Source organism: Corallococcus sp. NCSPR001 (genome assembly GCF_017309135.1).
Classification (GTDB): domain Bacteria; phylum Myxococcota; class Myxococcia; order Myxococcales; family Myxococcaceae; genus Corallococcus.
Map to the genome: position 1 here is coordinate 792,557 of NZ_JAFIMS010000002.1, position 57,671 is coordinate 850,227.

Annotated in this window: 47 protein-coding genes (2 of these 47 running past the window's edge); 32 read left to right on the forward strand and 15 right to left on the reverse strand. The window is 70.4% G+C overall.

Annotated features, from left to right (window positions below; translation table 11 throughout):
- The 4 genes from JYJ93_RS05275 to JYJ93_RS05290 form a co-directional block, all read right to left on the reverse strand.
- Positions 1-399 carry the beginning of a hypothetical protein gene (locus JYJ93_RS05275; protein WP_206786998.1) on the reverse strand. Its footprint begins 723 nt before the window's first position, so only the first 399 of its 1,122 coding nucleotides appear in the window; its start codon is at positions 397-399; its stop codon lies beyond the left edge, outside the window.
- An 87-nt stretch (positions 400-486) separates the two neighbouring features.
- A complete protein-coding gene (locus JYJ93_RS05280; protein WP_206786999.1) occupies positions 487-1,080 on the reverse strand; it encodes a GNAT family N-acetyltransferase in 594 nt (197 codons plus the stop codon).
- Between the two features lie 124 nt (positions 1,081-1,204).
- Positions 1,205-2,494: an OmpA family protein gene (locus tag JYJ93_RS05285; RefSeq protein WP_206787000.1), complete on the reverse strand. Its 1,290-nt coding sequence runs from the start codon at positions 2,492-2,494 to the stop codon at positions 1,205-1,207.
- A gap of 32 nt (positions 2,495-2,526) precedes the next feature.
- Complete coding sequence (locus JYJ93_RS05290; protein WP_206787001.1) at positions 2,527-2,892, reverse strand: DUF4398 domain-containing protein; 366 nt, start codon at positions 2,890-2,892, stop codon at positions 2,527-2,529.
- A 220-nt stretch (positions 2,893-3,112) separates the two neighbouring features.
- On the opposite strand from JYJ93_RS05290, the gene JYJ93_RS05295 reads away from it, so the two are divergent.
- The 7 genes from JYJ93_RS05295 (at position 3,113) to JYJ93_RS05325 (ending at position 7,550) form a co-directional block, all read left to right on the forward strand.
- Positions 3,113-3,997: a 5'-3' exonuclease H3TH domain-containing protein gene (locus tag JYJ93_RS05295; protein ID WP_206787002.1), complete on the forward strand. Its 885-nt coding sequence runs from the start codon at positions 3,113-3,115 to the stop codon at positions 3,995-3,997.
- A 7-nt stretch (positions 3,998-4,004) separates the two neighbouring features.
- Positions 4,005-4,445 carry a group II truncated hemoglobin gene (locus tag JYJ93_RS05300; RefSeq protein ID WP_206787003.1) on the forward strand — a complete coding sequence of 147 codons (441 nt, stop codon included), beginning with the start codon at positions 4,005-4,007 and terminating at the stop codon, positions 4,443-4,445.
- Positions 4,442-4,885 (forward strand): SRPBCC family protein, encoded by a 444-nt coding sequence (locus JYJ93_RS05305; RefSeq protein ID WP_206787004.1) that lies wholly within the window; start codon positions 4,442-4,444, stop codon positions 4,883-4,885. The genes JYJ93_RS05300 and JYJ93_RS05305 overlap by 4 nt, the downstream gene beginning before the upstream one ends.
- Before the next feature lie 37 nt (positions 4,886-4,922).
- Positions 4,923-5,780 (forward strand): hypothetical protein, encoded by an 858-nt coding sequence (locus JYJ93_RS05310; RefSeq protein WP_206787006.1) that lies wholly within the window; start codon positions 4,923-4,925, stop codon positions 5,778-5,780.
- 36 nt (positions 5,781-5,816) lie between these two features.
- Positions 5,817-6,047 (forward strand): hypothetical protein, encoded by a 231-nt coding sequence (locus tag JYJ93_RS05315; protein WP_206787008.1) that lies wholly within the window; start codon positions 5,817-5,819, stop codon positions 6,045-6,047.
- Positions 6,048-6,178: 131 nt separating this feature from the next.
- Entirely contained in the window at positions 6,179-6,988 is an 810-nt protein-coding gene (locus JYJ93_RS05320; RefSeq protein ID WP_206787009.1) for a hypothetical protein, read from the forward strand.
- Between the two features lie 82 nt (positions 6,989-7,070).
- Positions 7,071-7,550 carry a hypothetical protein gene (locus JYJ93_RS05325; protein ID WP_206787010.1) on the forward strand — a complete coding sequence of 160 codons (480 nt, stop codon included), beginning with the start codon at positions 7,071-7,073 and terminating at the stop codon, positions 7,548-7,550.
- 16 nt (positions 7,551-7,566) lie between these two features.
- On the opposite strand, the gene JYJ93_RS05330 is transcribed toward JYJ93_RS05325, so the two are convergent.
- Positions 7,567-8,418, reverse strand: coding sequence for a hypothetical protein (locus JYJ93_RS05330; protein WP_206787011.1), 852 nt, complete (start codon positions 8,416-8,418; stop codon positions 7,567-7,569).
- Between the two features lie 108 nt (positions 8,419-8,526).
- Here JYJ93_RS05330 and JYJ93_RS05335 point away from each other — a divergent pair, with 108 nt between their 5' ends.
- The 4 genes from JYJ93_RS05335 to JYJ93_RS05350 all read left to right on the forward strand — a co-directional run bounded on the left by JYJ93_RS05335 (position 8,527) and on the right by JYJ93_RS05350 (position 13,959).
- Positions 8,527-9,003 carry a sterol desaturase family protein gene (locus JYJ93_RS05335; RefSeq protein ID WP_242544192.1) on the forward strand — a complete coding sequence of 159 codons (477 nt, stop codon included), beginning with the start codon at positions 8,527-8,529 and terminating at the stop codon, positions 9,001-9,003.
- 47 nt (positions 9,004-9,050) lie between these two features.
- Complete coding sequence (locus JYJ93_RS05340) at positions 9,051-10,847, forward strand: amidase (protein ID WP_206787012.1); 1,797 nt, start codon at positions 9,051-9,053, stop codon at positions 10,845-10,847.
- Positions 10,848-10,975: 128 nt separating this feature from the next.
- The gene (locus JYJ93_RS05345; protein WP_206787013.1) at positions 10,976-12,742 is read left to right on the forward strand and encodes a glycoside hydrolase family 88 protein; all 1,767 of its coding nucleotides are present in this window, start codon (positions 10,976-10,978) and stop codon (positions 12,740-12,742) included.
- Between the two features lie 86 nt (positions 12,743-12,828).
- The gene (locus JYJ93_RS05350; protein ID WP_206787014.1) at positions 12,829-13,959 is read left to right on the forward strand and encodes a spore photoproduct lyase family protein; all 1,131 of its coding nucleotides are present in this window, start codon (positions 12,829-12,831) and stop codon (positions 13,957-13,959) included.
- Here JYJ93_RS05350 and JYJ93_RS05355 read toward each other — a convergent pair.
- The 3 genes from JYJ93_RS05355 to JYJ93_RS05365 are packed head-to-tail and all read right to left on the reverse strand — an operon-like array spanning position 13,956 to position 18,371.
- A complete protein-coding gene (locus JYJ93_RS05355) occupies positions 13,956-16,421 on the reverse strand; it encodes an Ig-like domain-containing protein (protein WP_206787015.1) in 2,466 nt (821 codons plus the stop codon). The genes JYJ93_RS05350 and JYJ93_RS05355 overlap by 4 nt on opposite strands.
- A gap of 58 nt (positions 16,422-16,479) precedes the next feature.
- Positions 16,480-16,812 carry a hypothetical protein gene (locus JYJ93_RS05360; protein ID WP_206787017.1) on the reverse strand — a complete coding sequence of 111 codons (333 nt, stop codon included), beginning with the start codon at positions 16,810-16,812 and terminating at the stop codon, positions 16,480-16,482.
- Positions 16,809-18,371, reverse strand: coding sequence for an alpha/beta hydrolase-fold protein (locus JYJ93_RS05365; protein WP_206787018.1), 1,563 nt, complete (start codon positions 18,369-18,371; stop codon positions 16,809-16,811). Before JYJ93_RS05365 ends, JYJ93_RS05360 begins: the two co-directional genes overlap by 4 nt.
- Before the next feature lie 216 nt (positions 18,372-18,587).
- Between JYJ93_RS05365 and JYJ93_RS05370 the strand changes: the two genes are divergently transcribed.
- Positions 18,588-18,791, forward strand: coding sequence for a YtxH domain-containing protein (locus JYJ93_RS05370; protein WP_120568379.1), 204 nt, complete (start codon positions 18,588-18,590; stop codon positions 18,789-18,791).
- A 106-nt stretch (positions 18,792-18,897) separates the two neighbouring features.
- Here the strand turns inward: JYJ93_RS05370 and JYJ93_RS05375 are convergent, their stop codons facing one another.
- Complete coding sequence (locus JYJ93_RS05375) at positions 18,898-20,283, reverse strand: hypothetical protein (protein WP_206787020.1); 1,386 nt, start codon at positions 20,281-20,283, stop codon at positions 18,898-18,900.
- 222 nt (positions 20,284-20,505) lie between these two features.
- Positions 20,506-21,867: a hypothetical protein gene (locus tag JYJ93_RS05380; RefSeq protein ID WP_206787022.1), complete on the reverse strand. Its 1,362-nt coding sequence runs from the start codon at positions 21,865-21,867 to the stop codon at positions 20,506-20,508.
- A gap of 213 nt (positions 21,868-22,080) precedes the next feature.
- On the opposite strand from JYJ93_RS05380, the gene JYJ93_RS05385 reads away from it, so the two are divergent.
- Positions 22,081-22,617, forward strand: a complete 537-nt coding sequence (locus JYJ93_RS05385; RefSeq protein ID WP_206787023.1) for a hypothetical protein — start codon at positions 22,081-22,083, stop codon at positions 22,615-22,617.
- Between the two features lie 38 nt (positions 22,618-22,655).
- Positions 22,656-23,486 (forward strand): urease accessory protein UreD, encoded by an 831-nt coding sequence (locus tag JYJ93_RS05390; protein WP_206787024.1) that lies wholly within the window; start codon positions 22,656-22,658, stop codon positions 23,484-23,486.
- On the opposite strand, the gene JYJ93_RS05395 is transcribed toward JYJ93_RS05390, so the two are convergent.
- Entirely contained in the window at positions 23,487-24,704 is a 1,218-nt protein-coding gene (locus tag JYJ93_RS05395) for a cell division protein ZapB (RefSeq protein WP_206787025.1), read from the reverse strand.
- 123 nt (positions 24,705-24,827) lie between these two features.
- On the opposite strand from JYJ93_RS05395, the gene ureA reads away from it, so the two are divergent.
- From ureA to JYJ93_RS05440, 9 genes are all read left to right on the forward strand, one after another.
- Positions 24,828-25,613, forward strand: coding sequence for an urease subunit gamma (gene ureA, locus JYJ93_RS05400; protein ID WP_206787026.1), 786 nt, complete (start codon positions 24,828-24,830; stop codon positions 25,611-25,613).
- Positions 25,610-27,325 (forward strand): urease subunit alpha, encoded by a 1,716-nt coding sequence (gene ureC, locus JYJ93_RS05405; protein WP_206787027.1) that lies wholly within the window; start codon positions 25,610-25,612, stop codon positions 27,323-27,325. The genes ureA and ureC overlap by 4 nt, the downstream gene beginning before the upstream one ends.
- Before the next feature lie 14 nt (positions 27,326-27,339).
- Positions 27,340-28,002, forward strand: a complete 663-nt coding sequence (locus JYJ93_RS05410; RefSeq protein WP_206787028.1) for an urease accessory UreF family protein — start codon at positions 27,340-27,342, stop codon at positions 28,000-28,002.
- A 26-nt stretch (positions 28,003-28,028) separates the two neighbouring features.
- A complete protein-coding gene (ureG, locus tag JYJ93_RS05415) occupies positions 28,029-28,745 on the forward strand; it encodes an urease accessory protein UreG (RefSeq protein ID WP_206787029.1) in 717 nt (238 codons plus the stop codon).
- Between the two features lie 73 nt (positions 28,746-28,818).
- A complete protein-coding gene (locus tag JYJ93_RS05420) occupies positions 28,819-31,296 on the forward strand; it encodes a sensor histidine kinase (RefSeq protein WP_269012865.1) in 2,478 nt (825 codons plus the stop codon).
- 71 nt (positions 31,297-31,367) lie between these two features.
- On the forward strand, positions 31,368-33,845 hold the full coding sequence (locus JYJ93_RS05425) for a sensor histidine kinase (protein ID WP_269012864.1): 2,478 nt from the start codon (positions 31,368-31,370) through the stop codon (positions 33,843-33,845).
- Entirely contained in the window at positions 33,845-34,618 is a 774-nt protein-coding gene (locus JYJ93_RS05430) for a helix-turn-helix domain-containing protein (RefSeq protein WP_206787031.1), read from the forward strand. Before JYJ93_RS05425 ends, JYJ93_RS05430 begins: the two co-directional genes overlap by 1 nt.
- A gap of 33 nt (positions 34,619-34,651) precedes the next feature.
- Complete coding sequence (locus JYJ93_RS05435; protein WP_206787033.1) at positions 34,652-35,017, forward strand: VOC family protein; 366 nt, start codon at positions 34,652-34,654, stop codon at positions 35,015-35,017.
- Between the two features lie 183 nt (positions 35,018-35,200).
- Positions 35,201-36,778, forward strand: a complete 1,578-nt coding sequence (locus JYJ93_RS05440) for a response regulator (protein ID WP_206787035.1) — start codon at positions 35,201-35,203, stop codon at positions 36,776-36,778.
- 4 nt (positions 36,779-36,782) lie between these two features.
- Here JYJ93_RS05440 and JYJ93_RS05445 read toward each other — a convergent pair whose 3' ends face one another.
- Positions 36,783-37,961 carry an acyltransferase gene (locus JYJ93_RS05445; protein ID WP_206787036.1) on the reverse strand — a complete coding sequence of 393 codons (1,179 nt, stop codon included), beginning with the start codon at positions 37,959-37,961 and terminating at the stop codon, positions 36,783-36,785.
- A gap of 1,010 nt (positions 37,962-38,971) precedes the next feature.
- Between JYJ93_RS05445 and JYJ93_RS05450 the strand changes: the two genes are divergently transcribed.
- A complete protein-coding gene (locus tag JYJ93_RS05450; protein ID WP_206787037.1) occupies positions 38,972-40,237 on the forward strand; it encodes a GntR family transcriptional regulator in 1,266 nt (421 codons plus the stop codon).
- Here JYJ93_RS05450 and JYJ93_RS05455 read toward each other — a convergent pair.
- Positions 40,146-40,676, reverse strand: coding sequence for a hypothetical protein (locus JYJ93_RS05455; protein ID WP_206787038.1), 531 nt, complete (start codon positions 40,674-40,676; stop codon positions 40,146-40,148). The genes JYJ93_RS05450 and JYJ93_RS05455 overlap by 92 nt on opposite strands.
- 108 nt (positions 40,677-40,784) lie before the next feature.
- Here JYJ93_RS05455 and JYJ93_RS05460 point away from each other — a divergent pair, with 108 nt between their 5' ends.
- From JYJ93_RS05460 to JYJ93_RS05470, 3 genes are all read left to right on the forward strand, one after another.
- Positions 40,785-41,699 (forward strand): ABC transporter ATP-binding protein, encoded by a 915-nt coding sequence (locus tag JYJ93_RS05460; RefSeq protein WP_206787039.1) that lies wholly within the window; start codon positions 40,785-40,787, stop codon positions 41,697-41,699.
- Between the two features lie 20 nt (positions 41,700-41,719).
- Positions 41,720-45,277 (forward strand): M1 family aminopeptidase, encoded by a 3,558-nt coding sequence (locus JYJ93_RS40770; RefSeq protein WP_206787040.1) that lies wholly within the window; start codon positions 41,720-41,722, stop codon positions 45,275-45,277.
- Positions 45,278-45,438: 161 nt separating this feature from the next.
- Entirely contained in the window at positions 45,439-46,101 is a 663-nt protein-coding gene (locus JYJ93_RS05470) for an autotransporter outer membrane beta-barrel domain-containing protein (RefSeq protein ID WP_206787041.1), read from the forward strand.
- 2 nt (positions 46,102-46,103) lie between these two features.
- Here the strand turns inward: JYJ93_RS05470 and JYJ93_RS05475 are convergent, their stop codons facing one another.
- Positions 46,104-47,591 (reverse strand): DUF4397 domain-containing protein, encoded by a 1,488-nt coding sequence (locus JYJ93_RS05475; RefSeq protein ID WP_206787042.1) that lies wholly within the window; start codon positions 47,589-47,591, stop codon positions 46,104-46,106.
- Between the two features lie 315 nt (positions 47,592-47,906).
- Here JYJ93_RS05475 and JYJ93_RS05480 point away from each other — a divergent pair, with 315 nt between their 5' ends.
- The 3 genes from JYJ93_RS05480 to JYJ93_RS05490 all read left to right on the forward strand — a co-directional run bounded on the left by JYJ93_RS05480 (position 47,907) and on the right by JYJ93_RS05490 (position 51,558).
- Positions 47,907-49,943, forward strand: coding sequence for an alpha/beta fold hydrolase (locus JYJ93_RS05480; protein WP_206787044.1), 2,037 nt, complete (start codon positions 47,907-47,909; stop codon positions 49,941-49,943).
- A 90-nt stretch (positions 49,944-50,033) separates the two neighbouring features.
- Positions 50,034-50,579 carry a hypothetical protein gene (locus JYJ93_RS05485; RefSeq protein WP_206787046.1) on the forward strand — a complete coding sequence of 182 codons (546 nt, stop codon included), beginning with the start codon at positions 50,034-50,036 and terminating at the stop codon, positions 50,577-50,579.
- A gap of 61 nt (positions 50,580-50,640) precedes the next feature.
- Positions 50,641-51,558 (forward strand): hypothetical protein, encoded by a 918-nt coding sequence (locus JYJ93_RS05490; protein ID WP_206787048.1) that lies wholly within the window; start codon positions 50,641-50,643, stop codon positions 51,556-51,558.
- On the opposite strand, the gene JYJ93_RS05495 is transcribed toward JYJ93_RS05490, so the two are convergent.
- Positions 51,555-54,125 (reverse strand): GAF domain-containing protein, encoded by a 2,571-nt coding sequence (locus JYJ93_RS05495; protein WP_206787050.1) that lies wholly within the window; start codon positions 54,123-54,125, stop codon positions 51,555-51,557. The genes JYJ93_RS05490 and JYJ93_RS05495 overlap by 4 nt on opposite strands.
- A gap of 332 nt (positions 54,126-54,457) precedes the next feature.
- Between JYJ93_RS05495 and JYJ93_RS05500 the strand changes: the two genes are divergently transcribed.
- Both JYJ93_RS05500 and JYJ93_RS05505 read left to right on the forward strand, forming a co-directional pair.
- Positions 54,458-56,305 (forward strand): potassium transporter Kup, encoded by a 1,848-nt coding sequence (locus tag JYJ93_RS05500; protein ID WP_206800108.1) that lies wholly within the window; start codon positions 54,458-54,460, stop codon positions 56,303-56,305.
- 400 nt (positions 56,306-56,705) lie between these two features.
- A protein-coding gene (locus JYJ93_RS05505; protein WP_206787051.1) for a hypothetical protein crosses the window boundary here: on the forward strand, positions 56,706-57,671 show its 5' portion. The gene runs 51 nt beyond the window's last position; only the first 966 of its 1,017 coding nucleotides appear in the window; the start codon lies at positions 56,706-56,708; the stop codon falls past the right edge of the window.

Below are 57,671 nucleotides of genomic sequence, written 5' to 3' on the forward strand. Positions count from 1 at the left end.
GCGCAGGAAGAATGTTCCGCGCATGTCGAGCAGGCCCACCTCCTCGCGCTCGCAGAGGTCGATGACGCTGGCGGAGGCCGAGTCCGTGACGAGCATCGGGAGTCGGAAGATGGGCAGTGAGCGCGGATCCGCATCCCTGCGTTGAAGCTGCTCGCGCAGGGCGGACAGCTTCTCGCGTTGGCTCAGCACATCCGCCGGGAACAGGGGGGCGCGATACCCCAACAACACGGGAACGCGGGCCTCCGGAAGCTGGACCTCCGCGAGGTCATAGAGGGATTCCCCCCGAGGGCCCACCCGCGGCACCACGATGGCTTCCTGCTGCACCAGCTTGACGCCACGAGGCAGCGGCGGCGGATTCCGCCAGAACTCGTCACGAAAATGGGAGGGCCCGGGTCTCATTCAATTTTGTCGATATTGGCTTCCAAGCTTCGAACTGGGAGCCATTAAAGCTCCATATCCCCAATATCGACAAAATTGGAGGAGGGGTCAGGGGCCGCCGCGGAGGCCGGGTTCGGCTGGGGCCACCAGCGAATTGAGCACCTGGTCGCGCCACTGGCCGTTGATGAGGAGGTAGTCGCGGGCGTAGCCCTCGGGGATGAAGCCGAGGCGGCGGAGGACGGCGGCGCTGCGCAGGTTCTCCGGCAGGTGGATGGCCTGGAGCCGGTGCAGGCCCATGGCGCTGAAGGCGAAGTCGCAGAAGGCGCGGAGGGCCTCGGTCATGAGGCCCTTGCCCTCGTGGCGGTGATCCAGGCCATAGCCCAGGTCCGCGGCCTGGAGCGGCCCCCGGCGGATGTGGGCGAGCGTGGCGTTGCCGATGACGGGCGCGAGTGCGAGCGGCTGTCCCTTGGGGAGGAGGAAGACGCGCAGGGACACATCGTGGCGGAAGTCCTCGCGGTCCTGCGCAAGCCGCGTGCGCCAGTAGGCCCCGGAGAAGAACGTCGCCGGGCGCGCCGGGGACACCGAGCCCAGGTGGTCCTTGTTGGCCACGTGGTACGCCAGCACCCGCTCCGCCGCGTCGGGCGGCAGCAGCATCAGGTGCAGGCGCTCGGTGGTGAGCAGGACGGGCGACTTGTCGATCATGGCGGGGCCGGACTTCAAGGGTAGCGCGCTCTCACGGGACGTGCGCGCTTGATGCGTGGATGAAGAAAAAGGTCCCCACCCGCATGGAGTGGGGACCTTCATGTTCGAGAAGCACAGGCGTGCGTTACTGCCCGTGGTCCATGGGCTGCTGGGGCACCTGCTGCGGCGCCCCTCCGCCGCCCGTGCCCTGTTCGGGCCCCGGGCTCTGGTGGTCCACTCCCATTCCGTGCGGCTTCGCGTCCGTGCCGCTGCCGCCCATGTTCTGGCCCTGCTCATGGTTGCCCTGGACAGGCGGCTGCTGCGCTCCACTGCCGCCCACGCCTCCGCTTCGCGACGGCTGCGCTCCGGCCACGTTGCGCTCCACCACGATCTCCACGCGGCGGTTGTTCGCGCGGCCCTCCGCCGTGCCGTTCGACGCCACCGGCCGGTTCTCACCCATGCCCCGGACCTGGATGCGGTCCGCGGGCACGCCCTGGTTCACCAGGAAGTTCCGCACGCTCTCCGCTCGGCGCTCCGACAGCTGGTCGTTGTAGTCCTCCGTGCCTCGCGAGTCCGTGTGGCCTTCGATGAGCAACGGGTTCTTCGACTCCTTCAGCGCCGTCGCCACCTCCGACAGCCGGTCTCGCGCCGCGGGCAACAGCTCCGTCGCGTTCGTCGCGAACAGCACGCTGCCCGACAACGTCACCACCGTGCCGCGCGCCTCCTCCCGCACCTTCACGTTCTCGTCCTGCAGCCGCGTCAGCGCCTGCGACGCGCGCTGCTCCGCCTGGAGCCGCGCCTGCCGCTCCTGCTCCAACTCCTGCGTGCGCTGCTGGAGCTGCTGGTTCAGCTCGGCCAGCCGCTGCGCCTCCGCCTGCTGCTGCTCCATGCGCCGCTGCATCTCCGCTTCCATCTGCTGCCGCTGCTGCGCATCCGCCGCGCGCAGGCGATCCGCCTCCGCCTGGCGCTGCGCATCGAGCTGCTGGCGCTGGGCCTCGAACTGCTGGCGCTGCTGCTCATACTGCTGACGCTGGGCCTCGTACCTCGCGCGCTCCTCCTCCTGCTGGCGCGTGAGGTTCATCGCGCGCGCCTCCTGCTGCTCACGCAGGGACGCCTCCGCCTGGGCCCGCTGCTGCGCGGCCAGGTCCGCCTCGCCGCGCGCCGAGGCGATCTCCGCCTTGCGCAGGGCCACGTACGCCAGCGAGCGCGTCTTCACCGAGCTCTCGCTCTCCGCGTACTCGTTCTCCGCCTCCTGCAGGGCCGCCCGGGCCGCCGCCACGTCCGCGGGACGCTCGCGGCCCTCGGGGCTCGTGGAGACGTCGCGGTAGGCCTCGCGCGCCGCGGTCAGTTCGCTGGGCGGGGGACCGTGCGCACATCCCACCGAGAGCGCCGTGACTCCCGCGACCGCCAACCATCCAAGTTTCCAACGCTGCATGACTCGCTCCTCAAAAGGCTAGAGGTGGGGACTCACTGACCGCCGCGGAGGGACTCGGCCTGCTCGGAGGCCCGCCGCGCCTCGTTCTTCAGGGGCACCGCGCGCGCCAACGCCGACGCCAGGTCCGCGTCCGCCGCCGCCTGACGGAAGCGCAGCTCCGCGGCCTCCTGCTCGCCCTCCTGAATCAGCCGCTCACCGTCGGCGATCTGCTGACGCGCGAACTGCAGATGCCGGGCGGCCTCGGGCACGTTCGGCGCCTGCGAGTTCTCCGCCGAGCGGAGCGCGGCTTCCGCCTGGACGCGCTGCTGATGGGTGGACGTAGCAATCACCTGCTTGCCTGCACAGCCAACGAGGGCCGCGGCGGAAAGCAGGGCGGCGGCGAACAGCTTCGGGCGCATGGATCACCTCATGCCGGTGGAATGCTGGGACGCTCCGGCGCGGCCCAGAGGGAGTCGCTTCGGAAAATGGGGGGTGCCCGGCCAGTCGGCATCGGCGACCTGTTCCTACAAGGCACGCTGGCCGAGGGGGTTGACAGGCGTCGTGTAGGGAACGAGGCGCACAGGCCACGGCACGCACGGGCTGCTGGCCGTGCGGCGGGAGGGACGCTAGAGGGGGAACATGCGCCTGCACCTCGTGGACGGCACCTATGAGCTGTACCGGGCCCACTACTCGCCCCGGCCGGGCACCACCGCGCCGGATGGACGGGACGTGAAGGCCACGGCCGGCGTCATGGACTCCCTGCTCGCCCTCCTGCACGACGAGGAAGAGGCCGTGACGCATGTCGCGGTCGCGTTCGACAATCCCATCCGCTCGTTCCGCAACGCGCTGTTCGACGGTTACAAGGGAGATGAGGGCGTGCCGCCAGAACTGCGCGCGCAGTTCGACCTGGTGGAGGAGGCCGTCTCGGCGCTGGGCGTGCGCGTCTGGTCCATGAAGGACCAGGAGGCGGACGACGCGCTGGCCACCGCGGCGGCGCGCTGGGCGGGCGAGGTGGAGCAGGTGCGGCTGCTCACGCCGGACAAGGACCTGGGCCAGTGCGTGCGCGGCCAGCGCGTGGTGCAGGTGGACCGGCGGCAGCAGAAGGTGATGGACGCGGACGGGGTGAAGGCGAAGCTGGGCGTGGCGCCAGAGAGCGTCCCGGACCTGCTGGCGCTGATGGGCGACGACGCGGACGGCATCCCGGGGCTGCCGGGCTTCGGGGCGAAGGGCGCGGCGGCGGTGCTCCAGGCGTATGGGAAGCTGGAGGCCATCCCGGACAACGCGGTGGAGTGGACGGTGAAGGTGCGGGGCGCGGACAAGCTGGCGGCGACGCTGAAGGCCCACCGCGAGGACGCGCGGCTGTACCGCACGCTGGCCACGCTGGTGGAGGACGCGCCGCTGCCGGGCACGACGTCGCTCGCGGACCTGGAGTGGAAGGGCGTGCCGGAAGCGCGCTTCAAGGCGTTCTGTGAAGGATTGGGATTGAAGAGCCTCCAGCGCCGGCCGAAGCGCTGGGCGGCATGAGGAAGCCATGAGCATGGAATTGAAGCCCCCACCGTCGGACGGCTGGGTCCCCACGCTGGACGACACCCCCTTCACCCGCATGGGCGGCGAAGCGCCCGTCCACGCGCTGGCGGAGGCCTTCTACGACGTGATGGACGCGGAGGAGCCCGCGCTCGCGGCCATCCACGAGCTGGACGCCGAGGGCAAGGTGAACCGGGGCACGCGCCAGCGCTTCGGCATGTTCCTGGTGGGCTGGCTGGGCGGGCCGCAGCACTACAGCGCGACGCACGGCCACCCCCGGCTGCGCATGCGCCACGGACACCTGCCGGTGGACACGGCAATGCGGGACGCGTGGCTGCGGTGCATGCAGAAGGCCATGGACAAGCAGGGCATCACCGGCGGCCTGCGCGGCTTCCTGGATGACCGCTTCGCCCAGGTGGCGGACTTCCTTCGCAACACGGAAGGATGAGGTTCACCGAGTCCATCCGCATCACCTGTCCGCGCGAGCGCGTCTTCGCGTACACGCAGGACTACGGGCAGCGGCTCGTCTGGGACACGTTCCTGCGCGAGGCGGTGCTGATGGACGGCGCGACCGAAGCCGGGCCGGGTGTGAAGGCCTGGTGCGTGTCGTGGCACGGGCTGGGGATGGAGACGCAGTACGTGTCCTTCCAGCCGCCCGCCGTCACGGCGGTGAAGATGACGCGGGGCCCGCGCCTGTTCGAGAGCTTCGCGGGCTCGTGGCGGTTCGAAGAGGACGGCCCCGGCGTCACGCGCGTCACCTTCACGTATGCCTTTGAATTGAAGCGGCCCTTCGGCTGGCTCACGCCGCTCCTGAAGTGGACCCTGACCCGCGAGGTCCGAGGACGGCTGAAGGACCTGAATCAGCAGTTGAGTATGTTGAGGTTGTAGGTTTTTACGCGGCGATGAATGGCGAATGGAGGGTTGGATGTCGCGAATCCAGTCGGTGGTTGAGCGGGTTGGATGTCTGTATGGGGAGCCCGGGCCGATGCGAAATGACTTGGTGAGAGAGTCCGCAGATGCGCTTGCGAGTCTCTTTGCCGGACAGGAGAATAAGCCTGTCATCATTGCAAATCTGCCTGGATGGTCTGATCGTCACCTATTGAGTCTGGATGGCGCTCAGGCGGATATACTTTTGCTCGATGGACTGCTGGAAATAGTGATTCTTGTCCCGAACGATGCGTTGGGGTTGTCTGAAGCGGAAAGAAAGATGCAGTTTGATGTTTGGCTGCAGAGGGATCCTCAGAATCACTTTTTGTTCTTTGATAATCCGGCTGAGGCAAGAAAAGGGACGCCCGAGGCCATATATAAAATTGCCAGTGCTACGCTTGATCAGGAAGAAAAGCGATACGGGGATTTGGAGGCCAAGGCGCGCAATTTCTTTGCCAGTAACTCCATTGTGCTTGGTACGGGCGGGCTTGGGTTGGCTAATGCTTTTTCTTCGCTGAAGCTTGATCAGGAGTTTCGCGGGCTGATCGGCGTTCCATGCTTGATTGGTGTTCTCTTGGGTATTGTGGCGTCAGTGTTGTTTTATGTTGTTCAGCGCACGAAAACGTGGGACGGGCGGCCTTCGCCTGTTGAGATTGTTTCAAGGTATCGATTTTACGAGGCTGATGGTTTCTATGTTGTAATGACTGAGGTGTTGGAGCGGTCTTATGGATCGCTCAGTAGGGTTAATGACGGCATTGCGAAGGTTCTTGCTTGGGGTGTTTGGGTGAGTCTTGCTAGTATTTTATTTTTCTTTGGTTCTCTTTTGATGCTGTTGTGGGGCTTTTTTTGCGGGTAGCTGTGGGTGTAGTGTTGTTGGGTGGGAGGTGCTGTGATGACGATCTATGTGGGACGTGGTCGCGTCGGTAAGACGGTTGTGAAGAAGGCGGTAACGAAGACGACCGTCAAGAAGGCGGCAACGAAGAAGATCGCCAAGAAGGCGACTGCCAAGAAGGCGACTGCCAAGAAGGCGGCAGCGAAGAAAACGGCAAGAAAATCAACTAGGCAGTCCACGGCTAGAGGAGGGAAGTTGGGTGAGCCTACTCGGCCAACCAAGAGGCGTTGATGTTGTGGCGGTTTTGAGGTGTGTAGAATGAGTGGTGGGTTTTTGTGATTTCATTGTGTTGAGGCGTTTGGTTGACGGTGGGTTGGTGGGGCTTGTTCGTTCTCGGCGAGTCGCCTGAATAGAGTCGTTCCATGAGCACGCGGCTACAGCCGTCCCCCGTCACTCCGTCTCTCAATGAGCTGGAGCCGCTGTTCGAGGAAGCGGCGAGGGCCTCGGGCGCATCGCGTGCCCTGAAGGCCGGGTACCTCAACGCCATCATCGCCCGGTGGGTCCAGACGGAGGACCCGGCGACGCTCGCGCCCGCGCTGCATGCGCTGTTGGCGAAGGAGGGCGTGCAGCAACTGGTGGACGAGCAGGGCACGCCCGTCAGCGCCGCCGCGACGCAGGCGCTGCTGGCCATGTCCTATCCGCATCCGCTGGAGGTCTCCCCGGAGCACCTGGAGGCGCTGCGCCGGCAGCAGGAGCCCGCCGCGCCGCCCGCGCCCAAGGGGGCGATGCTCACGGTGTTGAGCCTCGCGACCGGGGTCCAGGCGGTCTGCTTCTTCCTGGCGGACAGCGTGCCGCGCCTGTTCCGGGGACTGACCGTCGAGATGCTGGCGGGAGAAGCGCCCCTGCAACCTCCGCCCTACCGACCTTTGTGGGAGGCCATCCTCATCCGGCTGGAGAAGGATGTGTGGTGGTCCCTGCGGCCCCTGGTGCCCTGGGGGCAGGTCGCTCTCGCCGCGGGCCTCTATTACTTCGCCACGGCCCTCGCGACGACGGCGGGGGAGCGCAAGTGGGCCCGTCGCGCCTTCCTGGGGCTCGGGGTCGTGGGCCTCGTGCTGGGCCTGCTCCCCACGGATGAGTACAAGCACTGGGGAACACTGGCTGCCGCGCTGGGGGCGCTGTTCGCGGGCCTGATGCTCCGCGTGCCCAAGCCGTCCACGCCACCGGCCGCCTGAGTGCCTGCCCGCCTGAACATGGCCGGACGGGCGACGCGCCCCCACCCTCCAGTTTTCACCACCCGGATGGGGGTTGGGAACCATGCGAACGAACAACGAACTCTGGACGGCGGCGGGCTTCGGCGTCCTCGCCGGGATGCGCAGCATGACGGCGCCCGCGTTCCTCTCGCGCGAGCTGTCGCGCAAGCCGACACGCGCGCTGAAGCGGGCCCTGCCGGGCCTTGCCTCGAAGAAGGTGTCCCAGCGCCTGGGCCTCCTGGCCCTCGGTGAGCTGGTGGGGGACAAGAACCCCAAGGCTCCTCCGCGCACCGTGTTCCCGGTCCTGACGGGCCGCATCCTCTCCGGGGCCATCACTGGCGCCGCGGTGTCACGCAAGCGCAAGGGCGCGCGGCTCGGCTTCGCCCTCGTTGGCGCCGCCGCCGCCGTCGCCTCCAGCTACTTCTTCGTCGGCTTCCGCCGCCTCCTGACGCAGCGGCTGCGCGTGCCGAACGTGGCCGCGGGCCTGGTCGAGGACGGCCTCGCGCTGGCCCTGGGCTCCCGCCTCACCCGGGCGCTGCGGTAGGGCCCGCTGTCGTGGCTCACCCCGGCGTCTTGCCGGGCGTGAGCCGCGCCTCCAGCCGCGCCAGCACCGCATGCTCCGCCCGCGCCCGCTCCGCCAGGGGCGCGAAGAGCAGCCGCGAGCGCAGGCCCATGCCTTCCGTCAGTTCGAACTGGCGCAGGTCCTCCGGCAGCGCGAGCAGCACCTCGCCCAACGGCCGCACGCGGTGCAACTGGTACGAACCCGCCGCCTCCAGCGCGCGCACCACGTCCGCCACGGGCTCCGCGCGGGCCATGGCCTTGCGCGACTGCTCTTCGTATCTCAGGCCCGCCTCCACCCGCTCCTCCAGGTCCGCGAGCACCGCCGCCGACGTGCGCTGCGCCTCCTTCACCAACCGCAGCGGATCCAACGCCCGCTCCACGCGCCTTCGCACCGCGGGGGACAGCGCCCGGGCCCGGCCCTCCACGCGCGACAGCACCGCGTCGCGGTAGCTCGCCGCGAAGCAGACCACGAACAGCGCCTCCTCCAGCGGCGCCCGCTCGCGCCCGGCCAGCCCTTCCGCCAGCGAGCACAATCCCTCTCCCGTGAGCACGTACCGGCGTCCTCGGGGCAGCCCCTTCACGGACGCGCTGGTGCTCGCCTCCGCGTGGCCTCCGCGCACCAGCCGCTCCAGCGTCCGCCGCACCTGCGTCAGGTCGATGTCCTGCGAGGGCCGGGTGACATCGTGCTCGACCCAGTTGGTGAACAGCAGGAAGTAGAAGCGCACGTCAGACACGCGGAAGCCGCCCGCGCGAGCCCCGGCTCCGTGCGCCGCCAGCAGCGCCGCCTGCACGAAGGTAGCCTGCGTGTCGATGTATCCCAACCGCGCCGTCAGGGTGCTGTTCCGAGCCATGGCCGTAAGGATGCCAGCCCCCGCTCCTCCCGTCCCATTCCTCCCAGGTGACAGTGTCTGTCTAGCGGAAAGACATCTCCGGTCGCGTCGTTCGTACACAGGGCCAGCCTGAAGTCACTCTACTGGTGGCACCGCGCGCGGCATGAGAGCGACGTGCTCTGGCGCTTCTTCCATCAAATCCATCACAGCCCACAGCGGCTGGAGGTCATCACCAGCTTCTACAAGCACCCGCTGGAGATGGCGGCCAACAGCCTCATCGGCGGGCTGCTCGTCTACACGGTGCTGGGATTGAGCCCGGCGGCGGGCGCCATCTACACGGCCTGCTGCGCGCTGGGCGAATACTTCTACCACACCAACATCCGCACCCCGCGCTGGGTGGGCTGGTTCTTCCAGCGGCCGGAGATGCACCGCATCCACCACGAGTACGGCAAGCACAAGAACAACTACGGCGACCTGCCCATCTGGGACATGGTGTTCGGCACCTACGAGAACCCCGCCACCTGGGACGCCGCGTGCGGCTTCGACGACGCGAAGGAGCAGCGGCTGGGGGACATGCTCGCCTTCCGCGACGTGCATCGCTCCTAGGCGGTGGCACACTGGCGCCCCCTTCGCTTCATCCGTGAGGTCGCGCCATGAGCAGCTCGCGTCGGCAGTTCCTGACCCACACCGTGATTGGACTCGCGAGCACCGCTGTCTCCGCGGCGCCGGACGCGGGCACGTCCGCCCCGCCGGCCGGTGCGCCGCCCACCTTCGGCGCGGGCCCCACGGTGGGGCCGGAGGTGAGCCCCACCACCTTCGCGGAGGCCGAAAAGCTGATGCAGGTGCAACTCACGCCCGCCGAGCGCACCCAGGCCGCGAGCAACTGGCGCATGTCCCTGGCTCCGCTGCACGAGCGCCGCACCGGCCCGCGCAAGCTGGCGCTGGAGCCCACGCTGTCGCCCGCCTCGCAGTGGAACCCGTCGCTGCCGGGGCTCAAGCCCACCGCGCCCGCGAAGGAGCGCTTCGTGCGTAGCCGCGACGCGAAGGTGCCGCTGCCCGCGAAGGAGGAGGACATCGCCTTCGCGCCGCTCACGCAGCTGTCGCGCTGGGTGCAGTCGCGCGCCATCACCTCGGAGCGGCTCACGCGGCTGTACCTGGAGCGGCTGAAGCGCCATGACCCCCAGCTCCAGTGCGTCATCACGCTGACGGAGGAGCTGGCGCTCCAGCAGGCCCGGCAGGCGGACAAGGACCTCGCGGCGGGCCGCTACAAGGGGCCGCTGCACGGCATCCCCTGGGGAGCGAAGGACCTGGTGGACACCGCGGGCATCCGCACCACCTACGGCGCGGAGCCCTTCCGCGACCGCGTCCCCACCACGGACGCCGCCGCGGTGGCGCGGCTGCACCGCGCGGGCGCCGTGCTGGTGGCGAAGCTCAGCCTGGGTGCGCTCGCGCTCAACGACATCTGGTTTGGCGGAGAGACGAAGAACCCGTGGCTGTTGGAGGAAGGCTCCTCCGGCAGCAGCGCGGGGCCGGGCGCGGCGACGGCGGCGGGGCTCGTGGGCTTCTCGCTGGGCAGCGAGACGGGCGGCAGCATCGTGTCGCCGTCCATGCGCTGCGGCATCACCGGCCTGCGTCCCACCTATGGCCGCGTGCCGCGCACGGGCGCGATGACGCTGTGCTGGTCGCTGGACAAGCTGGGGCCCATGACGCGCGGGGTGGAGGACTCACTGCTGGTGCTCGCGGCGCTCCACGGCGCGGACGCGGGCGACGTGGCGAGCGTGACCGCGAAGCTGGACTTCGACGCGAACGCGCCCGTGAAGGGCCTGCGCGTGGGCTACGTGCCCGCGTGGATGAAGGAGAGCCCCGCCACGGACGTGGACCGCGCGGCGCTGGAGACGCTCAAGGGGCTGGGCCTGACGCCGGTGGAGGTCCAGTTCCCCGACTGGCCGTACTCCGCCCTCAACGTCATCCTCTTCGCGGAGGCCGCCGCGGCTTTCGAGGAGCTCACGCTCACCCACGGCGTGGACGCGCTGAAGATGCAGACGCCCGACGCGTGGCCCAACCTCTTCCGCCAGTCCCGCTTCCTGTCCGCGGTGGACTTCGTCCAGGCGGACCGGCTGCGCCGCAAGGTGGCCCAGGAGATGGCGCGCATCATGTCGCGGGTGGACGTGCTGCTCGTGCCCTCGCTGCGCGATGAAGCCCTCACCATCACCAACCACACGGGCCACCCGTCGCTCACGCTGCGCACCGGCTTCGTGGAGGTGTCCAAGGCCCGCAGCGACTGGGCCCCGGACCCCAAGCGCCCCATGCCCACCTTCAGCCCCCCGCGCCGCGTCCCCCACGGCGTGACGCTCGTCGGCCAGCTCTTCGACGAGGGCACCCTGGGCCGCGTGGGCATCGCGCTGGAGCGCGCCTCCGGCGTCGCCGGCGAGCGCCCTCCCGGCTTCTAGCGGGTCGGATAGGGCACAGCCGGTCCCTCCGCCAGGGTGGGGGGACCATCCCGCTTGAGACCCCGGGGCCGCTGGTCCCCGGATTGGCACACCGGCACCTTCCGCCCCGGTCAGACAGGGGAGGGTGTATGGGATTGCCAAAGCCGGGAGTGAAGTTGTGGTGGATGCTGGCGTTGCTGGTGGCGCCGGTGGCGAATGCCTTCACGGACGCGGACGCGGTGCGCGTGTTCACGTTCGCCCGGGCGCAGCTCGCGGACACGATCCTGGAGATGCCCAGCGTGAACCGCTCGCCCAAGGCCTCCACGTCCAGTGGGACGTGGACCACGGTGGCCAACACGGACCGCGTCGCGTGGACGCAGGGCTTCTTCCCCGGGAGCATGTGGTACATGTTCCAGGTCGCCAACGAGCCCTACTGGCGTGACCGCGCGGACCTGTGGACGCGCCCCCTGGAGGTCCAGAAGACCAACACGGAGACGCACGACCTGGGCTTCAAGATGTACAACAGCTACGGCAATGCCTACCGGCTCACCGGCAATCCCTACTACCGGGACGTGCTGCTCACCTCCGCCGCGTCGCTGGCCACGCGCTACAACAGCACCGTGGGCATCATCGATTGTTGTGATTGGAATCCGGCCTGGAACATCCCGCTCGTCACCGACACGATGATGGACATCGAGCTGCTGCTCTGGGGCGCCCAGAACGGCGGCCCCGCCATCTGGCGCACCATGGCGGTGAACCACGCGCTCCGCACGCTCCAGGACGCGGTGCGGACCAATGGCAGCTCGTTCCACTACGTGGACTACAACAACAACGGCACCATCCGCTCGCGGGGCACCTTCCAGGGCTACTCCAGCACCTCCACCTGGGCGCGCGGGCAGGCGTGGCTCATCTACGGCTTCACGATGGTGTACCGCTACACGCAGGACGCCCGCTTCCTCACCGCGGCCCGCCGGGTGACGGACTACTACCTGGCGAACCTGCCCGCGGACCGCGTGCCCAACTGGGACTTCAACGCGCCCAGCCAGTCCAAGGACTCCTCCGCTGCGGCCGTCGTCGCGTCCGCCCTGCTGGAGCTGAGCACGCTGGAGACGGACGCCACGCGGCGCACCACCTACCGCAACGCGGCGCTGGCCATGCTCGACTCGCTGGCGTCGCCCGCGTACCTGGCGCAGGGCACCAACAGCCCGGGCATCCTGCTGCACGGCGTGGGCAACTACCCGGCGGGGCAGGAGATCAACGTCAGCCTCATCTACGGTGACTACTACTTCATCGAGGCGCTGCTGCGCTTCAACCCGCGCCCCAACTACCCCTGGTACTCGAAGCTGGACCTGCCGCGGAGCCAGCACCTGCTGGGCACCACCAACACGGGCACGCGCATCGTGGAGTTCGACCTCACCCCATTGGCGGACAACCTGGGCGGCGGCGTGGTGGGCTGGACGGACAGCTCCACGGAGGTGACCGCCTTCAACCGGCTGAACATGGCCCTGCGCATGAGCGAGGACGGCATCTTCCAGGTGCGCAACGGCGCGGGCTACTCGTGGATCCGCCGGGTGCCGTACGTGCGCAACCAGACCTACCACTTCCGCATGAACGTGGACCTGCTCGCGAAGCGCTACTCCGTCTGGGTGACGCCGCCCGGGGCCGCGGAGGTGCAGCTCGTGGACCGGGTCGCGTTCCGGTCGGATGGGCCGCCCATCGACGACCTGGGCCGCGTCGCGGTCATCTCCACCGTGACGGACAGCGACTTCCGCGTGAACAACCACCGCGTCTACTCGCCCACCGCGAGCGTCGCGGCGGCGCTGGAGAAGCGGGCCCCGCTGCCTGAGGCGCTGTTGAAGCAACTGGACGCGCCAGCCCCGGTCACCACGGGCCCCGCGGTTCCGTCCGAGCGCTGACAGCGGGCGCCTGTCCGGTGGCCCGCCCGGCGTCAGGGTGGGCCACCGCGGGTGCATGAGAGACGGAAGCCGGTTACATCCGCCGGGTGACGAACCTGGACCTCTTCCTTCCAGAACCCGCCCCGCGCCCGGCCACCGTCCCGGCGGGCCCCGGCCCGCTCGACCGGCTGTTGAAGGTGTCGCGCATCTACCTGGAGCCCACCGTGCAAGAGCATGCGCGCGGCCGGGAGATACTGGCGCGCTACCCGGACGCGGAGCGGGTGGAGGTGGCCTCGCACCAGCGCATCCCCGGGCTCTTCGGCAACGAAGGCAACGTGGAGGCCTGGAACCGCATCAAGGGCAGCACCCTGGTGCTGGGCGTGAAGAAGACGCTGTCCTTCATCGCCAACGACCGCAGCTCGGACTTCATCGCGCCCTCCACGGCGAACGGCTGCGTGATGGCGTGCGCGTACTGCTACGTGCCGCGCAACAAGGGCTACGCGAACCCCGTGACGGTGTTCGTGAACATCGACCGCATCCAGGACGCCATCCGCAAGCACGCGCACAAGCGCGGGCCCAAGCGGGAGCCCAACACGGTGGATCCGCACGCGTGGGTCTACGACATCGGGTGCAACAGCGACTGCTCGGCGGACGCGGCCATCAGCGACAACGTGCGGGACCTGGTGCGGCTGTTCACCACGCTGCCCAACGCCAAGGCCAGCTTCGCCACCAAGCTGGTGAACCGCGAGCTGCTCACCTACGAGCCGCGGGGGAAGACGCGCGTCCGCTTCAGCCTGATGCCGCACGCGCCGGCGAAGCTGCTGGACGTGCGCACCAGTCCCATCGCGGAGCGCATCGCCGCCATCGACGACTTCGTGGCCGCCGGCTACGAGGTGCACCTCAACTTCTCCCCCGTCATCCTCCACGACGGCTGGCAGGACGCCTACGTGGAGCTGTTCCAGCAGGTGGACGCCGGCATCGGCGAGCGGGCGAAGCAGCAGCTCGCGTGTGAAATCATCTTCCTCACGCACAACGCGGGCCTGCACGAGGTGAACCTGGGCTGGCACCCGAAGGCGGAGGAGCTGCTCTGGCGGCCGGAAATCCAGGAGACGAAGGTGTCCCAGGGCGGCGGCGTCAACGTGCGCTACCGCACCGGGTTCAAGGGCCGCCACGTGGCGGAGTTCCAGGCCCTGCTCGCGAAGCACCTGCCGTACTGCCGCGTGCGCTACGCCTTCTAGGGTTGGCGCTGCGGCTGCAATATCCAGGAGTAGGTGGTGTCCAAGTAGACGTACTGCCCGGACAGCTCTCCCGTGGGCAGCACCACCGGCCTGGCCGCCCCCGCGTCGGTGAAGAGGATGTTCCCGGGAAGGTCCAGCTGGGGGCCCCGGCAGTCGGGGCCACCGCTGACGTTGAGCTGCACGAGGGTCGGATCCGCGAGCGCCGCCGTGTAGGCGCGCGAGGGATGTGACAGCCAGTCCTCCATGTCAGGGTCCGGTGACGTCAATTCGTTGAAGGGGTTCAGCATCAGGATCCCGCCCGCGGGGAGCAGCGGGTACCGCGTGGGCCCGTGCGTGTACCTGCACCCTCCGGACACGTAGTCGACGTCGAGCGTGAAGTCGCCGGCGGGCTGCAGGAGGATGGAGCTTCCCACCCGCTTCGTGTGGGGGATGAGCGGGTGCTCGAAGTCCGGGTCCTCCAAGCCGCCCAGCACCTGGAACTCCACGTTCGTGTCGATGAGCTTCCGGCCCGACGACCAGGTCGTCCCCTTCAGGACGGACCGCGTGGTGCCCTTGAACCTCCAGCAGCCCACGTTGTTGCGCTTGAGGTAGGGCGTCTTCGCCGCCGTCAGGGTCCCGCCGCCGGCGGATTCGAACTTCGCGTTGCTGACCATGACGACGAGGTCCTCGACCCGCTGGGACTTCATGTCGCGGCAGAAGCCCACGTACTCGTATTCGCTCCAGTCCTCGTCGTGCCACGCCCCCGCTTCGTCCTTCCAGAACGCGAACACCTTCACGGGGTCCTTCGACTCCGTGATGTTCTTGAACCACCCGTTGTGGAAGAGCACGGAGCGCGTGCCCGGGTCGCTGAAATGCATGCGGTAGTAGCGGTTGGACAGGTTGTACAGCTCGTCGTGCAACTCGTCCGAGGCTTCGGGCCAGCCCGACAGGTCGGCGTTGAGGTCGTTCCTCCTCGCGACCTCCTTGAGGTTGTCCCACGCCTTGAAGGACTCCGGCCGGGTGCTGATGGGCGCCCCGTTCCAGAGGACCTTCGAGAACTCCGGCCAGACCTTCTCGAAGCCGCCGGGGAGGACGGAGTCCACCGCGGTGAGGCTGGAGGTCTCCGTGGTCAGCTTCGTCAGCGCGGCCACCACGACCGCCGGCCCGTACTTCTTCTCCAGGTATTGGAAGAACAGGTAGGCGCCGTAATCGCGCGAAGCGTCGCCCACCGCGCTGTCCGTGCAGTGGCCCTGGGCGCGGCTCTCCAGGGGCATCTCCGGAGAGTTGGTGAAACAACCGGCGAAGATGTGTTCGAACTGCTTCTGCGTGTTCTGCCCCACCAGGAGCGTGGGATACACGTGGTCGATGGCCCAGTTCGCGGTCGCATCGCGGATCCACCCGGAGTCGCTCTGCCGCCCCTTCAGCTTGTAGGCCCACTGGATGGCGTGCATCAGCTCGTGCGTCGCCCCGCCCTTGAGGGCGTTGTCGTCGTCGGGCTCGTCCTTCAGCAGGATGTAGGTGGCGGCCTGCGTGTTGTCCCAGCCTTCAGGGATGGTCAGTCCACGGTTGGCCATGTTGCTGACCAGGTACAGGTCGAGCTGGGGACTTCCCCCATTGCATAAAATGGCCTCGTCGGTGAGCGGCTCCTTGAGCCCCAGCGCCATCAGCCTGGGCCAGATTTCATTCGCGATCGCCGCGTCGAGCCTGATGGCCCGCTTGCGCTGCTCCGGGAAGTTCACCTGGTACCAGATCCGGACCTTCGAGATGGGATACGGGATGTATTTCCAGCCGCCGGAGGAGGGGCGGCAGCGCGGATCCTCCGAGCTGCTCAACCGGGCATCGGGCGTGGGTGCGTTGAGCCAGCTCCCCGGGTCCGCCGGGCGCAGCATGTACATCCCAAGGGCCGCCTGCATGGGCGCGGAGAGCGAGTTGAAGCGCTGACGCAGCTCTTCGAGCGAGGTGGCATCGAACCCCGGCTCGACCCGGGCCTTGTACTGGATGGGCAGCCGGGGGTCGCTGAACGCCGCGTACACCCGGTAGGCCAGCAGCTCCTCGTCGTTGATGAGCCCGGCCTCATGCGCGGACGTCAGCACCTCCTCGCTGGACGGACTGGACTCGTCGGAGGGCATCACGACCGCGGTCAGGGTCGCGCTCGCGGACCCGGCCCTGGCGGTGATGACCGCGCCGCCCGGGGCCACGCCCTCCAGCCGGCCGTCCTTCACCGTGACGGCGCCGGCCGGAACGGCGGACCACTCCACCTGGACGTCCTCCAGCACCTCGCCCGCGTCGTCGACCGCCAGGGCGGCCAGGGTCAGCGACTCGCCGACCAGCAGCGTCGCCCCGTTCGGGGACAGGGTGAGGGCGGCGACCTTGCCATTGTCGCCACCGCCTCCCGGGGACGGGCCGGGTTCGGTGGTGGAGCCGCAGGCGAGGACGAACGTGAGCAGCAGGCACGACGCGAGCCGTGAGGCTCCAGGCACCACGGGCATTTCCAGACCCCAGCGCAAGGGTGACGAGGCCTGGGTGGTACGCCGCGCCCTTTTAATATTCGCTTGAAAGGGCCTGGAACCAGGCGGCGTAGGGCGTGTTCTTCACGAGGCGCCGGTTGAGGTCCGGCGTGCCGTCCGTCCACCACGGCGGGCCCCGCTCCCCCAGGCCCACCTTGGCGCGGTGCACGCGGTCGCGGGCTCGGCGCTCCAGGGCCGCGTCCCTCGCGCGCTTCGCCCGGCCCACGTCCGCGCGGGCCCGCATCAGCGCGGCCACCAGCAGCTCGCGCTGCCGGGGCCCGAGCGCTGGATTGCTGCGGCGCCACAGCCGCCCGTCCACCACCAGGTAGCGTCCATCCGGGGTGGTGGGGGGCGGCGGCTTCGTCACTGCTTCACGGGGTACAGGAAGCGCAGGAGGTCTCCGAAGCGCGCGCTCCACGCGGCCTCGTTGTGCTGGCCTCCCTCCACCACCGTGTACTTGAGGTCGTCGTCCAGCACCCAGCCCCGGGCCACCAGCGCGTCGCGCAGCGCCTGCGCATCCGCCACCGTCTCCGCCTGTTCGCCAGAGCCTTCGTTCGTGCCGATGTCCTCCCAGATGCGCAGCGGCGGCTTCGCGGTGAGCGCGTTCACCTCCGCGACAAGCTCCCGGTCCGCCCACCACACCGACGGCGACACCACGCCCAGGCGGGTGAAGACGTCCGGGTGCTTGAGCCCCAGCGACATGGACACCAGCCCGCCCAGCGACGAGCCCGCGAGCCCCGTGAACTCCGCCTCCGGCTTCGTGCGGAACTCCGCGTCGATGCGCGGCTTCAATTCCTGGATGAGGAACTGGCCGTACACGTCCGCGCGGCCCGCGTCCGGGTACTCCGGCGGGAAGGGCACGGGCGTGTACTCCGCGATGCGGTCGGAGGTGTTGTAGATGCCCACGATGATGAGCGGCTCCACCTGGCCGGACTCCACCAGCGCCTGCGCCGTCTCATCCACCTTCCACTCGCCGGCGAACGCGGTGGTGACGTCCATCAGGTTCTGGCCGTCGTGCATGTAGAGCACCGGGTAGCGGCGCGTGGCGTCCGCCTCGTAGCCGGGCGGCAGCCAGATGATGACGTCGCGCGGCTTGAGGCTCGCGTCCTGGGGCACCACATTGCGCAGGTAGCGCACGTCGCCGGTGAGCGTCGGGTCCGGAGGAGGCGGGGGCGTGGTGAGGTCCGCCCAGCCCTTCACCGCCACGGGCACGCGCTCGAAGCCGCCGCCGGTGGTGAAGGTGTGGTTGGCCACCTCCGCGCCCGTCTCGCTCTTCTCCACCGTCTCCCACGAGCCGCGCGTCACCTTGAACTCCAGGCCCGTGCCCGCCGCGAAGGCGACGGCGCCGGCATAGGCGTTGTCCACGGCCGGGTAGAGCTCCACTTCCGCGCCATTCCAGTTCCCCAGCTCCGGTTGGTTGCCGGACAGCCACACCTTCGCCCCGGGCGGTGTGATGTCCGGGACCTGGACGATGAACACGGTCCTCGCGCCTGTCTGCCCCCCCTCGGCGCCGAAGCGCTCCACCGTGAGGTCGACACGCTCCTCGTTCTCACGGGCGGTGACGGTGTGGTCCGCCTCCGGGGCGCCCTGGGCGTCCAGCGCCACCTGGGGCGTGGGCGCCGTCATCCGCACCGCGTAGGTGAAGGCGGTGTTCTTGGGCAGCCGGGCCTTCAGGCTGAACTGACGGCCGCCCTGGTAGACCATCTCCAGGCCCCGCCCGTCCGTGCCGCCGAACGTGGCCGTGGGGCCCTGGAGGAAGATGGCCGCGTCGACCGGCGTCTCCGGCGGGACGGTGAGGTCGAACTGCACGTCGGAGTAGAGCTGCTCGATGGGCTTCGGCTCGTCGGAGGAGCAGCCCCAGAGGGCCGTCAACGCCAGGACGAGCAGCAGGGTGGGCCTCAAGGGCCGCGAGGACGACGACGACATGGATGGGTGGGCCTCCGGGGGCGGGTGCTCGAGCCCCTCGTGAAGGCGCACCCTAGCAGCGCGTTCCGACACCCATCAGTGGGGCCTGGATGCCCCGGAGTGGACATCCCGGAGGGCTGCCCCCTTGGCAGATGGTGGACAGTGCCTACCTTGCGGCGCGCACGGGGACAGGCGGGCCGCATTCCGCCACCCCCTCTAGCGAAGGAGTCACACCGAATGAAGAAGCTGACGCTGCTGGCCTTGACGCTGAGCGCCCTGTCCGTGGGCACGGGCTGCCACCGCAACACCCGCGAGTCCGCCAAGGACGACATGGAGCAGGCGGGCGACAAGGTGAAGGACACGGCCGAGGACGCCGCCGACGCCACGGGCGACGCCGCGGAGAAGGCCGGCGACAAGATCGAGGACGCGACCGACAAGTAGCCGTCCGCCGCATCCGTGCGGAAGGAACAGGCACCCCGGACGCCGGCCCTTCACGGCGCCGGCCTCCGGGGTGTTGTCATTCACGGGGACTGGAAGCCATGCGCGGCTAGAAGCCCGAGGCGAAGTCCTGGATGAACCAGTACAGGCTGAGCTGGTGGGCCGTGCCCTGCGTCGTGCCGTAATCCGACACGGTCCTGCCCGCCAGCGCGGGAATCTGCGGGCAGGTCAGCTGGCCGTGGATGGCCTGGGCGTAGCCGTTGGTGGTGATGGCGCTCGCCATGCTGGACGTGGAGGGCACCGTCACCCGGCCGGTCGTGCTGACCGTGTTGTAGGCGCCGGTGTTCGAGAAGGAGACGGCGATTGAGTCCGCGTCGAAGGCGTTGTTGTCGGTGATGAGCTGGTTGATGTACGGCGCGCCGCCGTTCACGCTCCAGGTGCCCGCTTCCCGCGCGGAGGCCACGCCGCTGATGGTCGTCCGGCCGGTGACGCGGCCCATGTGGTCGAAGCGGGCCTGGCACGGCGAGGTGCACGGCACCTTGATGGGGAAGGGGAAGCGCACCGGGAACAGCCCGCCCGGCCGGTGGATGATGAGGTCCCACCAGTAGTAGTAGCGCCAGCGCGAGCAGCTCAGCTGGAGCGACAACTGGCTGGAGCCGGTGACGGTCCGGTTGAGGCTCAGCGGGTACGTCGTGAGGGCGTTGGCGCTCAGCGTGTGCTTCGCGCCCGGGCCGTTCCAGCCATAGAGGCTGCGGTTCGGGTACGAGACCAGGATGCTCTGCGTGAGGTTGGGCGTGCGCGTGGTCGAGGACACCCAGCTGCACGTGCAGGGACCCTGGATGGGGATGATCCACGGGGACAGCTGATGCGCGAAGACGATGGCCTCGCCGCGCAGGTGCGGGAAGTTCTTGGAGACCTCCTGCACCAGGTCGTACTCGCCCTGGCCATACTTCGCGTCGAGCTGCGTGACCGCGGCGTCCAGCTCGCTGCTCACGTGCGCGACGTCCTTGTCCGACGTGACGCCCGCGGACACGGTGAGGCCGCACTCCTTGTCGTTCGCGCAGTCCAGCTTCACGTCATAGGGCTGGATGGCCAGCGGCTGGCCCTTCGGATCCTCCAGCACCAGCCTCTGCGCCCAGCCCGTCTCCCAGGGCTTGTCCAGCGCGCCAAAGAGCTTCACCTGGGAGATTTCGCCCGCCTTGGGCGTCACGTCCACGCCCGCGTTGACGCTGTCCTTGCCGTCGTAGGAGACGAGCTTCGAAGACGGGGGCAGGTCCTCCTGCCGGTCCGTCCACAGGATGCGCGCGGTCAGCTCCCCGTCCTCCAGCGCCACGTCGAGCACGGTGGCGATGTTCGGGCGGGCCTCCTCCCGAGGATCCGCGGCGTGGGCCGGAGCGCCCACGAGCAGGCCTCCGAGCGCGAGGGAGGAGACGGTCAGCGAGCGGAGCCAGGACGGGACGAGGCCGGTCGGGCCTCGCGACGGGGGATGGGGCATGGGGCAATCCCTTGCGGAGAATGGGGGTCCGCCCTCCAGCGCGAAGGCCGGAGGGCGGTTCCCCTTCAGAGCAGGTCCCGTGCCAGGGATTGCGCCCTGTCTGCGATTGATGCGGGTTTCGGAGGGAATGCGTGGTTTTCTGCGATGTTTCCGAAATCGTTGCTTGCGCTGGGAATGTGTCCCTTCCCGTTACGGAACCCCCGCCCGGTGTAGCGCGGAGGGCTACAGGATGCTGAAGAAGTCCTGGACGCTCTTCTCCATGGAGTCCACCTCGTTCTCCGGGAGCGTATAGGTGGACTGGATGTCGAAGGCGCGGCCAATGGGATTCAGGCCTCCGCCGGGGCACACCGCGATGCCCTGCACGGCGATGGCGTAGTTGCCCTGTGCGCGGCCGTACGGCTGCCAGGTGTTGGGGTCGCCGTTGTAGGCGTGGAAGGCCTCGCCGGACGTCTGCACGTAGCCGGAGCCGCTGCTCGTGTTGAACGTGGCGCCTCCCCTGTCGAATTCCTGGTCGCCGCTGGGCGCGTAGCGGGTCTCGTTGAACAGGGGGCTCAGGCCATTGCCCAGGTGGTACTTGCCCTGCTCCATGGCCGACGCGTTGGGGATGGTGGGCGGAGGGAAGGGGGTGGTGCTCTGCACGGTCGTTCTGCCGGTGATGCGGCCGAAGTGGCTGAACCGGCCGCTGCACGTCCCGGCGCAGGTGCTGTAGACGGGCTGGAGCATGCGCACGGGCTTCACCAGTCCGCCCGACTGCCGGATGCCGAACTCCTGCGTGAGGATGGAGACCAGCGACGTGCAGTGGAGGGTCAGGGTGACGCGGCTGCTGCCCTGCTCGGTCAGGCGGGCGTTGGAGGGCTTGTTCTGGGACAGGGGGCGCGAGTACAGGTTGTGCGCCGCGCCCAGGCCCGAACCCGAGGAGTTGGTGCGCGAGTAGGACGTCGTCCAGGAGCACTGGCAGCCCTCGGCGGGGCCGACCTTGACCATGCCGTGGGCGTAGGTCAGGGCCTCGCCGTACAGCGAGGGCTCACGCCGGGCCACCTCGCGCACCATGTCGAACTGCTTCGACCCCAGCTCCTTCTCGACGGCGTCGAGGGTCTTCTGCAGGGCGGTGCTCACGTGCAGGACCTCGCGGCTGGCGGAGATGCCGGGCGCGGCCGTCAGCTGGCAGGTCTTCTCGTCCTCGCAGGCGAGGCTGACGTCATAGGGCTGGTTGGCCAGCTCCCGGCCCTGCGCCTCGCGCACGACGAGCCGCTGCGCCCAGCCTGTCTCCCACGGCGCCTGCACCGCGCCGGACAGCTTCACCTCCACCTCCTCGCCGGCCTTGGGCGAGAGCCGCTCGCCCGCGGTGACCTTGTCCGTGCCGTCGTAGGACAGGACCTCCACCTCCGTGGGCAGGGACTTCGACTCCGCGGCCCAGCGGATGCGCGCGGTCAGCTCGCCGTCCTGCATGGACACGTTGACGATGGTGGCGGGCAGCTCGCGCGTTTCAGCGGCGTGGGCGGGCGCGGCCACGAAGAGGCCACCCACGGCGAACGAGGAGAGGGTCAGGGCGCGAAGCCAGGGGGAAGGGGAACGACGGTGCATGGAGGCAGTCCCTTGGGAAGAGGGGTTCCGCCATTTCTGACACGCGATGTCAGATTTGGCGGGCCGCCCCAAGAGCAGGTTGCGTGCCAGCGAGCCTCACGTCTGTCGCGAAGGACGTGGCTGTAGCGCGAAGCGCTACGCCGCACCGGGGACGGATCCGCTCGCGACCCGGGGGCAGTGCCGGTGTGTCCGGCCCGGACGCATCTGGAGCGCATGCGAAATCCCATCCCTCGAATCGATGCGAAGTGGGCCCTGGTGTTAGGGGCCTTCCTCTTGCTGGGCACCTCCGCGCGAGCGGAGTCCACCCTCATCACCTGCCCGCTGGGCACGGAGGCCACGCACTACCAGCCCGGCATCACCAACGTCCCCCAGCAGGTGAACGTCACCGCGGACGCCGTGCTGGGGCCCTGCGTGAGCCTGACGCCGGGAATCGTCTCCGCGAAGGTGCACACCACCGCGAAGGCGAACCTGAGCTGCTCGCTGAACCTGGGCTCGACGCCGTCCCAACTGGACATCACATGGAATGACGGCACGAAGAGCGTCGCCAGCGGCCAGACGCTGGTCAACGTGAAGGCCACGGGGCAGCTCGTGCTCGTGCTGACCGGGAAGATCACCGGAGGCCGGTTCAAGAACGCGACCATCGAGCGCACGTTGACGCTGCTCCAGACGGACCTGCTGGGCTGCTTCACGCCCGAGGGGGTGACCGACGTCTCGGGCGCGGCGATGCTCACGGTGGTGGGCGGCTCGTGAGGACCAAGCCTGCCGCCCCGCCGTGCTAGAAGGGAAGGGTGACTTTCGCTCTTCCCGGCCCGGAGCGCGCGGGCGTCGCGCGGCTCGCGTTCGAGCGCTCGGGGCCTCGCACCGTGGTGCGCACCGCGCTGGCGCACAGCCCCTTGCGGTTGCTCACGCCGCGCAACCACGGCCACGCGGCGTGGGCCTATACCAGCTCCTTCGGTGGCGGGCTGGTGGACGGGGACCACCTGCGGCTGGAGGTGGACGTGGCGGACGGCGCGTCGGCGCTGCTCGCGACGCAAGGGGCGAACCGCGTCTACCGCTCGCCCAATGGTTGCCGCAGCGACCTGGTCGCGCGCGTGGGCCGGGATGCGCTGCTGGCGTGGGTGCCGGACCCCACCGTGTGCTTCACCGGCGCCCGCTATTCACAGACGTTGGATGTGACGCTGTCGCAGGGCGCGTCGCTGGTGCTGATGGACGTGGTGACGGCGGGGCGCAGCGCCCGGGGCGAGCGCTGGGCCTTCCTGCACTATGCGTCCCGCCTGCGCGTCGCTCGGGAAGGGCGGGCGCTGGTGGATGAGCGCTGGGTGCTGGACCCCGCGCACGGCGCGCTGCCGGAGCGGCTGGGCCGCTTCGACGCGCTGGCGTCCGTGCTGCTGGTGGGGCCCGCGCTGAAGGACGCGCGGGAGGCCCTGGCCGCGCGCGTGGCGGGCCTGCCGGTGAAGCCGCGCGCCCGGGAGGTGGTCTCCGCCAGCCCCCTGGGCGAGGACGGACTGCTCTTGCGCGTGGCGGCCGTGTCGCTGGAGACGCTGCTCGGCACCACGCGGGACTGGCTGTCCTTCCTGCCGGGCCTGCTGGGCGACGACCCGTGGGCCCGGCGGGTGTGACTAATAGCGGGTGATGTCGAACGTGCTGTAGTCCTTGTACAGCTCGCTGATGTGCTCCGCCGTCAGGTTGACCGCGTCCTTGTGGTTGTTCGTCTTCCACTCGGCGGTGTTCGCGTCCAGCAGGCGGTTCGGGCCGTCCGTCTTGTGCAGGCCCAGCACGTGGCCCTCCGCGGACTCGCCCGACTTGCGCAGGCCGATGCGGTAGTGGCCATTCTCCTTCGTGCCGTCGTACAGCTTCTGCGCGAACGTGTCGTGGTTGATGGGCTCGAAGTCCTGCACCTTCACGCCCGGGTGGCCGCCGCCGCGGCCCGTACGGAAGTCGTCCACCAGATGGGAGATGGACTCCTGCTTCTGAGCGATGGCGTCCTTGTCCTGGTTGAGCTGCGCCAGCCCCTGCTTGAGCTCCTGGGTCAATTGGTGGCGCTGCGCCTGCAGCCCCTGGCGCTGCGCTGGCGAGAGGCTCGGGTCGGTGAGCAGCTCGTTGATCTCCTGACGCTGCGCCTTCTTGCCCTGGAGCTGCTCCACGCGGCCCTGGAGCTTGGAGATGTCATCCATATGCGCGCCGTTGAGCTTCGTGAGGGCGTCGCCCTGCAGGTGCTCCGCGTGCTGCTTGTCGATGAGCTTGCCGAAGTGGTTGTCCGTCAGCTTGCCGAACGCCTGCGAGCCCTTCATCGGGTCACCGCCGGCCTCCTTGCCGGTGCGGATCCACTCGGAGGTCATCGCGCTGCACACGCCCGCGTCCGTGCCCGCGGGCAGGCCCGGCTGCTTCAGCATCGGGTGGCCGCCCTGGTCCGTGTAGCGCAGCACCTCCGCGCCCGGGTTCCCCAGCTTCATCTCCTCGACCAGCTTCTGGATTTCAGGGCGCGGCGCCACGGCCTTGCCCTTGCCCGGCGTGCGGCCCAGGGCCAGGTCCGCGATGTCGCTCTCGGAGAGGTTGGGCGACGGGAGCTGCGGCCCCTGGAGCGAGTTCGCGTCGATGTTCGGGCGCGACGACGACGAGGCCTGGGGGCTGCCGGTCGGCTTGAACGCGTCCCCCTGGGGCGTCGTCCCGGTGGGCGTCGTCGGCCGGGAGACAGCCGGCGAGGCGGTGGGCGTCGTCGGCTTCGCGGCCGTCGCGTCCGGCTTCGAGAAGGTCGGCTGGGCCACCGTGTTCGTCGTCTTCGGCGGAGCGGGAGGCGCCTTGGGCGTCTTGGGGAAGCCGGCCTTGAAGCTCTTCATGGGGGACTCCAGAGGGGGAGAACGGCGCGAGGGGCCCCCATCCTGGCCCACGCTGACGCGTCGCGCTAGGGTCTGTCGGGTCGGCGCATCCCGCACCCGGTAGGAACCGAGGGAGTCGGACCCATGCATCTGTCCCCCCGTGACGTGGACAAGCTGCTCTTGCACCAGGCGGGCGTCGTCGCCCAGAAGCGATTGGCGCGAGGCCTGCGCCTCAACTACCCGGAGGCGGTGGCGCTCATCGCCACGCAGTTGCTGGAGTACATCCGTGACGGCAGGAGCGTGGCGGAGCTGATGGACCTGGGGCGCCGGTTCCTGGGGCGCGCGCAGGTGATGGACGGCGTGCCGGAGATGTTGGCGGAGGTGCAGGTGGAGGGCACCTTCCCGGACGGCACCAAGCTCGTCACCGTGCACCACCCGGTGGTGGCGGAGCACGGAGACCTGTCGCTGGCCCTCTACGGCAGCTTCCTGCCGGTGCCGCCGCTGGAGCGCTTCACCGTGCCCGCCGCGTCGCCGGAAGGCGCGCCCGGGCAGGTGCGCGCGGCGGAGGGCGCGCTGGAGCTCAACGCGGGCCGAAAGGCCATCACCCTGCGCGTCACGCACCGGGGCGACCGGCCCATCCAGGTGGGCAGCCACTACGCGTTCGCGGAAGTGAACCGCGCGCTGGTGTTCGACCGGGGCCGCGCCTACGGCCACCGGCTGGACATCCCCGCGGGCACGGCGGTGCGCTTCGAGCCCGGCGAGGTGAAGACGGTGCCGCTGGTCCCCATCGCGGGCGAGCAGGTGGTGCGCGGCGGCAACGCGCTGGGCAGCGGCAAGGTGTCCGACGAAGGCCGTGAGCGCCTGCTGGAGGCCGTGCGCGCCCGGGGCTTCGGTCACGAGGAAGAACGCGAAGAGGAGGGCCGCTCATGAGCCGCAAGCTGAACAGGCGTCACTACGCGGACATGTTCGGCCCCACCACGGGGGACCGGGTGCGGCTGGGGGACACCGGCCTGTGGCTCCAGGTGGAGCGCGACGCCACCGTCTACGGCGACGAGTGCAAGTTCGGCGGCGGCAAGGTGCTGCGCGAAGGCATGGGCCAGCGCGCGGGCGTGGGCGACGCGGACGCGCTCGACTGCGTCATCACCAACGCGCTGGTGGTGGACTGGACGGGCATCTTCAAGGCGGACGTGGGCATCAAGGCGGGGCGCATCTCCGCTATCGGCAAGGCGGGCAACCCGGACGTCATGGCGGGCGTCACGCCGGGCCTGGTGGTGGGCGTCACCACGGAGGTCATCGCGGGGGAAGGGCTCATCCTCACCGCGGGCGGCCTGGACACGCACATCCACTTCATCAGCCCGCAGCAGGCGGACGAGGCCATCGCCAGCGGCATCACCACCTGGGTGGGCGGCGGCACCGGCCCGGCCACCGGCACCAACGCCACCACCTGCACGCCGGGCGCGTGGAACCTGGCGCGCATGCTGGAGGCCACGGACACGCTCCCCCTGAACATCGGCCTCACCGGCAAGGGCAACACGTCCCTGCCGGAGGGCCTGCTGGACCAGGTGCGCGCGGGCGCCATTGGACTCAAGCTGCACGAGGACTGGGGCACCACGCCCGCGGCCATCGACACGTGCCTCACGCTGGCGGACGCGGAGGACGTGCAGGTCACCATCCACACGGACACGCTCAACGAATCCGGCTCCGTGGATGACTCGCTGGCGGCGTTCAAGGGCCGCACCATCCACACGTACCACTCGGAGGGCGCGGGCGGCGGGCACGCGCCGGACATCATCCGCGTGTGCGGCGCGCCCAACGTGCTGCCCAGCTCCACCAACCCCACGCGGCCGTACACGGTGAACACGCTGGATGAGCACCTGGACATGCTCATGGTGTGTCACCACCTGGACCGCGATATTCCGGAGGACGTGGCCTTCGCGGAGAGCCGCATCCGCGGAGAGACCATCGCCGCGGAGGACATCCTCCACGACCTGGGCGCCATCAGCATGATGGCCTCCGACAGCCAGGCCATGGGCCGCGTGGGCGAGGTCATCACCCGCACGTGGCAGACGGCGCACAAGATGCGCGAGCAGCGCGGACGGCTCCCCGGCGAGCAGGGGGACAACGACAACCTGCGCATCCGCCGCTACGTGGCGAAGTACACCATCAACCCGGCCATCGCCCACGGGCTGTCCCATGAAGTCGGCTCCGTGGAGCCAGGCAAGCTCGCGGACCTGGTGCTGTGGCGGCCCGCCTTCTTCGGCGCGAAGCCGGAGCTGGTCATCAAGGGCGGCTTCATCGCGTGGGGGCAGATGGGGGACGCGAACGCGTCCATCCCCACGCCCCAGCCGTACCTCATGCGCCCCATGTTCGGCGCGCGAGGCAGGGCGCGAGGCTCCACCAGCCTCGCCTTCGTGTCCGGGCGCGCGCTGCGGGAGGGCACCGTGCAGGGCCTGGGGCTCACCAAGCGGCTGTCCGCGGTGGTGGGCTGCCGCGCGCTGGGCAAGAAGGACATGCGCCTCAACGACGCGCTGCCCGCCATCACGGTGGACCCGGAGACGTACGAGGTCCGCGCGGACGGGGAGCTCTTGCGCTGCGAGCCCGCCACCTGGCTGCCTCTTGCACAGCGCTACTCGCTGTTCTGAAAGGGGCGCGCGCCATGGCTTCCGGCTGGAGGGTGTTGCAGCTGGCGGACTCGGGCTTTCCCACGGGGGGCTTCGCGCACTCGGGGGGGCTGGAGGCCGCGGTGCAGGCGGGCGAGGTGCGCGGCCCGGGGGACGTGCGGCGCTTCGTGGAGGCGCTGGTGTGGCAGGCGGGGCTGGGCGGCCTGCCGCTGGTGGGCGCGGCGTGGCGCGAGCCCGCTTCACTGCCGGCGCTGGACGCGCGAGCGGACGCGTTCCTCACCAACCACGTCGCGAACCGGGCCAGCCGCACGCAAGGGCGGGCCTTCCTGGACACCTGCGCGCGCATCTTCCCGGACGCCGTGGGGCCCGTGCGCGAGGCGGCCCGCGCGGCCGGCGTGAAGTTCCATCACGCGCCCGCGTTCGGCGCGGTGCTGCGCGCGCTGGACGTGGAGGAGGAGGATGCCCTGCGCCTCTTCCTGTCGCTCACCCTGCGGGGCGCGCTGTCCGCGGGCGTGCGCATGGGCGTCATCGGCACGCATGAGTCCCACCAGGTGCAGCACGCGGCCACGCCGCTGCTGGAGGCCGTCCTGGAGCAATGCAAGGCATTGGGCGTGGAGGACCTGGCCCAGCCCGCGCCGCTGTGGGACCTGGTGGGCGCCACGCACGACCGGCTGTATTCCAGGCTGTTCCTGTCCTGAAACCAGACACGAAGAGGGAGCGCGACATGCACGACGACGACCACCGCGGCCATGGGCAGGACGGGCACGAGCACACGCACGAGGACTGGGACCACCCGGGCCACTTCGACGCGCGCGACAAGCCGCACCGGCGTGACTACTCGCAGCGGGCCTTCACGGTGGGCATTGGCGGGCCGGTGGGCAGTGGCAAGACGGCGCTGGTGCTGGCCCTGTGCAAGAAGCTGCGCGACCAGTACCGCCTGGGCGTGGTGACCAACGACATCTTCACCAAGGAGGACGCGGAGTTCCTGGTGCGCAACCAGGCCCTGTCCCCGGAGCGCATCAAGGCGGTGGAGACGGGCGGCTGCCCCCACGCCGCCATCCGCGAGGACATCAGCCACAACCTGCTCGCGCTGGAGCAGTTGATGGAGGAGCTGCACCCGGAGCTGCTCATCGTGGAGAGCGGCGGTGACAACCTGGCCGCGCAGTACAGCCGCGAGCTGGCGGACTACACCGTCTACGTCATCGACGTGGCGGGCGGGGACAAGGTGCCTCGCAAGGGCGGACCCGGTATTACGCAGTCGGACCTTTTGATCATCAACAAGACGGACCTCGCGCCGCACGTGGGAGCGGACCTGGGCGTGATGGAGCGCGACGCCCGGAAGATGCGCGGCGAGGGGCCCTTCGTCTTCACGCAGGTCACCCGGGATGTCGGCGTGGACGCGGTGGTGGGCCACCTGCTCGACGCCTGGCGGCGGCGCTAAGCACTGGACGAAGGGTGTCTTCATCCGGCACCCGCGCCGGCACATGGGGGCGGGTTGTGTCAGGGTGCGCGCCGTGGAAATCCTGCAGCGGGCTCGGGTGGAGTGGTTCGCGGCGGCGGTGGGGCTCATGGTGGGCACGTCGATGGTGTTCGTGCCCTACGAGTTCGGCTCCGTCCTCTTCCAATACATCTATCCGCACATCCGGCTGCTGGGGAGCCTGTTCCTCGTCGGCGCGGGGCTGATGCTCATCGCGTTGATGTATCCGGCCTGGCCCGCCTTCGTGGGACAGGTGGGGCGCGCGTTGATGCTGTCCGCGATCGCGGTCTACTGGTGGGCGGTCTGCGTCCTGCCCGTCAGCCTCACGGGCACCGTCGTCTACCTGTTCCTGATGGCCCTGCTCGTCTTGGAGCGGCGCACCCTGCGCCGGGGACAGGGCCTGCTGTGGGTGTTCCTGGCCTGTGTGGCGGTGTCCTTCGGGCCGCTGATGCTCTGGGCGCCCCAGGACTTCGTGCGCTTCGCCCTGGCGTCGCTGGGGTCCTACGTCCGGTGGGTGGGGGTCCTCTTCCTGCTGATGGGGGCGCTGCTCGCGGTGGGGATGTGGCGCCGCGAGCCGCTCCCGTGCCGGGTGGCCCTGGGGGGCCTGTCGCTCTTGTTCCTGCACATGGTGATCGCGGTGGTGTCGCGGCGCTCGTGGTCGGGGATGAGCGTGTATGCCGTGATGGCGCTGGTGTGCGCGCTCCTGGCGGGCGGGCGCCGGTGGCCGGCCCTGGTGGGGGTGCGCTGGCGGCTGTTCCGCGGCATGGCGCTGGCGTCGATGCTGCCCATCCTGGGCGTGGGCGCGGTGGCGTCGTTCCTGGCGCAGAAGGCCCTGGAGACGGAGCTGCACGGCAAGGCGCGGCAGGCGGTGACCGTGGAGACCGCGTGGCTGGAGCAGACGGCCACCATGGCGAGCTCGATGTTGCGCGTGTACAGCCAGGGGCCGGGCTTCATCGCCCTGGTACGCGAGGGGAACCGCGAGGGCATGCGGGAGCGGCTGGAGCTGCTGGAGAGCCAGTCGGGCCTGTTCGACGCGGTCTGGTTGCTGGATGAATCCGGCGACACGCTGATGCCCTCCGCAAGGCTCGACTGGGTGAGCGGCAACGTCGGGTACCGGGCCTACTTCCAGGACGCGCTGAAGGGCGGCGCCCAGGTGCTGCTGTCGCGGCCCTTCCTCTCTCTCGCGAACCTGCCCTTCGTCGTGTTCACGGTGCCCATGAACCTGGGCGCGGGCCGGCGCGCCTTCCTGGTGGGCGCGCTGTCGCTGAAGCGGCTGGGGTTGCAGCCGGCGCTCGCGACGCCCGGCTACCACATGGAAATCTTCGACCGCCGCGATGGCAGCCTCCTGCGTGAGACGGAGCGGGGAAACGTGCTCACCCGGGCGCCGGTGCTGGACCTGGTCGGGCCGGACGCGCTGACGCGGGAGGGGCTCCTGGAGGTGTTCGACGACACGGGGCGCCGGGTGGTGGTGGCGCATGCGTCGGTGGAGGGCACGCCGTGGACGGTGGTGGTGACGGCGCGGCTGCGGGAGGCCTTCGCGCCGGTGACGCGCATGGGGGCGTGGGTGGTGGCCATCGCGGTGCTCGCGGGGGCCATCTCGCTGCTGCTGTCGCAGTGGGTGGGGCGGGACGTGGCACAGCGGCTGGAGACGCTGCGGGACGGCTTCGCCGTGCTGGGCACGCCGTCGGTGGAGCAGCGCGTGCAGGCGCGGGGCGATGATGAGATTGCCCAGCTCACCCTGGGCTTCAACGACATGGCGGCGCGCATCGACCGGACGCAGAAGGAGCTGCGCGAGGCCATCGCCATCCGGGACCAGTTCCTGTCCATGGCGAGCCACGAGTTGCGCACGCCGCTGACGCCCTTGAAGGCGACGCTGGACCTGCTCATCCGCCAGCTCGGGGCCGGGCAGGGGATGAACCCGGAGCGGCAGCGGGACACCATCGCCCGGCTGAACCGGCAGGTGGACCGGCTGACGCGGCTGATTGGCGACATGCTGGACGTGTCGCGGTTGCAGTCCGGGCGCTTCACGCTGACGGTGGCGCCCATGGACGTGGTGGCGCTGGCGCGCGAGGTGGTGGAGCGCATCCAGTCCACGCGCCCGGAGCGCGAGGGCTTGTTGTCCCTGGACGTCCCGGACGGGCCGCTCATGGGCCAGTGGGACGAGCAGCGACTGGAGCAACTCGTCACGAACCTGGTGGAGAACGCCCTGCGCTATTCGCCGCCGGGGACGCCGGTGGTCCTGCGGGTGCGCGAGGAGCCGGACGGGGTGCGGATGGAGGTGGAGGACCGGGGCATTGGCATTCCAGGGGAGAGCCTGCCGCAGCTCTTCACGCCCTTCTTCCGGGCGCGCAACGCGGCCGAGCACTACGCCGGGGGCCTGGGATTGGGCCTGGCCATCTGCCGCGAAATCGTGGAGCGCCACGGGGGCCGCATCGGCGCGCGGAGTGATGGGCCAGGCAAGGGAACGTGCTTCACGGTGTGGCTGCCCCGCTCGGCTGTCGCGGAAGCGGCCTGATACACGACAGGGGGCGTGCGGCGGTGACAACCGGACCGTGCGCTCCCGCCCCGGTTGTGTACTCTGACCTCGTGAGCATCCTGGAGCGCGCACGGGTGGAGTGGTTCGCGGCGGCGTTCGGGCTCGTCGTGGGCACCACGATGGTCTTCGTGCCCTACGAGTTCGGGGCCGCCATCTTCCAGGTCATCTACCCGTACGTCCGCCCGCTCGGCAGCCTGTTCCTGGTGGGGGCCGCGGCGATGCTCGCCTCGCGGCTCTACCCCACCTGGCCTCCGCTCGTGGGGTGGCTGGGCCGGGCGCTCTTCCTGGCCGCGGTGGCCTTCTACTGGTGGGCCGCCACCGTGCTGCCCGGGGGCCTCACGGGCTTCGTCCTGTACCCGCTGCTGGCGGGCTTCCTACTGCTGGAGCGGACCCGCCGCTTCCAGGAGCGGGGCCTCTTGTCGGCGCTCATCGCCTGCGTGGCGCTGAGCTTCGGCGGGTTGATGGTCCTCATCCCCGACAGCTTCATCCGCCTGTCGCTGCTGGCGTTCGGGCCGTCCATCCGGCTGATGGGCGGCGCCTTCCTGGCGACGGGGGCCCTGCTGGCGGTGGGGCTGTGGCGCGGCCACGAAAAGGCCTGCCGCATCGCCGCGGGCAGCTTGAGCGTCCTGTTCCTGAACATGACGCTCGCGCTGGGGTCGCGGCGCTCCTGGGCCGGGATGGGCGTGTACGCGGTGCTGTCCCTGTCCTGTCTGTTGTTGTGGAGGATGCGAGAAGTCCCGGCCCTGTCCGGCGTGCGCTGGCGGCTGTTCCGTGGCATGGCCCTGGCGTCGGTGCTGCCCATCCTGGGCGTGGGAGCCGTGACGTCCTACGTGGCCCAGCGGGCCATCACCGCGGAGCTGCGCGACAAGGCGCGGCAGGCGGTGCTGGCGGAGACCGCATGGCTGGAGCAGACGTCCGCCATGGCGCGCGCGCTCCTGCGCTCGCAGAGCCGGGACCCGGGCTTCATCGAGGCGGTGCGCACCGGGGACCGCAAGGAGATGTCCGAGCGGGTGGACCTGCTGGTCGACACCGGCCTGTTCGACGCGGCGTGGCTGCTGGACGCCAGCGGGGAGACCCTGGCGCCCTCCACGCGGCCCAACCGCTTCACCGGCAACTACGCGAGCCGGGAGTACTTCCAGCAGGCGCTGAACGGCGGCGACACGGTGTGGGTGTCGCGGCCCTTCCTCACCCGCGCGGAGCTGCCCTTCATCGTCTTCTCCACGCGGGTGGACCTGGGCGGCGGCCAGCGCGCGGTGCTGGTGGGCGGGCTGTCCCTGCGGCGGCTGGGCCTCCAGTCGACGCTGGCCTCGCGCAGCTACCACGTGGAGCTGTTCGACCGGCGCGACGGCATCCTGCTGCGCGATACGGACCGCGGCGGCGTGCTCACGCGGGCGCCGGTGCTGGGGCTGCTGCCCCCGGACGCGCTGGCGGCGCCGGAGGGCGTGCGGGAGACGTTCGATGAGCCCGGGCACCGCCTGCTGGTGGCGCACGCGCAGGTGCCGGACACCGAGTGGACGGTGGTGGTGACGGCGCGGCTGCGGGAAGCCTTCGCCCCGGTGACGCGCATGGGGGCGTGGGTGGTGGCCATCGCGGCGCTCGCGGGGGCCATCTCGCTGCTCCTGTCGCAGTGGGTGGGGCGGGACGTGGCTCAGCGGCTGGAGACGCTGCGGGACGGCTTCGCCGCGCTGGGCACGCCCGCCCGCGAGCAGCGGGTGCAGGCCCGGGGCGACGACGAGGTCGCGCAGCTGGCGGACGGCTTCAACGACATGGCGGCGCGCATCGACCGGACGCAGAAGGAGCTGCGCGAGGCCATCGCCATCCGGGACCAGTTCCTCTCCATGGCGAGCCACGAATTGCGCACGCCGCTGACGCCCTTGAAGGCGACCCTGGACCTGCTCATCCGCCAGTCGGAGTCCGGCGTGGGGCTGACGCCGGAGCGGCAGCGCGCCACCTTCGATCGGCTGACGCGGCAGGTGGACCGGCTGACGCGGCTGATTGGCGACATGCTGGACGTGTCGCGGTTGCAGTCCGGGAGATTCGCGCTGACGGTGGCGCCCATGGACCTGACGGCGTTGGCGCGCGAGGTGATGGAGCGCATCCAGTCCACGCGCCCGGAGCGCGAGGGCTTGTTGTCCCTGGACGTCCCGGAGGGGCCCCTGGTGGGCCGGTGGGACGAGCCGCGGTTGGATCAACTGCTGACGAACCTGGTGGAGAACGCCCTGCGCTATTCACCGCCGGGGACGCCGGTGTCCGTGCGGATACGCGAGGAGGACGGGCAGGTGCGGATGGACGTGGAGGACCGGGGCATCGGCATTCCAGGGGAGAGCCTGCCGCAGCTCTTCACGCCCTTCTTCCGCGCGCGCAACGCGGCCGAGCACTACGCCGGGGGCCTGGGCCTGGGCCTGGCCATCTGCCGCGAAATCGTGGAGCGCCACGGAGGCCGCATCCAGGCTCGCAGCGAGGGGCCGGGGAAGGGCACCTGCTTCACTGTGTGGCTGCCCCGCGCGGCCGTCGCGGACGCGGCCTGATGCGCTACGTGGAGGCAAGCCCCTGCGCGGCGCTGGCGCCGTACGTCCAGTGCTACTGGGCGCTGGAGCTGTCCGGCGCGGCGCCGGTGGGAGTGCACCGGGTGCTGCCGGATGGGTGCCTGGACATCCTGGTGGACCTGACGGACGGGGCGGGGCCGCGCATCGTGGGCGCGATGCGGACGGCGGAGGTGGTGCCGTTGTCCGCGCATGCGTCCTTCGTCGCGGTGCGCTTCCGGCCCGGGGGCGCGCAGCCATTCCTGCGGCTGCCCCTGCTGGAATTGACGGACGCGAAGGTGGCGCTGGGGGACCTCTGGCCGCGCGAGGCGCGCGAGTGGCGGGAGCGGCTGGGCGCGGTGGTGGGGACGGCGGCGCGCTTCGCCCTGCTGGAGCGGCTGCTGCTGGGCCGGCTGCCCGGGAAGGAGGGGGACGTGGGGGTGCGGCACGCGGTGGACCTCATCCTGGGGGCGAGGGGCCAGGTGCCGGTGCGTTCACTGGAGGAGGTGATGGGGGTGGGGGCGCGGCAGGTGGAGCGGCGCTTCCATGCGGCGGTGGGGCTGTCGCCGAAGGTGCTGTGCCGCATCGCGAGGATGCAGCACGCGGTGGCGCTGTCGCGGGAGCTGGAGGGCGCGGAGTGGGCGCTGGCGGCGGGGTACTACGACCAGGCGCACCAGGTGCGGGAATTCCGGGCGCTGACGGGGCTGACGCCAGGGGCGTACGTGCGCGAGCAGGCGGAGGTCGGATTCGTCCAATCGCAGGACGGGGCGGGTGCGTAAGGTGGGGATGTTCCCACTTCGAGGAGGCATCCCTTGTCCACCGCACCCCAGCAGGCCGAGCAGCACCACCGCATCGACTACATCGAGCTGCCCACGAAGGACATCGCGGAGGCGAAGCGCTTCTACGGCGCCGTGTTCGGCTGGAGGTTCGAGGACTACGGCCCGGACTACACGAGCTTCATGGACGGGCGGCTGAACGGAGGCTTCGACAAGGAGCGGGAAGTGTCGAAGGGCGGCGCGTTGCTGGTGCTGTATTCGAAGGACCTGGACGCGACGCTGGCGAAGGTGCGCGAGGCCGGAGGGCGCATCGTGAAGGACACGTTCTCCTTCCCCGGCGGCAAGCGCTTCCACTTCACCGACCCCACGGGCAACGAGCTGGCGGTATGGACGGAGCCTTGATGCGGTGAAGCCACCGTAAGGGCGGGGAGTGCCACGGTTCCCGCGAGCTGTCGCGGTCCCAACACTCCCGGTCCTCCCGGGACGGGCGGTGCGCGGGCGGGAGGGGGCGCGGAGTGATCCCGGATCGCTTGAGTTCCCGGCGCGCGGTAGAACCGGGCTGGCTCCTCCCTGGGAACGTCGCCCGTGCTCGCTACCATCAACGCCACCGTCCTCCACGTCAACGACACACCCGCGAGCCTCTATCTGGGGAGCTTCTCGCTGCGCCAGGCGGGCTACCACGTGCTGGAGGCGGTCACCGGAGGGGAGGCCCTGCGGGTCGCCTTCGATTCGCGCCCCGACGTCATCGTGCTCGACGTGAAGCTTCCCGACATGAGCGGCTACGACGTGTGCCGGCGCCTGAAGGAAGACCCGCGCACCCGCGAGATCGCCATCATCCACACCTCCGCCACCTTCATCACCGCGGAGAAGAAGGTCGCGGGCCTGCGCGCCGGCGCGGACGTCTACCTCACCCAGCCGTTCGACCCCGAGGAGCTCATCGCCACCGTCAACAGCGTCCTGCGCCTGCGGCGCGTGGAGCGCGAGGCCCTGGCGAACGCCGCCCGCCTGGAGGAGGCCGACCGCAAGAAGGACGAGTTCCTCGCCATGCTCGCCCACGAGCTGCGCAACCCGCTGGCCGCCATCTCCGTCGCGGTGCAGATGCTCGGGCAGAAGGACTCGAACGGCCTGTCCGAGGCCGACGCGCGCCGCCGCGACATCATCGAACGGCAGGTGAGCCACCTGCGCCACCTGGTGGACGACCTGCTCGACGTCAGCCGCATCACGCGCGGCAAGTACGCCCTGCGCCGCGGCCGGCTGGACCTCAACACCGTGTTGCAGCACGCGCTCGCCGCCGCGCGGCCCGTGATGGAGGAGCGCGGACTCATCCTGCGGGAGGCCCTCCCCACCGAGCCCTGCTGGGTGGACGGCGACCGGACGCGCCTGGAGCAGGTCTTCACCAATTTGCTCGACAACGCCTCCAAGTACTCACCCGAGGGCGGCGTCATCACCGTGGGCGCCCACGTGGCCGGGGACTCCCGCGTGCGCGTCTCCGTGCAGGACACCGGCATCGGCCTGCGGCCGGAGGACCAGGAGCACATCTTCGAGCTCTTCGCGCAGCTGAACGCGGGCCTCGCGCGCAGCCGGGGCGGACTGGGCATTGGCCTGACGCTGGTGCGCCACCTCGTGACCGAACACGGCGGCCAGGTGGAGGTCTTCAGCGCGGGGCCGGGCGAGGGGAGCACCTTCACCATCACGCTGCCGCTACTCACGGACGACGTGAGGCCGGAGGCCACCGTGGAGCGCATCGAGTCCCGCCGGGGCGAGTGGCGCATCCTCCTGGTCGACGACAACCCCGACGCGCGCGAGGGCTTGCGCGAGATGCTCCAGCTGTGGGGCCACACCGTCGAGGTCGCCTCGGACGGCCCGGAGGCGCTCGCCATGGCGACCCCTGGCACCTACGACGTCATCATCCTGGACATCGGCCTGCCGGGCCTGGACGGCTATCAGGTGGCGCAGGAGCTGCGCGGGCGCGTGGCGTCGGACGCGCACCTCATCGCGCTCACGGGCTATGGGACGCCGGGGGACCGGGCCCGCAGCGAGAAGGCGGGCTTCGACCTGCATCTGGTCAAGCCCGTGGAGTTGGTGGAGATCGGCCGGGTGCTCGCGCAGCTGGGGCCCGTGAAGCGAGGCACACGCCGCAGGTTCCAGGCGAAGAGCGCGTAGGACTTCACGCCCGGGGCTGGAGGCCGGCCGCGGGCTGCTCCGTGCCTCGCCTCGCCCACCGGTCGCGGATCCATGCCCGGGCGGGCTTCTCCACGCGCGCATGCGTGAGCACGCTCAAGCCCACCGAGCCCACGATGAACGCCACCACCGCCCAGGCGGACGTGGGCGGCTCACCCAGCCGCTTGAGCACGGACTTCCAGGCGAACAACACCGGCATGTGCAGGAGGAAGAGCGCGTGGCTCGCCTCCCCCAGCAGGCGCAGCGGCCGTGAAGCCAGCACCCGCGCCACGGCGCCCTGGCTCCGCGACAGCAGGAGGAACAGCGCCGCGAACACCGGCGCCAGCAGCCCGTTGTGCAGCAGCGGGAAGGGCAGCGCCGTGCTCACCGCGAGCGCCGCGATGACGCCCACGCACACCACCGCCAGCGCCACCGGACACGAGCGTTGCTCCGCGCCGTCCCGCAGCAGGAGGAAGCGCGCCGCGAGGATGCCCAGGATGAACTCCGGCAGCCGCGCCAGCGGGTTGAAGCGCAGCGCCAGCATCCACGGGCCGGAGTTGTAAGCGGACGCGGTGCCCCCGGTGTGGTCCGGATCCACCACCATGTAGAGGGCCGGGAACACCATCGAGGCGCCATACGCCACCGCCGCGCCCACCACGAGCGCCTTCGGCCCCAGCAGGCCCAGCCTCCCGGCCAGGAAGGGGAAGGCGGCGTAGAAGAACGCCCCCACCGCCACCGACCAGCCCGAGCCGTTCCACGCCATCGCGGTCCACGGCGTCCAGCTCTGGAGCAGCAGCGGCGTGACCACCAGCGCCTCCGCGTGCTCCATCCCCCTCCAGGGATCCACCGCCCACGTGTCGCGCAGCCCCTTGAGGTACGCGGGCGCGTCGAGCGCCAGGCCCAACGCATAGACGGGATAGATGCGCGCGAAGCGGTCCACCCAGAACGCCTTGCGTGCTTCGTACGTGTCTGGCGGCCGCTCCAGGTGGTTGTAGCCAAGGATGAAGCCCGACAGGACGAAGAAGAAGCCGATGCTCACGTACCCGCTGTCGAGCAGCCCATGCAGCCCCGGCGGCGCCTCCGTGCCGGTGAAGACCAGGTGATACACGTGGTAGGCGACGACGTGCGCGGTCGCGAGGAACCGCAGCCCGGTGAGTGCCTCCAGGTGCTGCCGGGAAGAAGCCATGAGGGCCACGAGTCTCGCAGGCCCGAGCGCGCCCCTCAATCAGGCCCGGTGCCATGGACCTGCTCAACCCCATCCACAACCGGAAGTCCCGCGCGAGGACGCGTACCGTAAAGCTCGCACGAAGGACCGCGAGGAAGGCTTCGAGCCGCCGGAGACGCGAAGACACTGGACAGGCCCGCCCGCCGGACGCGCAGTCCAAAAACCTGTCCGACAGTCGGACAGGTTTTCCCGCAAGAGGCCGCCAGCCGCACGGGCCCGCCAGTCAACGAGGTGGGCCTGCCGCGAGGGCGCACGCATCGCGAAGCAAAGCAGTGAACCGAGATGGTAGGTCGTGAGCGGACGGAAACAAGGGACCACGGACAGCACCCCTGCCGGGCGCGCAGTCCAGAAACCTGTCCGACACTCGGACAAGTCCGGACCCCATGAATCCGAGGTCACGCGCTTGTCGGACCACGGCAGTGAACCGCGACGCCGTGGATGCGCGGACGGCAATGAGGGAACACGGGCAGAGGTCCCTTCCGGGCGAGCAATCCAGAAACCTGTCCGACAGTCGGACAGGTTCGCACTATGTGGAGCCAGGGTCGTACGCCGTTCGGCTCTCAGTGGTTGGTCGCGATGCCGTGCGTGAGTGGGATGCGATACGGATCCACGGGCATCGGCCCCTCCGGGCGCGCAGTCCAAAAACCTGTCCGACAGTCGGACAGGCTCTCGCCATGTAGAGCCGAGGTCTCGCACCTGTCGGATCTCAGCGGTCGGCCGCGATGTCGTGCGTGTGCGGACAGCAGGACGGATCCACGACCAGGGCCGCCCGCCGGGCGCGCAGTCCAAAAACCTGTCCGACTGTCGGACGGGTTTTCGCCGCATCGGGCCTCGCGAACTTGTCCGACAGTCGGACAGGTTTTCGCCGCCCGGGGCTGGAGGGCGACCTCCTGGCTGGCAATGAGGCTGGTGGGGCCGCACGTCCATGTCAGACCCCTGTGGTTGGATGGCGATGCTGAAACGAGGAGGGGATGGGGATGGAACGGGGAGGGCTCGTGGCTTATGTGGAGGCGCAAATCGAGCGCGACATCGCGTTGGGACGACTGCACCCGAGCGGGCAATTCGGTCCCGAAGCGAAGCTGGCGCAGCGTTATGGGGTGAGCCGGGGCACCATCCGCGAAGCCCTGCGGCGGCTGGCGGCTCGAGGCCTCGTGGTTCAGCGCCCCGGACGCAGGACTCGCGCAGTGGCGCTGGATGAGTCGCTGATGCTGGAGAACCTGGGGTTGGCGCTACATGACGTGCGCTCCCCGCATGCCCGGTGGCTGCTGGAGGGCTACTTCAGCCTCAGGCGGCAGGTGCTGGTGGAGTTGCTGGTCGACTGCTGCGCGAAGGCTTCGGACCTCGACCTGGACCGGCTGGGGGGCTTGTGCTTCCAGCTCTGGAACGCGGCGCGCTGGGAGCCGGGAGCCGCCTGCGCCCACGTGGAGTTCGAGTTGCTGCGGCTGGCGGCCCGGGTGGCGGACCGTCCCGGACATGTGCTCCTCGTTCAGTCCCTGCAGCGGGCGTTCCTGGGAGGTGCCGCCCAACTGCTGCCGCTCCTGGGGGGAGAGGCGCTGCGCAAATGGGCCACCTGCGCGAGTGAAGCCCTTTCGGAGCGCAACGTGCAGGCGCTTCAGCACGAGCTGCCGGCGCTGATGAAGGCTTGCGATGAGCTGGTGCTGAATGCCTTCGCTCCCCTCCCCACGGAGCCTGTGTCTCCCGCGGCTCCATGCTCCCAGGAGGACCTTCTCAGTACCCCTGTGGCAGCCATCGCGCCGGACGATGCGCTGGGGGCACGGCCTTGCGTCCCGGAGAGCCCTCTCGGCGAGCCGGTGCAAGTCATCGGGCAGGAGAATGGGCTGGAGGCACGGCCCTTGGACGAGGAGCGCGGTTTCGGCGGTGTCGCGTCAGCCTCTGAGGGCTCTCAGGTGCTTGGGGTTGCCTCCTGCTTTCCAGTTGCGGCCCCTCAGCCCGGTAGCGGCGTGTCGTTGTCTCCAGCCGCCGCCGGGGTTCCCGAGCCATCACCCACCCCCGCCCATGGACACACGGGCATGGCGGGCGGTGCACCTCATGGCCGCCTCAGGCGGTGGGTGACCCGTCTCTGGCGGTCCATTGCGCACTCCCTGGGACGACCCGCCCCGTGTTCATGCGCTTCAGATGACCTGCTTAGAGATGCTCGGTGCCGGGGGATGCCGACGCACCTTTCACCGTCGCCTCTTCCGGACGCAGCTTCGCGCGCACGCGCGGGTCCAGCTTGAGGATGACCGCCTCCACCGCCTGCGCCTGGGAGTAGTCGCTGGCCGGCGTGAGCAGGAAGATGCCGACGGCCGCGTCGCCTCCCGCCGCCAGCGCCACCTTCCTCACGTGCGCGATGAGCTCCTGCTTGGAGTCCACCTGCCCCCGGCTGAAGGCCAGCTTGCCCAGCAACTGGTGCGAATACCCGTCCTTCACCTGGAGCAGGTGGGAGGTCATCTCGATGCCCTCCGGCAACGTCTCCTGCAGGAAGATGACCGATGCCACGTCCTTCACCGCCGCCGCCTGGGTGAGCACCTCGCGGTCGCGATCGGGCAGGTACTCGCCGTAGCCCCGGTACTCGTTCTGCTCCAGGGCCTTGCCGTGGAGATAGGTCGGACCCGAGCAGCCCAGGACTGCAAAGGCGCCCACCACGAGGGAAAGACAGACAGGTCGAAGGTTCATGCCCTGGCCGTCTAACACACCGCGCGAGTGCGCTCCTGAACGCACGGTGTGCCCTTTCGTGCACGAAGCTGGAAATGGAGCCCCGGGCTCCGGCGTAGAACGGGCCACATGCTCAGCCTGCGCAACCTGGTGAAGGTGTATCCGGGCCCGGTGACGGCCCTTCGTGGCGTGGACCTGGAGGTCCCCAAGGGGATGTTCGGGCTGCTCGGGCCCAACGGCGCGGGCAAGTCCACGCTGATGAAGATCCTCTCCGGCCTGCTGGAGCCGACCTCTGGCGAGGTGACGCTCGACGGCCTGGACCTCGTGCGCCACCCGGAGGCGCTGCGCCCGCACCTGGGCTACCTGCCACAGGAGTTCGGCTTCTATCCGTACCTCTCCGGCCAGGACATGCTGCGCTATCTGCTGGAGCTCAAGGGCGTCACCGCGCCGCAGGGGCTGAAGGCCCTGTGCGCCCAGCTGCTGGAGCGCGTGAACCTCACCTTCGCGGCGAAGCGCAAGGTGAAGGAGTACTCCGGCGGCATGCGGCAGCGGCTGGGAATCGCGCAGGCGCTGGCCGGCGATCCGAAGCTCCTCATCGTGGACGAGCCCACCGCGGGCCTGGACCCCGAGGAGCGACAGCGCTTCTACCGGCTGCTCGCGGAGATGGCCCATGAGCGCACGGTGCTCCTGTCCACGCACATCGTGGAGGACGTGGCCATGCTCTGTCCCCGCTTCGCCGTCATCCGCCACGGCCGCGTGATGGCCATCACCAGCCCCACCGAGGCGAAGGCCGCCCTCCAGGACACCCTCTTCGAGGGCACCGTCCCCCCGGCCGACATGGCCGCCTTCCAGCAGGCCTGGCGCGTCACCCAGGCCGTGCTCTTCGAGGGCAAGAACCGCGTGCGCATCCACGCCGCCCCGGGCACGCCCGTGCCCCCGGGCTTCGAGCGCACGCCGCCCACGCTGGAGGACGCCTACCTCCTCCTGATGAAGGACGCGCCCGAGTCCAAGGCTCCAGCGTCCGCCCCGGCGGTGGGCGCGTGAACGCGGCCCGGCTATGGCGTGTGGCGCGCACCGAGTGGCGCCACCAGACACGGCGCCCCTTGTTCTGGGTGCTGCTCGTGCTGCTGGTGCTGGTGGTGTGGGGCGTGTCCTCCGGCAACGTCACCATCGACGCGGGCAGCACGGAGGTGGGCGGCAAGAAGGCGTGGATCACCAGCGCCTTCGCTGTCGCGCAGACGGTGCTGCTGCTCACCTTCATGCTGTTCACCTTCTTCGTGTCCGTGGGCGCGGGCATGTCCGTCATCTCCGACGACGAGGCCCGCGTGCAGCCCATCCTGCACACCTCGCCGCTGACGCCCGCGGAGTACGTGTGGGGCAAGTTCGCGGGCGTGCTGGGCGCGTATGTGCTGGCGCTCGGGTGGATGATGGGGCTGCTCGTCTTCTTCCACCACGTCGTCCCGGCGGGCGCGGACGCGGAGTTCCGCGGGCCCTTCGCGTGGGGGAACTACGTGGGCGGCGCGGTGTGGTTCGGCCTGCCGCTCATCGTCTTCATGGCGGGCGCGGCCTTCGCCACGGGCGAGCGCACGCGCCGCGCGGTGCCGGTGTACTTCCTGCCGGTGGGGCTGTTCTTCCTCTGCGCGTTCTTCCTCTGGGATTGGTCCCCCGGCTGGCTGGATCCGCGCGTGAACCGGTTCCTGATGGCGCTGGACCCCGGCGGCTTCCGGTGGCTCACGGAGACGTGGATCAAGGTGGACCGGGGCGTGGACTTCTACAACACGCAGCCCGTGGGCCTGGACGCCCTCTTCGTCACCAGCCGCTTCGTGCTCATGGCCCTGGGCCTGGGCGCGGTGGCCTGGAGCGAACGCCACTTCCGCCGCGCGCTCCGGGGCGAGGTGCGCACGAAGACCCCTCGCAAGGGCGCGGTCATCGACGCGCCTCCCGCGCAGGTGGCGCTGTCGCACGCGGAGGCCCCGCTGTCCGCGCTGCGCATGGGCGTGCGTCCGCCGGGCTTCTGGACGGGGCTGTGGACGGTGACGCGCGCGGAAGGGCGGGGCCTCTTGTCGCAGCCGGGGCTCTACCTGTTCCTGCCGCTCCTGGTGTTCCAGATGGTGTCTCAGGGGTACACGGCGGTGGGCCCCTTCGACACGCGCGTGCTGCTGGTGCCCGGCCGCTTCGCGGTGCAGACGATGGGGCAGGCGTCCGTGCTCGTGTGTCTGTTGTTGATGTTCTACGTGGTGGAGTCGCTGGAGCGCGAGCAGGCCTCCCACTTCGCGCCCATCCACGACGCGACGCCGGTGCGCACGCTGTCGGTGCTGCTGGGCAAGGCGCTGGCGAACAGCTTGGTGGCGGTGGCGCTGCTCACGGCCATGGCGCTCGCGGGCACGCTGGTGCAGGTGTCCCAGGGCACGGTGCCGCTGTCGCTGACGCCGTATGTCCTGGTGTGGGGGCTGTTGCTGTTCCCCACCTTCCTCCTGTGGACGGGCTTCATCCTGGCCGCGCGCGCGGTGACGGGCGGCCGCTTCGGCACCTACGCGCTGGCCCTGGCCGCGCTGGGCCTCACCGGCTACGTCGCCGTGCGAGGCGACCTCACCTGGGTGACGAACTGGCCCCTGTGGGACGCGGTCCGGTGGACCGACCTGGGCGCCTTCCAGGTGGACCGCGCCGCGCTGGTGCTCAACCGCGTGGCCGCGCTGGGCGGGGCCGTCTTCTTCACGGCGCTGGCGGTGCGCCTGGACGGCCGCCGTGTCCGCGACCCGGTGACGACGCTGGAGGGACTGAAGCCCTCGGGCCTCGGGCGCGGGCTGTGGCGGCTCTCTCCGTATCTGGCGGTGCCGGTGGTGGCGCTGGCGTGGCTGGGCATCCTCGTGTCGCAGGGCCACCAGGGCGCGGCGGCGAAGAAGCGCGCGAAGGAGTACTGGCAGAAGAACCTGGCCACGTGGAAGGACGCGCCGCAGCCCATGCTGGCGGACGTGGACCTGGACGTGGACCTGGAGCCGGAGGCGAGCGCCTTCCGCATGAAGGGCACGTACACGCTGATGAACCGGCACGCCGTGGCGCTGCCGCGCTTCGCCTTGAGCGGCGGCGACAGCTGGACGGACGTGCGCTGGACGCTGGACGGGAAGGACGTGACGCCGGAGGACCGCGCCGGGCTGTATGTCTTCACGCCAGCCACGCCGCTGCCCCCCGGCGCGAAGGTGACGGTGGGCTTCCAGTACGCGGGCCACGTGCCGGCGGGCGTGTCCCGCGCGGGCGGCGCGTTCAAGGAGTTCATCCTCCCGTCCGGCGCGGTGCTCACCAGCGAGACGACCACGTTCGCGCCGGTGGTGGGCTACGAGGAGGAGCGTGGCATCGACCCGAAGGAGAACAAGTACGAGCCGCGCGTGTACCCGGATGACTTCTACGAAGGGCCGACGGAGTCCGCCTGGGGCAGCAACATGCCGTTCCCGTTCCGGATCCGCGTGAGCGGCCCGGAGGCCTACACGCTCAACTCCGTGGGCGTGCGCGAGAGCGACTCGGTGAAGGACGGCCGGCGCACCACCGTGTGGCGCAGCGATTACCCGGTGAGCTTCTTCAACGTCATCGCGGGGAGGTGGACCCGCGTGGACGGCGCGGGCACGGTGGTGTTCCACGACCCCGCGCACGGCTACAACGTGCCGGAGATGATGCGGGGGCTGGAGGCGGCGCGCCGGTACTACTCGGAGTGGTTCCACCCGTTCCCCTGGGCGGAGCTGAAGCTGTCCGAGTTCGCCGGCCTGGACAACTACGCGCAGGGCTTCCCCACGGACATCACGTTCTCGGAGTCCATCGGGTTCCTCACGCGCACGACGCCGGAGTCGAACGCGGTGCTGCTCGTCACCGCGCACGAGGCCGCGCACCAGTGGTGGGGCAACCTGCTCATCCCCGGCAAGGGGCCCGGCGGCAACGTGCTGTCGGAGGGCATGTCGCACTACTCGGCCCTGAAGCTCATCGAGCAGTTGGATGGGCAGGAGGCCCGCCGGCAGACCGCGAAGCGCATGGAGGAGCGCTACGGCAAGGGCCGGCGCGTGGACGCGGAGCAGCCGCTGGTGAAGCTGGACGGCTCGCGCGACGGCGACACCGTGGTCCTCTACGAGAAGGGCGGCTGGACGTTCTGGATGCTGGAGGACCTGATGGGCCGCGACGCGATGCACGCGGGGCTCCAGGCCTTCCTGAAGCACTCCATGAACAACGCCGACCATCCGGTGCTGCAGGACTTCATCGCGGTGATGCGCCCGTTCGCGCCATCCCCCGAGGCGTTCGACCGCTTCACCCGGCAGGCCTTCTTCGAGGTCGTGGTGCCCGAGTACCGCGTCACCGACGCGCGCGTGACGAAGGACGGCGGCCAGTGGGTGACCACGGCGACGGTGACGAACGTGGGCACGGGCCGCATGCCGGTGGAGGTGACGGTGACGAAGGCCGGGGAGTCCGCCGCGCCCCTGGGGACCGCGGCGGCCGTGACGCGCGTGGAGCCCGGGGCCGGTGAGGCCGTGCAGGTGACGCTGCGCTCGGAGTTCGAACCGGAGCGGTTGCTGGTGGATCCGGACGTGCGCGTGCTCCAGCTGCGCCGCGAGCAGGCCCAGGCGAAGCTCTCGCCGCCGTGACACGGTGACATGCGTGTCCCTTCGTGCCGGGGACACGTTGTCACGCTGTCAGACGTCACCGTCGCGGTGCTCCCTCTGTGAGCAGGCTGGCACATCGATTGCGATGGGTGTCCTCCGCATGACGGACCTTGGGGGTCCGGCTTCATGACGGGGTTCATCACATGGTCGCGATGAAGTGGGTGCTGGGTGTGTCGTGGGTGTTCGTGTCGGCGGCGGCGTTCGCGGAGGAGGGCGTCACCACGGGGTCGTTCCCGGTGGAGCGGCGCAACGTGGTGACGGTGTCCATCCCCCTCCAGAGCCTGGGGCAGGTGTCGCTGGAGGGAGAGCGCGTGCTGGGGGAGCGCTTCTCCGTGGGGCTGGGCGTGTCCGCGACCTTCAGCCACGACCGGACGCGGTTCGAGGAGGAGGCGCTCACCGGGAGGGAGGGCTACAACCGCACGTTCTATCAGTTCGGCCTGGCGCCCTCGGCGCGCTTCTACCTGACGGGCCGGGCCCCCGAAGGACTGTGGCTGTCACCGCGCCTGGAGGTGGGCGTGGGCCGGAGCTCCAACTGGACGCTGGGGGCCCTCTCCGGAACCCCGGAGCCCGAGGAGCAACACACGGACAACTGGTCCCTGGGGGGCATGGCGGTCCTGGGCTACACCGTGGTGGTGGATCCCGGCTTCACGGTGCAGGGCGGCGTGGGGCTCGGGGCCCGGCGCGACGTGCTCGCCTATGACACCCTCCGGCTGGGCGAGGGCGGCATGACGGAGTGGGTGCCGGTCCACCAGTCGTCGTGGAACCTCACCCAGCGCATCGTGGTCAACCTGGGCTGGGCCTTCTGAGGTCAGGGCCCGTGCGCCCGGGTGCTCACGGTCCACGGCGTGCGAGTGGTGTCCACCCACAGCAGCTGGAGGTCCCAGCTTCCGGGCGCGGCGCCGGGCGTGTCGGTGGCGACGGCGAAGACGCGCGTGTCCGGCTGGGGCGTCACGGAGAAGCTCGTGCGCGGCGCGCGGTTGGCGTCGTTGGATGGCACCACGCCCAGCGTGACGGTGCCACCAGCAGGCAGCGGCAGGCCGTCCTGCGCGGTGGCGGAGGCGAAGGGCACGTCCAGGAAGGGCGCGTCCGGCAGCACTCGGCGCTCCGAGCCCAGTGGGCCCACGTCCACGGCGGGCGTGTCCGCCGCGGCGTGCACCCAGCGCAGGCGCAGGTTGGACGGGTCGCTCGCGAAGCGGTCCGTGAGGGGCAACAGCGTGAAGGCGGACGCCGCCGGCCGGGGCGGCGCGAGGTAGCCCGCGGCGACCATCAGGTAGCGCTCGCCCGGGACGAGCGTGGGCGTCGTCGCCGTCACCACCGGCGGGCTCATGGGACGCTCCGTCCCGGCCGCGGAGGCGAAGAAGTCCAGCGTGTACGCGCCCGGAGGTACCTGGAGCGGCGAGGACAACGCGCCGTAGGAGAGGCCTCCGGCCAGCTCGTGGTCGCTGGCGAAGAGGTCCAGCGCGGGCGCGTCCGGTGACGCGTGCAGCACGTACACCGTGGGGTTCTGCCGGAGGATGGCCAGCGTGCCGTCGCGGCCCGCGGTGAGCAGCGAGAAGCCGTCGCCCGCGCGCGCGGGGGCGGACATCAGGCCGGTGGCGACGATGAGCGTGTCCGTGCCAGAGCCGGCCGCGGGCACGGTGAAGGACGTCAGCGCCTGGCCGCCCGCGCGCAGGCCCACCTGGAACGCGGTGCCTGAAGGCAGCACCTGGGCCGCTTCGCCAGAGTCCTGGAAGCGCGCGAGCGACTCCACCTCCACCGAGCCGTCATTGCCCAGGTCCACGTCCACCGTCGGCGCGTCCGTGCCGGCGTTGACGACGCGCACGCGCGTCTGGCCACCGTCGGCCGGGACGGTGTTGTCGCGCAAGAGCAGCGCGCGCATCGCCGCGTTGGAGTCCGGAGAGCCAAAGGCCCCCGCGGTCACCACCGTCCAGCGCGTGCCGGCCTCCATGCCCACCCGCTGGGACACGACGGGCGCGGAGCCCGCCGCCGAGCCCGTGGGCCGCAGCTCCACGGTGACGGCGCCCGCGTCACGCGTGAGGTAGGCCGTGGTGGCGCCATACGCCACGGCCCGGGCCACCGGCGTGGGGTCGCCCGCGAGGTAGACGTCCATCGCGGGAGCGCCCGGCGCGGCCTGCACGATGCGCAGCTGGGCCTGGGTCGGCGGGACGAGCACCGGCCCGTCCTGCGTGGGAGGCGTGTTGGAGTCCTCCGCCGAGCCGCCGCCGCACGCGGGCGCGAACACCCCCAGCGACGTGAGCGCGACGACGAGCAGTGTCTTCCCCCGCATCCAGGCCATGTCGAAGTCCCCCTCTCCGGCGGGCCGCGGACGCGGCTCGGCACCGATGTCGACAGGGGTAAGGGTGGGCATCACCCCCACGCGGGCGAACCCCCACGCGAGGGCCACTGTCCGCCCGCGACGTTGTGCACCGGCGCACGTCGCAAGTCCCGGGCATCACGGGCGCGGAGGCTTTCGTGAAGACGCGGAGTGCGATCACTGGCCGCCGCGGCGCGGCATCGAGCAGGGCGGCCGCCCGGGCCATCCCCTGTTCAAAACGCGTCATCGCGCGCGGATGCCGGAGAACACGACGGCGCTGGTAGGGTCGGTGGCACCATGAACCTCGCGTCCCTTCCGCTCATCGTGTCCCTGCTCGCGGCGCAGACGCCCGCGCCGGCGCCGTCGAAGACGCCCCCCGCGCCGGCCGCCGCCGCGAAGGCCCCCTCCGCCGTCCCCGGAATCGCCCCGCTGCCCGGCCTGCCCAACCTGTGGGTGAGCGGCGTGCCCGCGGTGCCGCCCGCGCTCTCCCAGCGCGTGCAGCAGTACCTGGAGTCCCGCTCCGCGCAGCTGCTGGACGTGAGCGCGGATGGCCAGCAGGTGCTCATCTCCACGCGCTTCGCGGACGTCAACCAACTGCACCTGGTGGAGATGCCGCTGGGTGCGCGCACGCAGCTCACCTTCACGAAGGAGCCCATCAACCGGGCGCGCTTCCTGCCGGGCAACCCGCAGGTCATCTTCTACCTGCAGGACACGGGCGGCGGAGAGTTCTACCAGGTGCTCAAGCTGGACCGGCGCACGGGCCGCTCGGAGCTGCTGACGGACGGCAAGAGCCGGCATGAGGAGCTGGTGGTGTCCAGGGACGGGCGCTGGCTCGCGTACGCGGGCACGGGGCGCAACGGCAAGGACACCGACGTGTACGTGGCGCCCACGGACAATCCCAAGCAGGCGAAGCGGGTGACGGAGGTGGAGGGCAGCTGGGCGCCGCTGGAGTTCTCCCAGGACGGCTCCAAGCTGCTGGTGCGCCAGTTCCGCGCGGCGGACGACGCGGACCTGAGCGTGGTGGACGTGAAGACGAACACGCGCACGCAGCTCACGCCCAAGGAGGGCAAGGGCAGCGTGGACGCCGCCGTCTTCACGCACGACGGGCAGGGCGTGTACGTGGCCACGGACCGCTACAGCGACTTCGCGGAGGTGTACCGGCTGCCGCTCACGGGCGCGCCCCCGGCCGCGCCGCCGTCGCTGACGAAGTCGGTGCGCTGGAACGTGCAGCACCTGGAGCTTTCCCCGGACGGCCGCAAGCTGGCGGTGGCCATCAACGAGGAGGGCTTCGGCAAGCTGTACCTGCTGGACACGCGCACGCAGGCGCTGTCGCCGGTGGAGACGCCGCGCGGGGTGCTTTCGCAGGTCCGCTTCCCGCACAAGCGGTCGGACCGCGTGGCGTTCTCGCTGACGTCGGCGCGCGTGCCGCTGGACATCTTCACGGTGGACCTGGGCACGAAGAAGACCACGCGCTGGACGCGCTCGGAGGTGGGCGGGTTGGATCCGGAGACGTTCGTGGAGCCGGAGTTGGTGCGCTACCCGTCCACGGACGGCGTGAAGGTGCCGGCGTTCCTGTACCTGCCGAAGAACGCGAAGGGGAAGGTGCCGGTGGTGGTGATGTTCCACGGCGGCCCGGAGGGCCAGAGCCAGCCCATCTTCAGCGCGCAGACGCAGCTGATGGTGACGGAGCTGGGCATGGCGGTGCTGCTGCCCAACGTGCGCGGCTCGGAGGGGTACGGCAAGGCGTACCGCGCCATGGATGACGGCGTGAAGCGCGAGGCGAGCCTGGCGGACATCGGTGCCACGCTGGACTTCGTCGCCTCCCGGCCGGAGCTGGACGCGGCGCGGGTGGGCATCTACGGCGGCTCGTACGGCGGCTACATGACGCTGGCGACGGCGGCGTTCTTCCCGGACCGCATCAAGGCGGCGGTGGACGTGGTGGGCATCTCGTCGCTGCCGTCGTTCCTGCAGAACACGCAGGCGTACCGGCGGGACTTGCGCCGCGCGGAGTACGGCGACGAGCGCGTTCCGGAGGTGCGCAAGGTGCAGGAGCGCATCTCGCCGCTGGGGTCGGTGGACAAGATTCGCGCGGCGCTCTTCGTGCAGCAGGGGGCCAACGACCCGCGCGTGCCGCAGTCGGAGGCGGAGCAGATCGTCCAGGCGGTGCGCAAGAAGGGCTCGGACGTCTGGTACCTGCTGGCCACGGACGAGGGGCACGGGTTCCAGAAGAAGACCAACCGGGACATGGCCCAGACGACGGCGCTGATGTTCTTCGAGAAGCACCTGCAGGGCCCGGCGGCAGGGCAGGGGAGCGGGGCAGCGGGCGGAAAGTAGCCCCCACTTCGAAGAGCCCCGGCCGCCGCCGGTATGTCGGCGGCCGGGGGCCGTTACACATTGTCCATGTCAGCGAGGGGAGTCCTATCCATGAAGCGCAGCAGCCAGTCATTGCGTCGCGGTGTGGGAGTGTTGGCGGTACTCGCGGGGGTGGGCGGTGCGTGGGCGTCCTCGGAGCAGGACCAGATGGGCTTCAGCGTGGCGCGGACGCAGTTCAACCTGCGGGTCACGCCGGACAACGTCACGGGGCCCGAGTTCCAGGTGTCCCGTCTTCCAGGCGAGCTGCGAGGCCGCGTGGCGGACGCCCCGGTGACGCTGAAGCTGGAGGACGAGAAGGTGAAGGGCAACATCGGGAGCTCGGTGGTGAACCTGGACGTGAAGAAGGAAGGCGACGCGGTGAAGGCGAAGGGCGGCTTCTATGGGCGCCCGGTGAACCTGACGCTGTCGCCGCGGGAGTTGACGGTGTACGTGCGCGACTGCACGTACCGGCTGAAGGCGAAGGAGGAGGGCCGCACCTACGAGGGCAAGCGCAGCTGCGACCGCTCGTTCATGCCGCCCACGGTCATCACGCTGCCGGACGCCTTCCTCGCGGCCTCGCCCGCGGAGCAGGCGACGCTGCTGCTGCTGGCGCTGTAGGCTCCGCCTGAACCCGCGCGGGCTCAGCCTCCTCATCGCCTTCACCGCGCTCGTGACCGCCGTGGGCACGGGCGTGTGGCTCGCGTGGCCCGGGCCGGACCTCACCGCGCAGGCGGACCTGTCGGAGGTCCCGGCGCGGCGCGGCCTTGAGTCCCGAGGCGGCGCCGTCGTGCTGAGCAACGGCGTCCGCCTGTCGAACGTCCCGTCCAACTGCCACGCGGACTCGCAGGGCTCGCTCGCCTGCGAGGACCGCTGTGACGCGGACGACGCATGTCCCGCGGACACCGTGTGCGCGCATCACCCGGACTACGGCTTCCGCGACTGCCAGCCCCTGCACCACTTCTGCGACGACGCGTCGGACTGCACCCCGTCCGACACCTGCCACCCCGTGGACACGTCCGCGTCCGGCCAGGTCCTGAACCGCTGCGTGCCCCAGGGGACGCTGCGCGCGGGAGCGCGGTGCACGGAGGAGGGCCGCTGCGCGCCGGGGCTCCTCTGCGTCCAGGGGGTCTGCGGCCCGCCGTGTGACGTGCACGACCCAGACGCCTGCGCCGCCGGCACCGGGTGCGCCCCCAATCCCTACCGCGTCCGAGGCGCCTGCGTCCCCAGCTGCCGCGACCGCCCCTGTCCCCAGGGCGAGCGCTGCGAGACGGACGGCCCGGGCGAAGTGCCCATCTGCCGCCCCTTCGTGGGCCCCGCCTGCCTGGACGACGCGCCCTGCGACGCGAACCAGGACTGCCTGCGCGGCTTCGCCGAGCCCACCCTCGAAACCGAGGCCTTCGAGTGCCGCGCCCGCTGTGATGACCAGGCCCCGTGCGGCAAGGGCCTCGCCTGCGATGAGCGCAGCGGCTACTGCTTCCAGCCCTGCACCCGCGACACCGACTGCCCCACCCCCGAGCGCTGCCACGTCCTCCACGGCCGCGAATCCCAACGCGGCTGCGGCTTCATCGCGGAGGGGCTCCCCGCCTTCCACCGCTAGCCACGCGGCAGCTCCACGGTGAACGTGGAGCCCTCGCCCAGGACGCTCTCCACCTCGATGTGGCCGCCCATCGCCTCGACAATCTGGCGGGCGATCCACAGCCCCAGCCCGAAGCCGCCGTAGTTGCGCTCGGACACCGCGCGCTCGAAGCGGTGGAACAGGCGCGGCAGGTGCTCCTTCGCGATGCCGATGCCGCCGTCCTTCACCCGCAGCCGGGCCCGGTTGTCCTCCACCTCCAGCGACACGCGCACCGGGTTGCCCCGCCCGTACTTCAGCGCGTTGGAGAACAGGTTGGTGAAGACCTGATCCAACCGCAGCCGGTCCCACTGCCCCTGCACCTCCGGCGCCAGCGACAGCTCCAGCGGCGTGCCCGAGCGCGCGTACTCCTGCTCGAACCTCTCGGCCACCTCGCGCACCAGCGCCCCCAGCTCCAGGGGCACCCGCACCAGCTCCAGCTTCCCCGCGCTCAGTCGCGACACGTCCAGGAGGTCGTTCACCAGCAGCGTCTGCCGCTTCACCTGCCGGTCCACCCGCTCCAGCCCGCGCTTGAGCCGCTCCGGGTCCAGCGCCGCCCCGGACCGCGCCAGCCCCGCCAGCAGGCTCTGCACCTGGAGCTGCAGCGCGCTGATGGGCGTCTTCAGCTCATGGCTCGCGATGGACAGGAACTCCTCGCGCAGGCGGATGGCCTGACGCGCGTCCCGGTAGAGGCTCGCGTTGTCCAGCGCCAGCGCCGCCCGCCGGGCCAGCTCCTGCGCCAGCGCCAGGTCCTGCGCGTCGTACGCCCCCTTCGACGTGACGAACGTCAGCGCCCCCAGCGTGTGCCCGCGCACCCGCAGCGGCACGCACAGGTACGCGCACGTCCCGCCCGCCCTCGCGCACGCCGGGTCCCCCTGCGACAGCCCCGAGCGCGACTCCGGCCTCCCCGACTGGATGACCCGCGCCACCACCGCGAGCCCCGGGGCCGGCACGTCTCCGTCCTCGACGCCCGCCGTGGCCACGCAGCGCACGCCGCCGGATTCATCCTCCAGGAACACGCCGCAGGCCTCCGCGTACTGCGGCACCGCCAGGTGCGCCACGCGCTCCAGCGTCTCCTCCTCCTCCAGGCTCCCCGCCAGCACCCCGCCGGCCTCCGCGAGGAAGCGCTGCGCCGCCTCGCCGCGCTGGCGCTCGGTGATGTCCACCATCACGCTCAGGCACTGCGGCGGGCCGCTCGCCGGGTGCACGCGCCCGGTCCACATGGCCACCTGCACCGCGCCCCCGTCGCGCCGCCGCGCCGCCAGCGGTGCGCCGTCCAGCACCGTGCCGCGCGTGGCGCGCTCCAGGCCGTGGCGGAACGCCTCCCAGTGCTCCGGCGGCACGGCCGGCAACACCTTCCCCAGCACCTCCTCCGCCGTCCACCCCAGCATCCGCTCCGCGGCCGGGTTCCACAGCCGCACCGTGCCGTCCGGGTCCAACAGCATGATGGCCGTGGGGCTCGCCTGGATGATGGCCTCCAGCGTCCCGTGCGCCTCGCGCAGCGCCGCCCGCGCCCGCTGCTCGCGCTCCAACAACCGCGCCCGCGCCAGCGCCTGCGCCGCGTGGTGCGCCACCAGTTGGAGGAAGGCCCGCTCGTCGTCGTCGAACCCGTGCGGCAGGCCGAAGGTGAACACCAGCGCCCCCAACACCCGCCCGTCCGCCACCAGCGGCAGACACGCGGAGGACGTCGCCGGCCGCTCCGAGCCCGCCAGCGCGTCCTCCGCCGTCAGCCACACCGGCCGCGACCCGCGCAGCACGCGCGCCACCGGCGAGTCCCCCTCCAGGGGCATCCGCTTCAGCCGCTCCGCCGCGTCCGGCGTGCAGCCCGCGCAGCGCAGCAGCGTGGCGCTCAGAGCGTCCGGCGCCACGCCCCACAGCGCCCCGGCCTTCGCGTCCGCCACCGCCAGCCCCTGCTCCAGCACCACCTCCGCCACGCGCGCCGCGGTGAGCGCCTCGGACAGCTCCGCGGTGACGTGCTGCAGCCGCGCGAGCCTCCCCGCCGCCACCTCCGCCGCCTGCCGCGCCTGCCGCTCGGACGCGTACGCCCGCGCCACGTCCAGCGCGAGCGCCGCCCGGTCCGCCAGCTCCTGGAGCAGCAACTGCTCGCCGGAGTCGAACGACGCCGGATCCGGCGCCTCCCGCCACACCGTCAGCGTCCCCAGCGGGCGCCCCCGGGCCCTCAAGGGCAGCACCAGCACCGCCTCCACCCCCTGCGCCTCGCCCGTGTCCAGCACCTCCGCCGCCACGCCCTCGTCCGCGCGCACCCGCTGGGTGAACAAGGCCTGCAGCCGCACGCGCGCCTCCGGCACCGCCGCCGCGGACGCCACCGTGCGCAGCCACAACCCGTCCTCCGACAAGAGCCGCAGCGCGCACGCGGAGCCCAGGAGGGGCACCACCAGGCCGCACAGCCGCTCCATCACCGCCGGGGGCTCCAGCGACGCGTCCGCCAGCACCCGCGAGGCCTCCGCCAGCAGCGCCAGCCGCTCTTCAATCTCCGGAAGCCGCGCTCCGTACTGCCGCGCCTCCCCCAGTCGGGTTGCCACCATCGTCATGCCACGTCCCCCCGTCGCACCCGCCATGGGAACACGCCCCCGCTCGCGGCGCTCTGCGTCCCAGGTCCCGCCATCCCTGACTTCTGTGGATGCTCGACACCGCCCGCCCGGAAGCGTTGGTGGCGGGCACCCGCCTCGTTCCGGGGCCCGGCACCCCCGAGGGCAGGGCGCCCGTTGCGCACATGGGAGCACCTGGAGCGGTTGGAAACCAAAGGAGCGTCACGGCTTCGGTTGCTCCGGGCCCGGGTTCGGCTAAAGCGGGGGCCGTGAACGCACCCTCGGAATCACCGGCCGCCCCTTCGGAGGGGCCGGATTCTCCCAAACGCATCGCGATGCTCGCCCTGAGCGCGCTGGGCATCGTCTACGGAGACATTGGAACCAGCCCGCTCTACGCGCTGCGCGAATGCTTCACCGGAGCGCACGGCGTCACGCCCACGCCGGCCAACGTGCTGGGCGTGCTGTCGCTCATCATCTGGTCGCTCATCATCGTCGTGTCGGTGAAGTACATCATCTTCGTGATGCGCGCGGACAACCGGGGCGAGGGCGGCATCCTCGCGCTGATGGCGCTGGCCATGCACCGGCCCCGGGGCCAGTCCCACCGCGCGCGGCCCGTGCTCATCACCCTGGGCCTCTTCGGCGCGGCGCTCATCTATGGAGACGGCGTCATCACCCCGGCCATCTCCGTGATGAGCGCGGTGGAGGGCCTGAGCGTGGCCACCCCCGTGTTCCAGCCGTACGTGATTCCCATCTCGCTCGTCATCCTGCTGCTGCTGTTCATGGTGCAGAGGAAGGGCACGGCGGGCATCGGCTCGGTGTTCGGCCCCCTGATGACCGTGTGGTTCCTGGTGCTGGCGGTGCTGGGCGTGAAGGAGCTGTTGCACAACCCCGCGGTGCTCTGGTCGCTGTCACCCGTGCACGGCGTCCAGTTCTTCATGGACAACGGGTGGCACGGCTTCCTGGTGCTGGGCGCCGTCATCCTGGTGGTGACGGGCGGCGAGGCGCTCTACGCGGACATGGGCCACTTCGGCGCGAAGCCCATCCGGCGGGCCTGGTTCGGGCTGGTGCTGCCGTCCCTGGTGCTCAACTACATGGGCCAGGGCGCGCTCCTGCTGCGCCACGCGGAGGCCGCCCGCAACCCCTTCTTCCTCCTGGCCCCGGACTGGGCCCTGTATCCGCTGGTCGCCCTGTCCACCGCCGCGGCCGTCATCGCGTCGCAGGCCCTCATCTCCGGCTCCTTCTCCACCACCCGGCAGGCCATGCAGCTGGGCTACTGCCCGCGCATGGAGGTGGTGCACACGTCCGCGGAGGAGATGGGGCAGATCTACCTGCCCGGCATCAACGGCGCGCTGCTGGTGGGCGTCATCGCGCTGGTGCTGGGCTTCGGCTCCTCCAGCCGGCTGGCGGCCGCGTACGGCATCGCGGTGACGACGACCATGGGCATCACCACCCTGCTGGCCTACGTGGTGGCCCGCGAGCGCTGGGGCGTCCGCCGCGCCGTGGCCCTGCCCGTCGTCAGCCTCTTCATGCTGGTGGACCTGGCCTTCTTCGGCGCCAACGTGGCGAAGATTCCCGACGGCGGCTGGTTCCCGCTCTTGCTCGCCGTCTGCATCTTCACGCTGATGACCACCTGGAAGCGCGGCCGGGACATCCTCGCCGCCAAGCTGCGCGCGGCCAGCCTGGGCCTCAAGGACCTGTTGGGCAGCTTCGGGGACCACCCGCCCGTGCGCGTGCCCGGCACCGCCATCTTCATGACGGGCAACCCGGAGGGCACCCCGCCCGCGCTCCTGCACAACCTCAAGCACAACAAGATCCTCCATGAGCAGGTGGTGCTGCTCACCATCATCCCGGAGGAGATCCCCCACGTCGTGGTGGGCGAGCGCGTGGAGGTGGAGCCCCTGGAGCAGGGCTTCGTGCGCGTCGTGGCCCGCTACGGCTTCATGGAGAACCCCAGCATCCCGGACATCCTCAAGCGCTGCCGGGAGAAGGGGCTCCAATTCCAGCTCATGGGCACCAGCTTCTTCCTGGGGCGCGAAACCATCATCCCCACCAAGAAGCCCGGCATGGCCCTGTGGCGCGAGGCCCTCTTCACCTGGATGAGCCGCAACGCCCGCAGCGCCACCGCCTACTTCCGGATTCCGCCCAACCGCGTGGTGGAGCTGGGCAGTCAGGTGGAGCTGTAGTCCCAAGCCGTGCCGCACCGGGACTTCACCCCAGGAGTAGAAAAGCTACTCGCCCGGTGCTGCACGGGTTTTGCCGGGCTTGAGGTTTATTCCTCCCCGTAACCCCTTGAAAATACATTGGCAGGGTCCTCAAGGGAGGGGTGTTTCCGACCCAGGGATGTTGGCTGGAGGTTGCTGCTCGGCCCTTTACGCAGGGGCTTGCCTGCTTCAAATTGCACCGTCCCCATCCGTCTTTTCCGGTTCGGACAGAAAAATACGGCAGGGCAGCAACACTTTCGTCGATGAATCGAGAATCTTTTCGCGGGGCAGAGAAAAGTACTGTCCCGGCGTAATAGAACTTGGTTACCCTGCGGCCAGGTGTCCCCCGGCACCCGGCGTCTGAAACGAGGTCAGCCCTTCCATGCTCCAGGCCATCGCCCCCGCCCCCGTGTCGTCCCCGGTCGTCTCTCCGGTGAAGTCCGTCATGCCGTGGATGGCCGAGCCCCGGATGCCGCTGTCGGACGCGGCGCCGTACACGGTGCTGAGCGCGCAGGAGCTGTACCCGCGCATCTGCGTGCGGGACCCGTACTTCGCGCTGAAGGACGTGACGGTGCTGCCGGGCGAGGTGGTGGCGCGCGTGCCGGTGCAGATGGCCCCGGACGCGGAGGCGATGCCGCTGGGCCTGGGGGAGGCGGGCCGGCACCTGGCCATCCTGGGCTCGTGCGGCGCGGCGCTGGTGGCGCCCAAGGACGGGCAGCACTTCTACCTGGCCAGCGCGGCGCGCGGTCAGTGGCTGGTGCCCCAGGCGCAGGAGCGCGCCACGGACATGCTCTGGGCGCTGGCGCAGGCGGAGTACACCGGCAAGCGCACCTGCACGGCGCGCACGCTCTTGTCCTCTTCGGACGGCACGCCGCTGTTCAAGCTGGAGGTGGACTACAACGTGCTGTCCGCCGCCGCCTTCACCCGCCTGTTCGGCGAGGCTCGCCAGGAGATGCGCCGCGAGCCGCGCCCCGCGGAGACCGTGCAGCGCACCCCGGAGGAGTGGGCGAAGCTGCGGCAGAACCCGTACAGCAAGCCGCTGGACCTCCAGGACTTCCGCATGGAGGGCGACCTCATGCGCTCCTCGCTCGTCGTCACCCCGGAGCTGTGCAAGGGCCACTTCGCCATGCACCCGGTGATGCCGGTGGCCGTCGTCGCGGGCGGCATGACGCGCATGGCGACCACGCTGGGCCGCTCGCTGGAGCGCGCGCCGGGCGCCCGCTTCGTGGCGAAGGACGTGACGCTGTCCGCGGACAGCCTGGCCTACGCGGGCCAGACGGTGGTGTTCGGCGCGCGCCGCACCCGCGTGCGCGGCGCGGACCACACCTTCGCCTGCCAGGCGTCCGTG

Coding starts and splice junctions, on each gene's coding strand:
- JYJ93_RS05280 (WP_206786999.1), bottom strand. CDS start 1,080: ATGATCGACAAGTCGCCCGTCCTGCTCACCACCGAGCGCCTGCACCTG.
- JYJ93_RS05285 (WP_206787000.1), bottom strand. CDS start 2,494: ATGCAGCGTTGGAAACTTGGATGGTTGGCGGTCGCGGGAGTCACGGCG.
- JYJ93_RS05290 (WP_206787001.1), bottom strand. CDS start 2,892: ATGCGCCCGAAGCTGTTCGCCGCCGCCCTGCTTTCCGCCGCGGCCCTC.
- JYJ93_RS05295 (WP_206787002.1), top strand. CDS start 3,113: ATGCGCCTGCACCTCGTGGACGGCACCTATGAGCTGTACCGGGCCCAC.
- JYJ93_RS05300 (WP_206787003.1), top strand. CDS start 4,005: ATGAGCATGGAATTGAAGCCCCCACCGTCGGACGGCTGGGTCCCCACG.
- JYJ93_RS05305 (WP_206787004.1), top strand. CDS start 4,442: ATGAGGTTCACCGAGTCCATCCGCATCACCTGTCCGCGCGAGCGCGTC.
- JYJ93_RS05310 (WP_206787006.1), top strand. CDS start 4,923: ATGTCGCGAATCCAGTCGGTGGTTGAGCGGGTTGGATGTCTGTATGGG.
- JYJ93_RS05315 (WP_206787008.1), top strand. CDS start 5,817: ATGACGATCTATGTGGGACGTGGTCGCGTCGGTAAGACGGTTGTGAAG.
- JYJ93_RS05320 (WP_206787009.1), top strand. CDS start 6,179: ATGAGCACGCGGCTACAGCCGTCCCCCGTCACTCCGTCTCTCAATGAG.
- JYJ93_RS05325 (WP_206787010.1), top strand. CDS start 7,071: ATGCGAACGAACAACGAACTCTGGACGGCGGCGGGCTTCGGCGTCCTC.
- JYJ93_RS05330 (WP_206787011.1), bottom strand. CDS start 8,418: ATGGCTCGGAACAGCACCCTGACGGCGCGGTTGGGATACATCGACACG.
- JYJ93_RS05340 (WP_206787012.1), top strand. CDS start 9,051: ATGAGCAGCTCGCGTCGGCAGTTCCTGACCCACACCGTGATTGGACTC.
- JYJ93_RS05345 (WP_206787013.1), top strand. CDS start 10,976: ATGGGATTGCCAAAGCCGGGAGTGAAGTTGTGGTGGATGCTGGCGTTG.
- JYJ93_RS05365 (WP_206787018.1), bottom strand. CDS start 18,371: ATGTCGTCGTCGTCCTCGCGGCCCTTGAGGCCCACCCTGCTGCTCGTC.
- JYJ93_RS05370 (WP_120568379.1), top strand. CDS start 18,588: ATGAAGAAGCTGACGCTGCTGGCCTTGACGCTGAGCGCCCTGTCCGTG.
- JYJ93_RS05375 (WP_206787020.1), bottom strand. CDS start 20,283: ATGCCCCATCCCCCGTCGCGAGGCCCGACCGGCCTCGTCCCGTCCTGG.
- JYJ93_RS05380 (WP_206787022.1), bottom strand. CDS start 21,867: ATGCACCGTCGTTCCCCTTCCCCCTGGCTTCGCGCCCTGACCCTCTCC.
- JYJ93_RS05385 (WP_206787023.1), top strand. CDS start 22,081: ATGCGAAATCCCATCCCTCGAATCGATGCGAAGTGGGCCCTGGTGTTA.
- JYJ93_RS05395 (WP_206787025.1), bottom strand. CDS start 24,704: ATGAAGAGCTTCAAGGCCGGCTTCCCCAAGACGCCCAAGGCGCCTCCC.
- ureA (WP_206787026.1), top strand. CDS start 24,828: ATGCATCTGTCCCCCCGTGACGTGGACAAGCTGCTCTTGCACCAGGCG.
- ureC (WP_206787027.1), top strand. CDS start 25,610: ATGAGCCGCAAGCTGAACAGGCGTCACTACGCGGACATGTTCGGCCCC.
- JYJ93_RS05410 (WP_206787028.1), top strand. CDS start 27,340: ATGGCTTCCGGCTGGAGGGTGTTGCAGCTGGCGGACTCGGGCTTTCCC.
- ureG (WP_206787029.1), top strand. CDS start 28,029: ATGCACGACGACGACCACCGCGGCCATGGGCAGGACGGGCACGAGCAC.
- JYJ93_RS05430 (WP_206787031.1), top strand. CDS start 33,845: ATGCGCTACGTGGAGGCAAGCCCCTGCGCGGCGCTGGCGCCGTACGTC.
- JYJ93_RS05445 (WP_206787036.1), bottom strand. CDS start 37,961: ATGGCTTCTTCCCGGCAGCACCTGGAGGCACTCACCGGGCTGCGGTTC.
- JYJ93_RS05450 (WP_206787037.1), top strand. CDS start 38,972: ATGGGGATGGAACGGGGAGGGCTCGTGGCTTATGTGGAGGCGCAAATC.
- JYJ93_RS05455 (WP_206787038.1), bottom strand. CDS start 40,676: ATGAACCTTCGACCTGTCTGTCTTTCCCTCGTGGTGGGCGCCTTTGCA.
- JYJ93_RS05460 (WP_206787039.1), top strand. CDS start 40,785: ATGCTCAGCCTGCGCAACCTGGTGAAGGTGTATCCGGGCCCGGTGACG.
- JYJ93_RS05470 (WP_206787041.1), top strand. CDS start 45,439: ATGGTCGCGATGAAGTGGGTGCTGGGTGTGTCGTGGGTGTTCGTGTCG.
- JYJ93_RS05475 (WP_206787042.1), bottom strand. CDS start 47,591: ATGGCCTGGATGCGGGGGAAGACACTGCTCGTCGTCGCGCTCACGTCG.
- JYJ93_RS05480 (WP_206787044.1), top strand. CDS start 47,907: ATGAACCTCGCGTCCCTTCCGCTCATCGTGTCCCTGCTCGCGGCGCAG.
- JYJ93_RS05485 (WP_206787046.1), top strand. CDS start 50,034: ATGAAGCGCAGCAGCCAGTCATTGCGTCGCGGTGTGGGAGTGTTGGCG.
- JYJ93_RS05495 (WP_206787050.1), bottom strand. CDS start 54,125: ATGACGATGGTGGCAACCCGACTGGGGGAGGCGCGGCAGTACGGAGCG.
- JYJ93_RS05500 (WP_206800108.1), top strand. CDS start 54,458: ATGCTCGCCCTGAGCGCGCTGGGCATCGTCTACGGAGACATTGGAACC.